The sequence below is a fragment of the Caballeronia sp. ATUFL_F1_KS39 genome (genome assembly GCF_023630985.1).
GTDB lineage: Bacteria > Pseudomonadota > Gammaproteobacteria > Burkholderiales > Burkholderiaceae > Caballeronia > Caballeronia zhejiangensis.
Window position 1 is genome coordinate 112,945 of sequence record NZ_JALQDZ010000036.1, and the last position, 55,375, is coordinate 168,319.

Consider the following 55,375-nt stretch of genomic DNA (forward strand, 5'->3'; position numbering starts at 1 on the left):
GCGGCTTCGGCGGCTGCAGCGTCGGCACGCGGTTCTGATTCGATGGCGCGAGGCGGGCGACAAGCCGGGTCGCAAGGATCATCGTCATCACAGCGCAACGCCGCCCGCGGCCTTCGCCTTTTTGGCGCCCGAATACCTCGCCTTCAATCCGAGCGCCTGCTTCTCGATCAAATACCAAGAGAGCGCGCCCGCGAGCCAGGAACCGGGCAGCGCGATCAGCATCATCTGTAGCGCGGAGCCGTCCGGATGGAAGTGATTCACGACCTGCTGAATCGGCCAGCCATAGAGATAGATCCCGTACGAATAGTCTTCGATGGGTCCGAGATTGAGCTTTGGCGCGAAGGCGATCATGAACACGCCATAGGCAATCACCGCGCCGCAGGCAATCTCGAACGCCGGCTGACGGTAGGAAAGCACCGCCGCAAGCAGCAGCGCGAAGAGACCCTGGCGGTTCAGCGGGATGAAATCCCGGTTGACGTAGAGAAAGACACCAGCGGCGAAAAACACGGCAACGCGAAGGTTGGACGGATCGCCCGTGATGAACGGCATGTACGTCGGCGCGAAGAGTCCGATCGCGACCAGGGCGGCGATGCAAAGGTTAGCGACCCATCGACTGCGAAGCGCGCCGAGCGCGCCGAACACCAGTACCAGGACGTAAAGCCGGACCTCGACCCAGATGCTCCACAGCGTTCCGTTCACGGCGTTCCGCGCGTGATTGTCCGCGAAGACGCCGGGCAAGCGCTCGGCATACTCATACAGAGAGGCGTTGCGCCAGACAAAGCCGTACGTCTCGGGTGACTCGAAGTAGATTCCGCGCGAAAGCGTCGTCAACGACGGTCCGAGCACGAAGGCGAGCAGCGCCATGCAAACGACCAGCGCCGGGAACAGACGCAGGGCGCGCGAGATGACGAAGTCTTTCACGCTGTGCCGACGATCGAAGCTGAACGTGATGAGAAATCCGCTGATGACGAAAAAGATATGCAGACCGAGATCGCCCGAATATCGGTAATGCAGGATCGACGTCGTGAAATCTCTGAGACCGTTGGTCGTGGCGGCAAGCGCGAACGAATGCCCATAGACAACGAGCGAAGCGGCGATAAGACGCAACAGCAGGAAATTATTACTGTCCTCTCGGCCGTTCTTATTAAAAGCTTGTCCCAGCGTTCTCATGAATGCCGCCTATTTGGAAGGCGGAATTGTAACGCGGTGTGACACAAATTAATAAGTTGCCGAAGCGGCGGCCCGTTTGACCCGCTCCCTTCTCCGCGCGGCTTCAGCCGAAGACGCGCGGAGAGAACCTTCACACGAGCACTGCCCGGCCACGAACCGGCACAAGGACGTTCGCGGACGACAGTGAAAACCAGGCTAATTTCAGGAAGATATCTGGTTCGTTTTGGTTAGCCCTTGTTGCATGAGACTTTGCTGGGTCTGCGAATGTGCATTGCGCATCGGCTTCAGCACGAAAAGCGCGAGCAGCGCCGATATCGCCGCCATCCCCGCCGCAAGCATGAACACGGCGTGCCAGCTGCCGGTCATCGTCGTGATGACGCTCGAGAACGGCACCAGCAACGCCGCCGTGCCCTTCGCCGTGTACAGCAGGCCCGCGTTCGTCGCCGCGAACTTCGGACCGAAGGTATCGCCGCACGTCGCCGGGAAGAGACTGTAGATTTCGCCCCACGCGAAGAACACGATGCCCGTCAGCACGACAAACGCGATCGGGCTATGCCCGTACTTCGACAACGCGACGATGCCCACCGCCTCGATCGCGAACGCGACGAACATCGTGTTTTCACGTCCGATGCGATCCGAGACCCAACCGAAGAACGGCCGCGTCAGACCGTTGAGCACGCGGTCGATCGTGAGCGCGAAGGTCAGCGCGGGCAAGGTCAAGCCGAGTATCGACACGGGCGAATCGTGCAAGCCGAAGTCCTTCGCGATCGGACCGAGCTGCGCGGTCGCCATCAGCCCGCCGGCGGCCATCATCACGAACATCAGATACATGACCCAGAAGATCGGCGACTGCAGCACCTGCTTCGGACTCGCGTTGTAGACCGCGGCCTTGACCGTGCTCTTCACCGTCGCGAGCAACTGCGCGGGCGGCGCATAGAGCGCCATGCCGAGCAGGAAGACCACGAGGCCTTGGCCGAGACCGAACCACAGGAACGTCGCTTCATAGCCGCTCGATTTGATCATGTGCGCGATCGGCACGACGGTCGCGGCGGAACCCATCCCGAAGCCTGCCGCCGTGATGCCCGCAGCAAGTCCGCGCCGCGTCGGGAACCACTTGAGCGCGTTGCCGACGCACGTGCCGTACACCGCGCCCGCACCCACGCCACCGACCGCCGCGGCGAAGTACAGAAGCGGCAGCGACGACGCCACCGAGTTGATCGCCCACGCGATCGCGCATAGCAGCCCGCCACCGACCACCACCGGCCTTGGACCGTACTTGTCGACGAGATAACCCTCGATAGGCACGAGCCATGTCTCCGTCACGACGAAGATCGTAAACGCCACCTGAATGGCCGCGCGGCCCCAGTGGTACTTCTCGTCGATCGGATTGACGAAGAGCGTCCAGCCGTACTGCATGTTCGCGATCATCGCCATGCAAATCACGCCGAAAACCAACTGCACCCACGGCGACGCGAGGCGCGACGCCTTGTCATCGCGGCCCATCTGGTTCATTCCCATGCCTGTCTCCTTGGCAAATATGCCTTGTGTATGCGGACGTCGAACGACGCCTCCCGCGACGCCCATTCATGCTGCGCGCATATACACAGTATGTGATATATCAAGTAAGTCAAGCGAAAGAAATGGCGGGGTTTTCACTTAGAGGATGAAACGGTGTAAGCGCATGAAAGCTGCAGTGGGCGCGGATCGTACAGACGAAAAAAAGCCCGGCAGAGGGAGACCTGCCGGGCGATGAGCGTGGGCGAGACATGGCAATCCGCAGCACGCCCTCTCTTTATAAATGAAAGTTAAACGTAATGTAAACGGGTATTTTTGTAGGGTTTACGCTGCGGTGTTTTTAGGCGTTTTCAGAACACGTTCACGGGGACATTGACCATCAGCCGGTAGACGTCGCTCGTGCCGTCCGGATAGTACGCGCTATTGCTGTGATGATGCATGTAGTAGAACTTGATCGACGTGTTCTTGAACTTGCCGTCGGGAATCGTGTAGCTCGGGATCACACCGATTTCGTAGTGCGTACCGCTGATCGGCTTGCCGTTCACCAGATAGTTAGCCGCCTGAGCGCTGTCGCCGTTAGCCATCGCGCTGCCATCCGCGCCCCAGCCGTAAGCACCCCACAACGCGAACTTCGCGCCGGGCAGGCCGTATTCCTTGAGGTTGAGCGAATAGGACAGGCTCACCGATTTTTCATGCGGCTGGTTGTAGTCGACATCGAGCGAATTCGACAGATAATCGCCCGCAGATTGCCCCATGTAGTCGAACGTCTGATCGCTCACGATCTGCTGGAACGCGAACTGCACCGTATGCGCGCCGTGCGTGCCGGCGAGCGCGAGCGAATACGCGTTATTGTTGATCGACCCTTGACGCTTGTCGCCGATCGCGCCGGTGTAGTAGTAGTTCAACGAACCCGTCCAGCGGATGCTCTTCGGATCGCCGATGCTCTGCGTCGCCGTCAGGTAGTACTGCTGCCATACGTTGTTCGCGACGCTGCCGTAGAGCGAGACGGCCGTATCGTCACCGTGTGTCCAGTCGCCGCCGAAGTACGTGAACTGCGAGACGTGCGTGCCGCCGTATTCCGTCGTGAGGCCGGTGACGGTCGTCATGCCGCGCGCGATCACGCCATCGACCGTGCCGGCCTTGAGCGTCAGGTTCTTGATCTCGTCGCTGGCAAGCGAGAAGCCGCGATACGTCGGCGGCAACGCGCGGTTGTCGTGCGGCACGAGGAACGGGTTATCGAAGAGTTGCTGACCGTATTTAAGCACCGTGTTCGACACGCGCGCCTTCACGTCCCACACACCCGGGTACGCCCACGCGAGCTGGTTCGCGCCGCTCGGGTCGCCGCTCGAGGAAACGTGCACGCGATTGCCCGCGCCCTGCCCGCCGTTCAGCTTGAACGCACCGAAGAGCGACACGTCCGCACCCACGCCGATCAGCCCTTTCGTATAGCCCGACTCGAACACGGCCTGCGCACCGAGCACCCACGCGTCCTTCTTGCCTGCGCCCTTGAATTCGTCATGCTCTGTGAAGGACCGCATCAACAGATTCAAGTGCGAATCCTCGATGAATCCCTTCGATTTCGCCTGATTGCTGACGGGCGCATCGGCTTCCGTGTTGGGCGGCGAATCCGGTGCCAGCGCCTTTTGACGCGTGAGCAGATCATCGTCGGCGGATGGCTGCTGCGCCTGCGCGGTCTGCGTCGGCGCCTGTTGCGCATGTGCCGGAACGGCTGCGGCGATATAAGCGCCGAAAAGCAAAATGGACAATGCCGCTGACGTTTTTTGTTTTTTCATGAAAAGTATCTCCACTGACTCGACCCGCAAACAACATGAAATGAACAACTACAAAGGATTCCGAATTACCTGATGAAGTGAACCGTGCCCGTCGATCGCGAAGGATCGGCACGAACGGTCCGTTCAGGGACGCGCTAGTAAAAGAGAAAGTGTCCCGTTACGCCGGGGCCATCACGCATACAGACAGGCGGCCGACGAACTCTCACCAAGCGCGCGCAACACCGGTACTTCGCGTGCGCAACGCGCGTCGGCCATCGGACAGCGCGTATGAAACACGCAGCCCGAAGGCGGATCGATCGGGCTCGGAATGTCGCCCGACAGAATCTGCACGGTCTTTGCGCGCTCGACGGCCGGATCGGGTACCGGTACCGCCGACAGCAACGCCCGCGTATACGGATGGCGCGGCGTGTCATAGAGCGCGTGCTTCTCCGCGAGCTCCATCACGCGGCCGAGATACATCACCATCACGCGATCGGAGATGTGCCGCACCACGGCCAGATCGTGCGCGATGAAGATGAGCGCGAGCTTCATCTCTTTTTGCAGCGACTTCAGCAGATTGACGATCTGCGCCTGAATCGATACATCGAGCGCGGACACCGGTTCATCGCAGATGACGAGCTTCGGCTCGACGATCAGCGCCCGCGCAATGCCAATGCGCTGACACTGCCCGCCCGAAAACTCGTGCGGATAGCGGTTGATCATCTGCTCGCGCAGACCGACCTTGGCCATCATCGCGCGCACGCGTTCTTCGACTTCGCGCGTGTTCATGCCCGGCCGATGCTCGACGAGCGGCTCCGCGATGATCTGCCCGATCGTCATGCGCGGATCGAGCGATGCGAGCGGGTCCTGAAAGATCATCTGCACGTCGCCGCGCACGCGATGCCATTCACGCGTCGAAGCGCCCGACAAGCGCGCGCCCATCCACACGATGTCGCCGCTCGTCGCGGGAATGAGATTGAGGATCGCGCGCGACAACGTGGACTTGCCGCAACCCGATTCGCCGACGACGCCGAGCGTCTCACCCGCCTTGAGATCGAAGCTCACGCCGTCGACGGCCTTTAGCGTGCGGCGCGCCGCCCACGGCAGACGGTTCTTCGGCTTCACCTGAAAATGCACGCGCATGTCGCGCACGGAGAGAATCGTCGCGTCAGACATGGCTCGCTTCCTTCTTGATCAGATGAACCGGACGATGACAGGCCCGCAGCCAGCCCGGTCCGATCGCCTTCAGCGCGGGCGCATCGACGGCGCATTCATCGCTTGCATCGGCGCATCGTTCGTGGAACGGACAGCCCGCCGGCGGATGGGCCATGTTCGGCGGATTGCCGGGGATGCCGGTCAGCTCGCCGCCGTCGTGATCGAGACGCGGCAACGCGCGCAATAGGCCAACCGTGTACGGATGCGAAGGCTGCGCGAACAACGTGTTCGCATCGCACTGCTCCATCACACGCCCGCCGTACATCACCATGACTTTTTCGCACAAGCCGGCGACGACGCCGAGATCGTGCGTGATCAATACGATCGACGTGCCGAAGTCATGCTGGAGATTGCGCAACAATTGCAGAATCTGCGCTTGCACGGTGACGTCGAGCGCGGTGGTCGGCTCGTCGGCGAACAGCACTTCGGGCTCGCACAGCAACGCCATTGCGATCATCACCCGCTGACGCATGCCGCCCGACAACTCGTGCGGATACTGCCCGATGCGATGCGCGGCCTCGGGAATGCGCACGGCTTCGAGCATCGAGATTGCGCGCTTCTTCGCTTCGCGGCGCGTGACGTTCTTGTGCAGTTCGAGCACTTCGGTCATCTGCCGCTCGATCGTGAGATACGGATTGAGCGAGCTCATCGGATCCTGGAAGATCATCGACAGGCGATTGCCGCGGATGCGGTTCATCGCGCGATTCGTCATGCCGATGAGATTCTCGCCGCGATACATCGCGCGTCCGCTCGCGCGCCCATTCGATGCGAGCAGGCCGAGCATCGCGAGCACGCTCTGGCTCTTGCCCGAGCCCGACTCGCCGACGATGCCGAGCGTCTCGCCCTCTTCCAGCGTGAAATTCACGCCGTTGACGGCGCGCACGGCGGCGTCGTGCGTCCTGAATTCGACTTGCAGATCGTTGACTTCGAGTAGCGGCATGGCTCACCTGTCCTTCGGATCGAGCGCGTCGCGCAGCCCGTCGCCGACAAAGTTGATGCAGTAAAGCGTGATCGAGAGCAGCGCCGCCGGGAACAGCAGAATCCACGGCGACGACTCCATCACGCCGACGCCGTCTTGAATCAGCACGCCCCAGCTCGTCATCGGTTCCTGCACGCCGAGGCCGAGGAACGACAGCACGGATTCCGTGAGGATGACGGCAGGCACGGTGACAGTCGTATAGATCGCGACGATGCCGAGCAGATTCGGCACCACATGCCGCGCGATGATGCGCCGCGTCGGCACGCCGATCGCGCGCGCCGCTTCGACATATTCCTTGGAGCGGATCGACAGCGTCTGGCCGCGCACGACGCGCGCCATGTCCATCCACGAAAAGATCGTGATGGTGATGACGACGAGATAGAACTCGCGGCCGAGCAGCGTCACCATCAGAATCGCGATGAGCAGATACGGAATCGCGTACATCATGTCGACGATACGCATCATCGCGTTATCGACGCGTCCGCCGACGAAGCCCGCGACCGCGCCCCACAGGATGCCGAGCGTCACCGACGTGAGCGTGGCGAGCGCGCCGATCATCAGGGACACGCGCCCGCCGATCAGGCAGCGCACGAGCAGATCGCGGCCAGTGTCGTCGGTGCCGAACAGATGCCAGTTGGCGAGCGTCGGCGCGACGCTCGTCGCGTTCCAGTCGGTCGAGTCGAATTCGTTCGGCAACAACCACGGTCCGACGATGCACGCGAGCGTGATCAGCACGAGCAGCACGAGACTCACGACCGCCGCCTTGTTGCGCAGGAAACGCGCGCGCGCGTCCTGCCACGGGCTGCGGCCGGCGACCGCCCTTTCGAGCATCGGTGCAAGAGAAGCAGATTTCATCGCGCGCCCTTTCAGTAACGAATCTTCGGATCGAGCCACGCATACGCGAGATCGACCAGCAGGTTGAGCAGCACGGCCACCACCGTGACGAGCACGACGAGTCCGAGCACGAGCGTGTAATCGCGATTGGCCGCGCCGTTCACGATCAGCTTGCCGATGCCCGGCAGCGAGAACACCGATTCCGTGACGACCGCCGCCGTGATCGACGAGATCGCGAGCGGGCCGATCACCGAGACGACAGGAATGAGCGTCGGCTTCAGCGCATGGCGCAGCACGATGGTGCGCATCGGCAAGCCTTTCGCGCGCGCGGTGCGGATGTAGTTCGTGTTCAGCACTTCGATCAGACTCGCGCGCGTCACGCGGCCGACCGTGGCGACGTTGATCATCACGAGCAGCGCGACGGGCAGCGCCATATAGCGCAACTGGAAGTCGTTCCAGCCGCCCGCGGGCAGCCACTTGAGCAGGATCGCGAAGACGAGGATCAACACCGGCCCGAGCACGAACGACGGGAACGCATTGCCCGCGTTGCTGGCGAGCATCAGCACATAGTCCGCGATGCTATTGCGGCGCAGTGCCGCGGCGATGCCGAGCGCGACGCCGATCACGATGGCAAGCAGCATCGACACGCCGCCGATCGTCAGCGACACCGGCAGCGCACGAAGCACGAGATCGTTCACGCTCCAGTCGGCATAACGGAACGACGCACCGAGATCGCCGTGCAGAAGGTCTCGAAGATAGAACACATACTGCTTCCACAGCGGCTCGTCGAGGTGATACTTCGCCTGCAGATTCGCGAGCACTTCCGCCGGAATCTTGCGCTCACCATCGAACGGACCGCCCGGCGTTGCGTGCAGGAGCAGATAGCAGATCGTCACGACGATCAGCAGCGTCGGCAGCGTGAGCAACACGCGCCGCAAGGTATAGGACCACATGAAAGGCTCCTTGCCGTCAGTGCTTGACGATGTAGAGATCCTTGCTGCCGTAATGATCCATCGGATTCTTCAGCGAGTATCCGCCGACGTAGCTCTTCACGAGGCGCGGCAGGCCGTATTGCAGGAGCGGCAGCATCGGATAGTCGTCCATTACGATCTTCGCGGCCTGCGTCTGCAACTGCGTGCGCTTGGCTTGATCCGTGGTTTCGCCGGCTTCCTTGATGAGCGCGTCGGCCTTCGGGTTGCAGCTGAAATTGTCGTTCTGCTCCGACTTGCATTGCACGAGCGTGAGGAAGGTCGTCGCGTCGTTGTAATCGGCGACCCAGCCGTTGCGTGCGATCTGATAGTCGCCTTCATGGCGCTTCTTCAACAGCACCTTGAACTCCATCGATTCGATGTCCATCGTGAGGCCGAGCTTCGACTTCCATTCCGATGCGACGAAGATCGCCATCTTCTTGTTGTAATCGCTCGTGTTCATCGCGAATCGCAGCTTCGTTCCGGGCTTCACGCCCGCCTGTTCGAGCAGCTTCTTGGCTTCCTCGACCCGCTTGGCCATCGGCCATGTCGCCCATTCGTAGTTCGACACGTCGGCGCCGCTCACGCCCTTCGGCAGCAGGCCGTAAAGCGGCGTCTGACCATCGGCGGTCACGCGTTGCGCGAGCAGGTCGCGGTCGATGACCATCGAGAGCGCCTTGCGCACGCGCACGTCCTTCAGCAGCGGATCGCGATTGTTGAAGCTGTAGTAGCGCGTACCGAGAATCAGCGAGTTGCGGATGTCCTTCGGGAACTGCTGGCTGTACTTCGCGTAGGTGCCGGTCGGAAGCTGATACGTCATGTCGTTCTCGCCGGACTGGAACAGCTTGACGTCGGTGTTCTCGTCTTCGACCGGCAGATACGTGACTTGCGTCAGTTGAACGTTCGCCTTGTCCCAGTAGTTCGCGTTCTTCGTCAGCACGAGCTTGCTGTTGACCTGCCAGTCCTTCAACTGGAACGCGCCGTTGCTGACGATGTTGCCCGGCTTCGTCCATTCCTTGCCGAATTTCTCGATCGTCGCGCGATGCACCGGCCCGAGGTTCGGATTCGACATCAGTTCCGGCAGGAACGGCACGGGTCCGGCGGTCTTGATTTCGACGGTGCTCGCGTCGATGGCGCGCACCCCGAGCGCGCTCGCCGGCTTCTTGCCCGCGGCGATATCCGCGCCGTTCAGCAGGAACGGGCCGTACACGCTCGCATACGACGACGCCGTTTTCGGGTCGAGGAAGCGCTGGCAGCCGTACACGAAATCGTTTGCGGTGACGGCGTCGCCATTGGACCAGCGGGCGTTCTTGCGCAGATGGAAAATCCAGGTCGTCGCGTCCTTCTGTTCCCATTTTTCCGCGACACCGGGCACGACCGTGCCGTCCGAATTCGTCGCGGTCAGGCTCTCGAACAGGTCGCGCGAGACGTTGGCCGCCACCACGGTTTCGACCAGCGCCGGATCGAGCGTCTCGACCTCCGAGCCGTTGTTGCGCACGAGTTCCTGCTTCGCGGCGAGCGCAACACCCGGCGGCACGATGGCGGCCGACGCGTTCAGCGCGGAGAACGCGAGCAGCGCCGCGGCGGCGGCGAGTTTCGTGCGTTGGATCGATGCGTGGGGAACGGCAAAAAACGTCATGGGGAATCCTCTTTCCTGTCTCGTTTATCGATTGTTGCCTTTCGCCGGGCTTTCGGAATTTGGCAGTCCTTCGTGTAGCGGATCGTTTATCGCCGTTGGGATAAACAAAGCGGCTTCAAGCCCGGAGAATCTAACGTATTGCTTTCTAACTTCTGTCGGCGCGCGCCAATGCCGATAACTCGTTGAAAACCGCGCGTCTGGCGGATATTTCTTACGTAGACGCTTTCATTCGTGCTTCAGGCTGGCGGCGAGTATTTCGTATCAATAAGACGGATGCCACTCACATGTGCTTATAGTCACTAAATTTTTCGAATAGTCGTTCAATTTGTTGGTTTAACGCACTTTCGGGCTTTGGTTAGCTGAACAGGGTTAAGGCAGCAAGTGTTTGTTTCCTATAAGATTGCGTCGCTGTATAACCGCCGCTTCAGAGCCGTCCGAAAGATGATCCGTTTCCGCCAGATCGAGGCATTTCGCAGCCTCATCATGACCGGCACCAGTGTCGGCGCAGCAAAAAAACTCCATGTGACGCAGCCCGCAATCAGCCGCCTGATCGCCGATCTCGAAGCCGATCTCGGCTTCAGCCTGTTCTCGCGCATCGGCGGCCGTCTCAATCCGACGACCGCCGGCCTGCGCTTCTACAAGTCCGTCGAGGAGAACTTCCTCGGCCTGGAGCGCTTGAAGCAGGTCGCCGCAATGATTCGCGAGGAAGCTTCAGACAGCCTCACGGTCGCATGCATGCCCGTGCTCGCGACCACGCTTTTGCCGCCCGTACTCGCCGATTTCACCGAACGTCATCCCGGCGTGCCGATCAAGGTCGATTCGGTGAAAGTGCCGGAAGTGCTGGTGAACCTGCAGAACCACAAGGCCGATGTCGCGTTGAGCCTGGCGTTTCCGGCGGTCGCGGGCATCGAGGTGGAGACGCTGCTCAAGGCGCGCGCGTCGTGCGCGATGCCCACGACGCACAAGCTCGCGAAGAAGAAGATCGTGCGCCCTTCCGACTTGCGCGGCGAAAAGCTCATCGGCTGGCTGCCGAACGCGCGCCAGCCGTATGAGGCGGAGCAATCGCTGATTTCATCGACGGAAGACCGGCCGCGTTACACCGTTTTCACCGACACGGCGCACACGCGTTACGCGATGGTGGCGGGCGGGCTCGGCATTTCGATCGTCGAGCCGTTCGCGGCCAAGGTCTGGCGCGCGCACGGCGTGGTCGTGCGGCCGTTCGAGACCGACATCGAATATGAATACGTGCTGTCGTATCCGAGCAGCGGCATCCGCTCCGATCTCGTCGCATCGTTCCGAAGTTCGGTGAAGCGCGTGGTCGAGCACTATTCGTTCGAGGCCGCCGAAGAAGCGCCTCTCGCGGAGGACTGACGCGCCGCGCGCCACTCGGCCGCCGATCGGTTTTCCGTTTCATACTCTCGTCTGTTGCGCCCGCTTCAAACCCTCATCCATACGGAGCACACATGCACGATCTGAAAGGCAAGTCGATTCTCATCACCGGCGCGAGCACCGGCATCGGCGCCGCGGCGGCGCGGGCGTTCGCGCAATACGGCGCGAATGTCGCGGTGCACTACAACAGCTCGAAAGACAAGGCCGAGGAAGTCGCGAAGGACGTGCGCGCGCTCGGCGTCACGGCGATCACCGTCGGCGCGGATGTGCGCGATTCAAAAGCCATCGATGCCGCCGTCGCGCAAGTCGCCGATACCTTCGGCAAGATCGACGTGCTCATCAATAACGCGGGCAGTCTCGTGAAACGCGAGCCGATCGCGTCCGCGAGCGACGAGCTCTTCGACGAGATCATGCACATCAACGCGCGCTCGGTCGTCGCGTTCACGCGCGCGGCGCTGCCGTCGCTGCGCTCGGGCGGCGGCGGCTCGATCATCAACGTGACATCGGTGGCGGCGCGCAACGGCGGCGGGCCGGGCGCGCTCCTCTACGCGGCGTCGAAGGGCTTCGTCAGCACCATCACCAAGGGCATGGCGAAGGAACTGATGCCGGATCGCATCCGCGTGAATGCGGTCGCGCCCGGCGTGATCCAGACGCCGTTTCAGGAGCGCTTCACATCGCCGGAACAACTCGAATCCTTCCGCAAGGCAATTCCGATGGGCTTCATCGGCGAGCCGGACGATTGCAGCGGCGCGTTCCTCTATCTCGCGTCGGAAGCGATGTCGCGCTATGTGACGGGCCAGATCATCGACGTGAACGGCGGCCAGTTGATGCCCTGAGCGTCGCGCGGCTCGTGGTATATAAAGCGCTGGTCTTTCGTCGCATGCAATAAAGGAGAACGCAGGAGATGCTTTTGAAAAAGGAACTTCGCATCCGCTCGGTCGCACTCGGCGCCATCGTCGCGTCGGCGCTCATGACGGCGGGATTCGTCGAGACGGCGCCGGCTTACGCAAAAACCACCGACAATCAGCCGGCGGTGCTGACCGCGTCGGCTGTCGCGGTCGCCGACAAATACGCCGCCGACACCGCGGAACAAATCTTCAAGCTGGGCGGCAATGCGGTCGATGCGGCCGTCGCGATCGCCTTCACGCTCGCCGTGACGTATCCGGAAGCGGGCAATATCGGCGGCGGTGGCTTCATGACGCTCTACGTCGATCATCGTCCGTACTTCCTCGACTATCGCGAGCGCGCGCCGCTTTCGGCCACGCGCAACATGTATCTCGACGACAAGGGCGAGGTCATCAAGGGCATGAGCCTCATCGGGCATCGCGCGGTGGGCGTGCCGGGCACGGTCCAGGGCATGTGGGAAGCGCAGAAGCGCTTCGGCAAGTTGAAGTGGAAACAGGTGCTCGCGCCGGCCATCAAGTACGCGCAGGACGGCTTCGAAGTCGACGATCAGCTCGTTTCGCGACGCGACAACGCATCGAAGGAGTTCGCCGGCAAGACCAACTTCGATCTGTACTTCGGCGGCATGAAGGCCGGTCAGGTGTTCAAGCAGCCGGATCTCGCCAAGACCTTGCAGCGCATCTCCGATAAAGGCGCGAAAGGCTTCTACGAAGGCGAAACCGCCGAGCTGATCGCCAAGTCGATGGAAGGCCACGGCCTCATCACGACGCGCGACCTGAAGGACTACAAGGCGGTGTGGCGTCAGCCGATCACGGCAAGCTGGAACGGCTATCGCGTGATCACCGCGCCGCCGCCGAGCTCCGGCGGCGTCGGCCTCGTGCAGTTGCTCAAGATGAAGGCCGACCTCAAGGACAAGTTCCAGGACGTGCCGCTCGATTCCGCGCAGTACATCCATCTCGTGGCCGAAATCGAGAAGCGCGTGTTCGCGGACCGCGCGCAATATCTCGGCGATCCGGACTTCTACAAGGTGCCGGTCGCGCAGCTCACCAACGACGACTACATCCTGAAGCGTGCGCAGGAAGTCAATCCCGACAAGCCTTCGGACACGAAGAGCGTGCAGCCGGGACTCGGCACGTCGATGCCCGAGAAGGCGGAAACGACGCACTTTTCGGTCGTCGACAAATGGGGCAACGCGGTGTCGAACACGTACACGATCAACGGCTATTTCGGCTCGGGCGTGATCGCGGAAGGCACGGGCGTCGTGCTCAACGACGAAATGGACGACTTCGCGTCGAAGCCGGGCGTGCCGAACATGTTCGGCGTCGTCGGCAGCGATGCGAACGCCATCGCGCCGAAAAAGCGCCCGCTTTCGTCGATGACGCCGACCATCCTCACGAAGGACGACAAGGTCGCGATGGTGATCGGCACGCCGGGCGGCTCGCGCATTTTCACGTCGATTTTCCAGGTCATCACGAACGTGTACGACTTCGACATGCCGCTGGCGGAAGCCGTCGGCGCGACGCGATTCCATCATCAGTTGCTGCCGCCGGACACCATCTATCAGGAGCCGTTCCATCAGCTCGACGCGAGCGTCGTCAAGCAGCTCGAAGACAAGGGCTACAAGTTCACGATGCAGAACTTCAATGGCGACATTCAGGCGATCCGCATCGACGGCGACAAGCCCGAACCGATGTCCGATCCGCGCGGACGCGGCGTGTCGCGCGTCATCCAGTAACGCGCCTTACAACGTCGAACGAGTAAAATAGCGGCCCGGTCCGGACTAGGCGTTTCCCCTAGTCCGGCCTTTTTTCGCTCATGCGAGAGCCCCGCCCCGCGCGGGATTCGCGGCATATAAGCCGCTCGGCATGAGCGGCATGTTTTTCATGGGATTGGACCCCGCGTTCTGTTCCCCTAGTCTCTGTCCTGACCGAGTGCAGCCATCAGAGCGCGTCACCCGGCATTCATCCAGAACTACATACGAGACGACCCTGACGATGGACCCGCGGTGCCGGCGAGCTGACAAGCGCGGCGCACGGCGTTCCGTTTCAGCGTGCTGATAAAGGAGCAGCTCATGTTGGAATCCTCCGCCCAGCAGCTTGGCGACATCGACATCACCCCCACAGAACGAGAGGAAAGCGTTCAGACCGCCAGCGGCGGATTTCTCGATCGCTATTTCGGCATTTCCAAAACCGGCAGCACGGAAAAACGCGAGATCGTCGCGGGCGTTACGACGTTCCTCGCGATGGTCTACTCCGTGTTCGTCGTGCCGGGCATGCTCGGCAAGGCCGGCTTCGACACGAGCGCGGTGTTCGTCGCGGTGTGCCTCACGACCGCGTTCGGCTCGCTGCTGATGGGCGTGTGGGCGCGTCTGCCGATCGCGATCGGCTGCGCAATCTCGCTGACTGCGTTCACGGCCTTCGGTCTCGTGCTCGGCAAGGGATTGACGCCGAACATCGCGCTCGGCGCCGTGTTCCTGATGGGCGTCGTGTTCACCGCGATCTCCGTCACCGGCGTGCGTTCGTGGATCCTGCGCAATCTGCCGACGGGCGTCGCGCACGGCACGGGCATCGGCATCGGCTTGTTCCTGCTGCTGATCGCATCGAACGATGTCGGGCTCATCATCAAGAATCCCGCGCCCGGCATGCCGGTGTCGCTCGGGCATATCACGGCGTTTCCCGTGCTGATGTCGGTGGCGGGCCTCGCCGCGATCTTCGGTCTGGAGCGCCGGCGCGTGCCGGGCGGCATCCTGCTGGTGGTGATCGGCCTGTCGGCGATCGGCCTGATCTTCGATCCGTCCGTGCGCTTTCATGGCGTGTTCGCGCTGCCGGCGTTGTCGGCGCCGGGCCATGCATCGCTGATCGGTGCGATGGACATCAAGGGAGCACTCTCGATGGCCGTACTGCCGAGCGTGCTCGCGCTCGTGATGACCGCCGTGTTCGACGCGACCGGCACGATCCGCGCGGTCGCGGGCCAAGCGGGCCAGATCGACAAGAACGGACGCATCGTCAACGGCGGCCGCGCGCTGACCGCCGATTCGCTCAGCTCGATCTTCTCCGCCTGCTTCGGCGGCGCGCCGGCTGCGGCGTATATCGAATCGTCGGTGGGCGTGGCGGCGGGCGCGAAGACGGGTCTCGCGGCAAGCGTCGTCGGCGTGCTGTTCCTGGTGGTGATGTTCCTGTCGCCGCTCGCCGCGCTCGTGCCTTCCTACGCGACGGCGCCTGCGCTGATGTACGTCGGCCTGCTGATGCTCGGCAACGTGAGCAAGCTGCATTTCGAGGACACGGTCGACACGATGTCGGGCCTCGTTTGCGCGGTGTATATCGTGCTGTCGGCGAATATCGTGACGGGCATCATGCTCGGCTTTTGCACGCTCGTGATCGGCCGCATCGTCGCGGGCGAATGGCGCAAGCTGAATGTCGGCACGGTGGCGATCGCGGTCGTGCTCGCGGTTTTCTATCTCGGCGGCTGGGCGATCTGATCGACGGCTCGATCCCGTGAAGCGAAACGGGGCGCTGCCCGAGAGGACAGCGCGCCGTTTTTCATGGCCGTGTTACTTCGTGACGAGCGCGACGGAACCCGTCTCCAACAACGACTTCAAATTCGACAGAATCTTCGGCCATCCGCCCGACACGGCCTCGATGAACGGTTTGCTCTCGCTGACGTGCGTGACCGTGAGCTTGACCGCATCGCCGAGCGCCTCGATGTCGTAGGTGCAGCGCGACCAGCCCGCGTCCTTCAGATCGTCGCGAAATTCGTTGCGCCATTTCAGCACGAGGCGTTTGCCCGGCTCGGATTCGAGCACTTCTCCGGCATCCGCGACGCGTCCATCGGAAAACAGCATCTTCCACGCGGAGCCTGCTGACCAGTCGGATTCCTGATGCATCCCGAACCAGTACTGCCGAACGAACTCAGGCGTCGTCAGCGCTTCCCACAGCTTTCCCGGCGTCGTGCGGATGTAGGTCACATACACAAACGTGTCGCTACTCATGATCGTCTCCTTCAAGCGAGCGTTTCAGGTCGGACAAAGCGTCCAGCCGCGGACGCTCGAACTTGCTGATCCAGCGTTGCGCGATCTCGTGGATCGGCACCGGATTAAGGAAATGACGCTTCTCGCGGCCATGACGCTGCGTCGACACGAGATTCGCGTCTTCGAGTATCGCGAGATGCTTCGACACGGCCTGCCGCGTCATGCCGAGGCCGTCGCATAAATCGCCGAGCGTCTGGCCGTTCGCCTCGCGAAGCCGGTCGAGCAGTTGCCTGCGGCTCGCGTCGGCGAGCGCGCGAAAAACCGAATCGTCATCCATGAACGGATTATGCAACCATTTGGTTGCATGTCAAGCGCAAAAACGACAACGCCCCGGAAGCTCTTCACTTCCGGGGCGTTGCGGATGATGCTCTTGACCGGGATGCTGTCGCGCGCGGCTTACTTGCGGCGATACGATTCGACGAGAATCTCGCAGTTCTGAAGATGCAGTTGCAGCGCACGGTTCCACTCACGACGCACCGCAGCCTTTGCCGCGCGCAGCCAGGAACCGAACGAAACGACCAGGGATTGTTGTGCGGTGGTTTTCATGTGGGTCTCTCAGGGTAAGTAGCTAGGGAATAACCCTAACTATACGCTTTTCTCGCTGCACCGCAACACGTTTTCAAAAAAGCAACAGGGTATTCCCTAAGTCGATCGGTCAATTTTTCTCCGGCGCGTCGGGCGCCAACTGCACGCCCTTTTTGAAGATGAAGCAGCCGTAACCCCGAGATTCGCCGGTGGCGATCACGCAATACGCGTTCTTCGCGCGCTCGTAGAAGGCAAAACGCTCGATCGACGCCAGCGGCACGGCGCGCCCCTCGGCGTCATCGACTTCACGCTGCGCTTCGCGTTGCACGGCGGGCAGCGCGGCCGCGTCGCCGACGACCTCCATGCGCTGAGCAGGATGATCGACGAACGTATCGAGCGGCAGCACCGACAGCACCGCCCGCACCGCGCGCGGCGAACTCACGCCGTCGAGCCGCAGCACGCGCCCGAGCACCGTCTGTCGCGCGACGGAATCGGCGGGAAAGTTGGCGTCGCAGATCACGACTTCGTCGCCGTGACCCATCGCGCAGAGCGCGTGCAGGATGTCCGCGTTGAGCAGCGGATCGATGTTCTTGAGCATGTTTCTTGTTCTCCATGACGTAAGGCCAGCCGAATCTATGGTACCCGCCGCCGCGCAACCGAGGCGCAGCTAAGGCACGAGCAGGTCGCCCTGCCGCGCCGCGTCCGCGCCCGCGATGCGCGCGACCAGCATTCCCGCCGTCGCGAAGCGCGTCCAGTGCCGCGCGTAGAGCAGCCCTTCCGTCTGCGCCACGAGCGGCACGAGGCGATCGTCGAGCGGATCGAGCACGTCGGCGATGACGTCGCCCGCGCGAATCCGCTCGCCGATTTCGCGCCGATGCAGAATCACGCCCGACATCGGCGCGTGAATGTACTCGCATCCCGCAAGCGGCGTCGCGGGATTGCGCAGCGGCGGCGGCTTCGGCGCATCGCCTGCGATCATGCCGATGTGCGTCAGATAGTCGACGATCGCCTGTGCATCGCGCGCCGCCATCTCGTGCGACACGTCCCGCACGCCGCGCAGTTCGAGCGTGACGGCTTGCGCGCCCATCGGAATCGGAAAGCGCTCGCCGAGCGCACCGCGTAGATAGCGCCACGCCGCCGTGCACGCCTCGTCGAACGGCTCGCCGCCCGACACATCCGCAAGCAATTGTGCCTCGCTGCCGAGATAGCGCGCGAGCGGTTCGATCGCGGGCCACGCGCCGGGCGTCGTGTAGAGATGCGCGACGGCTTCCCAGTCGCAATGCAGGTCGATAACGAGATCCGCGTCGCACGCGAGTTTCATCAGCTCGATGCGTTGCGATTCGAGCTCGGTCGCCGCTTCGAGCGCCGCCAGATGCTCGCGCAGCGCCGCGCGGATGAGCCGAGCGTTCCGCGTCGCGTCGCCCGTCAGACGGTTCTTGAGTTCGAGCGCCAATTCCGCGCCGAACTCGGGAAAGCGCCGGTTGAAGTCCTGCCCCGAGCGCATCTCGAAGCGGCCCATTTGCGTGCCGAACCAATGCTGGTTCAATCCCGCCGGATTCGCGACCGGCACGACTACGACACGCGCGTTCAGCTTCCCCGCTGCTTCCAGTTCGGCGAAGCGCCGCTTCAGATACCACGCGACGACCATGCCCGGCAATTCGTCGGCATGCAGCGAAGCCTGGATATAGACCTTCGGCGCCGCGTCGCCGTCTTGCGGACCGAATCGATAGCTCGTGATCGCGCGCCCTGTGCCGAGCGACGCGCCGACGAGCGGATGATGATGAACCTGCATCTTCGATGTATCTCTCGTCGAAAGCGAAAAGAAAAGGCATCGCGAACGATGCCTTTCCGGTCGAAAACGAATGCGGCGGACGGCGCTTACCGGATCGAGATATCCGTCTCGAAATACTTCGCCATGATGCGCTTGAACGTGCCGTTCTTCTTGATCTCGGCGAACGCGTTGTTCAGGCCGTTCTTCAGATCGGCGTCGCCCTTGCGCAGACCGATGGCCGTGCCCGGACCGATGATCGCCTTGTCCTCGACGATCGGGCCGACGAGCGCGAACGGCTTGCCCTGCGGCTTCTTCAGAAAGCCGATGGCGGCTTGCGCGGCGTCGGTGAAGATCGCGTCGATGCGGCCCGCGACGAGATCGGCCTCGACCTGTTCCTGATCGCCGTAAGCCACGACGGTCACGCCTTGCGGCTCCCATTTCACTTTCGCGTAACGCTCCTGCACCGTGCCTTGCTCGACGCCGACGCGCTTGCCCTTCAATGCCTGCGGCGTCGGCAGGATGCCCGAGCCGGCGCGCGCGACGAGTTGCGCGTGCGTGTCATAGAGCGGATCGGTGAAATCGATCTGCTTCAGGCGCTCTTCGGTGATGCCCATGTCGGACAACACGGCGTCGAATTTGCGGGCCTTGAGGCCGGGAATCATGCCGTCGAAATTGTTTTCGACCCACACGCACTTGACCTTCATCTGCGCGCAGAGCGCATTGCCGAGATCGATATCGAAGCCGGCGAGCTTGCCGTCGGCCTGCTTGGATTCGAACGGCGGATAGGACGGATCGACGGCGAAACGGATTTGCGTGATTTCCTTCGCTTGCGCCGAGAACGACACGGCGGCGAGTGCTGCAAGCATCGCGAACGATGCGGACTTCTTCAATGACATGCTTTTCCTTCAGGAATTTCGATGAGACCGCGAAACGTCGCGCGCGGACGCGCGCGAAAAACCGTGAATGGTAACAAAATCGCACGATTGATCGGACGACGCGCGTCAAGGCACGACCGAAAGAAACAGGAAAGCCGCAAAGATCACGAGATGCACGACGCCTTGGAGCACGGTCGAGCGGCCCGTGCCGAGCGTAATGACGGACACGAGCAGCGTGAGCGCGAGCATGACGATTTCCTTGGGCGCGAGCCCGAGCGAAATCGGCTGGCCCATGAAGATCGACACGACGGCCACTGTGGGAATAGTCAATCCGATGCTCGCGAGCGCCGAACCGAGCGCGAGATTCAAGCTCGTCTGGAGGCGGTTCAGGCGCGCCGCGCGCAAGGCGGCGAGTCCTTCCGGCAGCAGCACGAGCGCGGCGATCACCACGCCGACCACAGCCTCGGGCGCGCCCGCCGCCGCGACGCCCGCTTCCACCGCCGGCGACAGCAGCTTCGCCAGCCCGACCACCGAAACCAGCGAAAGCATCAGAAAGATGAGCGCGACCCACGCCTCCCGGTTGCTCGGCGGCGGCGCGTGCGGCGCCTCGTCCTCGTCCTGCACGCCCGCGGCGGCCGGCGGCGTGAACGGCAGGAAATAATCGCGATGGCGGATCGTCTGCACGAACACGAACGTCACGTACAGTACGAGCGAAATCACGCCGACGAAGATCAGTTGCGACGTCGAAAGCGCGGGACCGGCGACCGTGCTCGTGAAATTCGGCAAGACCAGTGTAAGCACGGAAAGCGCGCACAGGATCGCGAGCGCGGCGCTCGCGCCTTGCAGCTGAAAATCCTGCACGTGATGCCGCAAGCCGCCGATCAGCAGACACAGCCCGACGATCCCGCAACTGCAGATCATGATCGCGGCGAACACCGTGTCGCGCGGCAGACCGGCTTTTTCCGGACCCCCGGAAAGCATCACGGAGACGATCAGCGCGACTTCGATCACCGTGACGGCGACCGCGAGCACCAGCGTGCCGAACGGCTCGCCGACGCGATGCGCGACCACTTCCGCGTGATGCACCGCCGCGAACACGGCGAACGCCAGCGCGATGGCCGCGAGCACGATCAGCGCGCCGCTGTGTATGAAAGCGGCCGCGGCCAGCACGACGAGCGCGAGAATCGGGGAAACGAGGGTCCAGTCCAGCTTGAATTTCATCGGCGCTCCGGGCGGATCGGTTGAATGGGATCGTCGGCTCTTGCGATGTAGCCACGAGGTTGCAGCAAAAACGCGCCGAATGCATCGGACCTGCGCGAGCGCCGCGCGTGCGAAGGGATTGCCGTGACAAAGGGCCGCAGACCATCGGCATCATAGCGAAAACGCAACCGCGCGCCTTCGGCACGAACGGGTGTATTTATTGCGCAATTGTCAGAGAATAACGGCTCCAGTGGTTACGTTAAGCACGGAGACACATGCTCGTCGCACCGATACCCGAGAACGAATCCGCCCGCCTTGCCACCCTGCGCACGCTCGGCATCCTCGATACGCCCGCCGAAGAACGCTTCGACCGGTTGACGCGTCTCGCGCGCCGCGTCTTCGACGTACCCATCGCGCTCGTCTCGCTCATCGACGAAAACCGTCAGTGGTTCAAGTCGTGCGCGGGTCTCGGCGTGCAGGAAACCTCGCGCGACATTTCTTTCTGCGGACACGCGATCCTGCAAGACGACGTCTTCATGATTCCCGACGCCCGCGCAGACGTCCGCTTTCACGACAACCCGCTCGTCTCGGGCCATCCGGGCATCCGTTTCTACGCCGGTCAGCCGCTCATGGTGCCCAACGGCAGCAAGCTCGGCACACTCTGTCTCATTGACACGCGCCCGCGCGAGCTGGACGGCGACGAACGCGGCCTGTTGCGCGATCTCGCGCATATCGCGGAACAGGAGATCGCGGCGATCGAGCTCGCGACCGTCGACGAGCTGACGCTCATCGCGAACCGGCGCGGCTTCGAAGCGCTCGCGCAGCATGCGCTGAACGTCTGCAAGCGCCTTGAGCGCGACGCGTCGCTGCTCTTCTTCGATCTCGACGATTTCAAGCAGATCAACGACACCTTCGGTCATGCGGAAGGGGATCGCGCGCTCGTGACCTTCGCCGCCGCGCTGCGCGAATCGCTGCGGGAGAGCGATGTCATCGGCCGTCTGGGCGGCGACGAATTCGTCGCCCTTCTGACCGACGCCCGCGAAGACGAAACGCGCCGCGCGCTCGATCGCCTGCGCGAATTGCTCGCGGCGAGCAATGCGGCATCGGCGCCGGGTTATCGGATTCGCTTCAGCGTCGGGCAGACACAGTTCGACGCCGCTCGGCATTCGTCGGTGATCGATCTGCTCGCGGCAAGCGACAGCAAAATGTACGCGCAGAAAGCCGCGCGCAAAAGCGCTCCGGCGCGCTAGCGCCAACGAGCATTGCGATCTGTGCATTGATCCGAAACAGATTGCGTTTATTCAAATAAACGGCGTCGCAGGCAGCGATTGTCCAGCGCGACGCCAAACGAAATACTTATTCAACGCGCCGAAAATACGGCGGGAATAAGTTCGACGTCAAAAAACGTAATAATCGCGTCAGCCGGGCACGAAGCAAAAACCGAAAATCAGTGTTTCAGTTGAACTGACGCACTTCCATCATATAATTTATTTCAATCGGCAAAGAAAATTTACGCGGACTAAATCATGTTCCTATAACAAAAAGGTATTCTCTGATGATTATCTCGTCGAATTTCAATGATCAATTCAGGAGAAGACAATGACGACTATCTTCGCGAAACTCGCGCTGTGCGCCGCGGTTGCAGGCGCGTTATGCAGCATGGTAAGCGCATCGGCGAAGGAAACGGCGACCGCGCATAAACCAGATCCCGCCGCAATGGAAGCGCTGGCCAAAATGAGCGCTTATATGCAAACCGTGAAGCAGTTCGTTCTGGATGTCGATTCGACGACAGATCAAATCATGGTGGACGGTAAAACGGCACAATTGGTCCAGTTGTCGCACACGACGAAGCTGACCGTAAATCGCCCCGATCATCTCAAGGCGGATATTTCCGGCGGTGCGCCTGGCAGCAGTCGTCACGCCTATTTCGACGGAAAGCACTTCACGCTTTACACTGAGCCGGGCAAATACTATGCGACGGTGCCGGCGCCGGCCACCATCAAGGAACTGATCAACGATCTCGGCGACAAGTACGGAATCGAGTTGCCGTTAAGCGATATTTTCACGCTGGGAGCGAATCCGGACGACATGAAAAGAGTGCTTTCCGCCGCCTATCTCGGTGACGAGACAATAAACGGCGCGACGTGCTCACATTATGCATACCACGAAAAATCGGTCGATTGGCAGCTCTGGGTTCAGAAAGGCGATAAACCGCTGCCGTGCAAGTTGAATATCGTGACATTGTCGGACAAGGAGCGGCCGCAATACACGGCGATTTATCGCTGGAACCTCAATCCTGAAATCCGAAATGGCGCATTCGCATTCTCGGCCCCTGAGAACGCGCGCGAAATCAAAATCGTGCAGGTCAAAGACACGCAATAATCGATTAATGTAGAGATCATCATCATGAATTTGAAGAACTTCTCAAGCACGGCATGCGCGGCGCTCTTACTGGCAACAATCGCGTCGACGGCAAGCGCCTTTCAAGTCCGCGGCGGCGCTCAAACGTCCGTGAATAGCGGCGCCTGGCAGAGCGCGCATGAAACCAATGTCGCGACACGGCAAGCCAACCGCACGACGCGTGAGGGCAACCGGCAGGACACCGTTCAGCAGGTCAGTTCGAACCGAACGAACGCGGCGACAAACATCAGCAATAACCGGATGAATGCGGCGCAGAACATCAGTGACAACCACGGCTGCTGCTACAACAACGGCGGCTGGTACAACGACCATCCGGTGGCAACCGCTGCCGCCGTCACGACAACCGTAGTCGCGACGGCAGCCATAGTCGGCTCCATCGTTCATACACTGCCGCCCAGTTGCTCCGCGATCAGCGTCAACGGCGTGACGTATCAGCAATGCGGCTCGACGTGGTATCAGCCGCAATACTCGGGCACGTCCGTTCAGTACGTGGTGGTCAACGCGCCTCACTGACGGGCGGTCGAGTTCGCTTCACTCGCTGCCGCTCTCGCGGAAATACAGGCGGCGCGGCAGGCCCCACACGATCAGCATCGCGCCCAGCAGGCACGCGCACGCGATCGCATAGAGGCCGGGCGTCGCGCTGCCGGTCATCGTCTTCACTTTGCCGACCATGTACGGACTGATGATCCCGCCGAACTGCCCGACCGAATTGATGAGCGCGATGCCGCTCGCCGCCGCGATACCGGTGAGAAAGCGCGTCGGCAGAATCCAGAACAGCCCGAGCGACGTAATGATGCCCGTCGCGGCGATCGTGAGGCCGATCACGAGCATCACCGTGTTCGTCGGGAAGAAGCCGCACAGCACGTAACCGATCGTGCCCGCGAGCGCGCATGCGCCGAGGTGCCAGCGCCGTTCGCCGGTCCGGTCCGAATGCTTGCCGATCAGGATCATGCCGATGCCCGCGACCGCGTAAGGCAGCATCGAGATCAGGCCGATCATGAACGGATCGCTCGTGCCCGCGGTTTTCACGAGCTGCGGCATCCAAAAGACGAGCCCGTAGATGCCCATCGCGAGGAACAGATAGATGAGCGCCATCACGAGCGTGACGGGCTGGCTGAACGCGGCCTTCAGCGAATGCACTTCGCCGACTTTCGGATCGCGCGCGAGTTGCGCTTTCAGCGCGCGCTTTTCGCCGGCGTCGAGCCACTTTGCGTGATCGACGTCGTCATCGACGAACGCGAGCACGACAAAGCCGAGCAGCACCGACGGAATGCCTTCGAGCAGAAAGAGCCATTGCCATCCGGGCATGCCGTTCAGGCCATCGCAGAACTTCATGATCGCGCCCGACAGCGGGCTGCCGATGATCCCGCACAGCGCGATCGACGCCATGAAAAACGAGTTGATGCGCCCGCGCCGCGACGACGGAAACCACTTCGTGAAGAAGTACAGCGCGCCCGGCACGAAGCCCGCTTCGAGCGCGCCGATCAGAAAGCGCAGCACGTAGAACCACGTTTCGCTGCGCACGAACATCATGCACGCCGACGCGATGCCCCACGTAATCATGATGCGCGCGATCCAGCGCTTCGCCCCGACGCGATGCAAAACGATATTGCTTGGCACTTCGAATAAAAAGTATCCGACGAAGAATACGCTCGCCCCGAAGCCGTACATGGCGTCGGAGAAGCCGAGCTCGCTTTGCATCTGCAGCTTCGCAAAGCTGATGTTGATGCGATCGAGATACGAAAACACGAAGCACGCGACGAACAGCGGCACGAAGCGCCAGAACACTTTCTTGTAGATGCGGCTGTCGTCGAGCGTCGCCTCGCGCGGGGCGGCGAAGGTATTCATGTGGCTTGTCTCCTTGATTTTCTTGTCTTGACGCGTGTGTTCAGTAAGTCGCGCGTCCTCCGGAGAGATCGAAGACCGCGCCCGTCGTGAACGAGTTCTCCGACGAAGCGAGGAACGCGACCATCGATGCGATCTCGTTCACTTCGACGAAGCGTCCGCGCGGAATCTTCGACAGCATGTAGTCGATGTGCTCCTGCTTCATCTGCTCGAAGATTTTCGTGCGCGCGGCGGCGGGCGTCACGGCGTTCACCGCGATATCGAGGCCGGCCGTTTCCTTGCCGAGACTCTTCGTCAGCGCGATCACGCCCGCCTTCGCCGCACTGTACGCCGACGCGTTCGGATTGCCTTCCTTGCCCGCGATCGACGCGATGTTGACGATGCGTCCATAGCCGCGCGCGATCATCGCCCTGACGATCGCCTGATTCACATGGAACGCCGCGTTGAGGTCGACGTCGATCACGCGCGACCATTCTTCCGGCGCGTAATCGGCGACCGTCGCGTTCGCGCCCGCGATGCCCGCGCTGTGCACGAGCACGTCGATTTGCCCGAAGCGCTCCAGCGTGCGCGACGTCGCGTTGGCAACTGCATCGCGATCCGTCAGATCGACGAGCACGGTCTGAACGTCGCCCAGACGCGCGCTGGCATTCGCCAGCGCGGCTTCATCGCGATCCCACAACGAGACGCGCGCGCCGCCTTCGAAGAGACGCTGCGCCACCGCGTAGCCGATGCCCTGCGCGCCGCCCGTCACGACAGCCGCGCGATTCGTGAAGTCGTATCGGTTCATGCGTCCACCGTGCGTTGTTGCTGAACGCCCAGACCTTCGATGCCGAGGCGCATCGTCTGTCCCGCGCGCAAATAGATGGCGTCCGGCTTCTGCCCCATGCCGACGCCCGGCGGCGTGCCCGTCGAAATGACATCGCCCGGTTGCAGGCTCATGAAGCGCGAGAGATACGCGACGATCTCGCCGACCTTGAAGATCATCGTGCTCGTGTTGCCGTTCTGATAACGCTTGCCGTCGACTTCGAGCCAGAGCGGGAGCTTGTGCGGATCGGGCACTTCGTCGGCGGTGACGAGCCACGGACCGATCGGGCCGAACGTATCGCAGCCCTTGCCCTTGTCCCAGGTGCCGCCGCGCTCGATCTGATATTCGCGCTCGGAGACATCGTTGATGACGCAGTAACCGGCGACGTGACTCATCGCATCGGCTTCGTCGATATACGCGCCGCCCTTGCCGATCACGACGCCCAGTTCCACTTCCCAATCGGTCTTCTTCGAGCCGCGTGGAATGCGCACATCGTCGTTCGGGCCGACGACCGCCGAGAGCCACTTGTTGAACACGACCGGCTCCGACGGCACCGGCAGATTCGATTCCGCCGCGTGATCGGCGTAATTGAGCCCGATGCAGATGAACTTGCCGATGCGTCCGACACACGGCCCGATGCGTTCGTTCGAAGGCACGACGGGCAGCGTCGATGGATCGAGCTTCGCGAGACGTGCGAGCGATTCGGGCAGGAGCGCATCGCCCGCGATATCGCCGACGACGCCGGACAAGTCGCGGATCGCGCCGCTGGAATCGAGAAGGCCGGGTTTTTCGCGGCCGGGAGCGCCGTATCGCAGCAGCTTCATGAGTCGGTATTTCCTTGACGAGGTGAACGGAACCCACAATGTAGAGAACGCTGCATCGCTTGAATAATGAAAGCTGCTGCCGGGGCAATAACTTTCCGTTATCTTCTCGTTGTCCCTATGCCTGCCGAAACCATGCTGCCGAATGCCGATTCCATCGCCGCGCGCTTGCGGCTCAAGCAACTGCGCCTGCTGATCGCGCTCGACGATCATGGCTCGCTGCATCGCGCCGCCGACGAAATGGCGCTTACGCAGCCCGGCGCGACCAAGGCGCTGCGCGAGATCGAAGCGACGCTCGGCGCCACGCTCTTCACGCGTTCGGCGCAAGGCATTCAGCCGAACGAACTCGGGCGCTGCGTGATCCGCTATGCGCGGCTGATTCACATGGACGTCGCGCATTTACGCGAGGAAATGGCGGGCATTCTGCAAGGCACGGGCGGACGGCTCGCCATCGGCGCGATCACCGGCGCGGTGTCGGGCGTGCTCGTCGATGCACTCGCGCGACTGCGCGAGCGGCAGCCGGCGCTGACCATCGAAGTCGTCGAAGACACGAGCGCGCGCCTGCTCGCGCTGCTGGATCAGGGCAGGCTCGACGTCGCGATCTGCCGTGCGAGCGTCGCGCGTCAGCCGGATCATTACCACTACGTCGAGTTGCGCGACGAACCGCTCGCGATCGTCGCGGGCGTCTCCCATGCGCTCGTCGATGCACCGCGCGTCGAGTTGAGCGAACTCGCTTCGAGCCGATGGATCGTCTATCCGGCCATCATGCCGATCCGCAGCCTCTACGAGCGCGAGTTCAAGGAAGCGGGGCTGCCGCTGCCCTTGCATCCGATCGAAACGGCATCGACCATCACGACCGTCCTGCTGCTGCAGCGCGATCCGACGCTCGTCGCGATGATGCCGCTCGACATGGCGACGTTTCTCGCCGGACACGGACTCGCGAAGCGGCTTGCCATCGCGGTGCGTTCGCGCACGGAGCCGTATGGCGTCGTGACCAGAAAAGGCGCGGCATTGCCGGCGCCCGCGCGGCTCATCATCGAGGAACTGACGCGCGAAAAAAACGCGGACGGGTGATGTGCCCGTCCGCGTTTTCGGCTTCGACTGCCACGCCGCTTACGACACCAGCTCGGCGTTCAACGTGATCTTCGCGTTGCCCGCAAACAGCTTCGACACCGGACAGCCCTCTTTCGCGGCCTGCGCAGCCTTGTCGAAAGCGGCTTTGTCGGCGCCGGGAATCTTCGCCTTGAGATCGAGCTGGCAGGCGGTGATCGTGAAGCCGTCGCCGTCTTTATCGAGCGTCACGGTCGACTTGGTTTCGAGGCTCTCGGCCTTCATGCCGGCCAGCTCGAGTTGCAGCGAGAGCGCCATCGTGAAGCAGCCCGCGTGCGCCGCGCCGATCAGCTCTTCCGGATTGGTGCCCGGACCTTCCTCGAAGCGCGACTTGAAGCCGTACGGCGCCTCGTTGAGCACGCCGGTCTGCGTCGAGATGAAACCCTTGCCGTCCTTGATGCCGCCGCTCCATTTTGCCGATGCTGTCTTTTGCACGAGAGTTCTCCAGAAGATGAATTGGAACCGACGATTCGCACGCGCCGTGCCCGAACGGCGCCCTTCGATAGCCCGAGCGCTTGCATCGTAGCCGATCGCTCGAGCGGGTGCAGGGAGCCTGCGCATTGGACTATCATCGCCCGTTCGCGTTTAACACAACACCACATCACATGGGTCCACCTACCGAACGCATCACCGAAGACCGCACGCCGCCCGATCACGTCGATGTCGTCGTCGTGGGCGGCGGCGTCATCGGCATCAGCACGGCGCGCGCGCTCGCCGAAAAAGGCTTGTCGGTCGCCGTGTGCGAAAAGGGCTATATCGCCGGCGAGCAATCGAGCCGCAACTGGGGATGGTGCCGCGCGACGCATCGCGACCTGCGCGAACTCGAACTGAGCCTCGAAAGCCTCAAGCTCTGGCGGCGCATCGATGCGGAACTGGGCATCGACACCGGCTTTCGCGAATGCGGCATTCTCTACGCCGCCGACGATGCCAAAGCCCTCGCCGATCACGAAGCATGGCTCGCGCGCGCCGTCGCGCTCGTCGGCCGCGACGCGCTCGATTCGCGTATCACGTCGCCCGACGAAACCGGCGCGTTGATGTCCGGCACGTCGCGACGCTTCGCGGGCGGCATCTACACACCGAGCGATGGCCGCGCGGAACCGCAACGCGCCGTGCCCGCCGTGGCCGCAGCGCTGCGCGAACGCGGCGTGAAAGTGCTCACGCCCTGTGCGGTGCGCGGCATCGAAACGAGCGGCGGCGCGATACACGGCGTGGTCACGGAACACGGACGCATCCGCTGTTCGAGCGTGGTCATCGCGGGCGGCGCGTGGACGCGCTATTTCGCGGGCAGTCTCGGCGTAGATGTGCCGCAACTCATGGTGCGTTCGTCGGTCATGCGCACCGCGCCGCTCGACGGCGGACCCGACGTCAGCGCGTGCAATCAGGAAATGGGCTATCGCAAGCGTCTGGACGGCGGCTACACCATCGCGAATGCGTTTCACAGCTATCACGACATCACGCCCGACAGCTTTCGGCTCCTCGTCAAATTCCTGCCCGCGCTCAGGAGCCAGATCGGTTCGATCAAGCTCGGACTCAACGCGCGCTTCTTCGAGGAACTTCGACGCCCGCGCCGCTGGCCGCTCGACCGGCCGACCGTCTTCGAAACCGCGCGCACGCTCGATCCGGTGCCGGTCGAATCGTTCAACGAAGCGGCGGTCACGGAGTTCCGCAAGCTCTTTCCGGCGCTGAATCCATTGCGCATCGAACAAGCGTGGGCGGGCTATATCGACGTGACGCCAGATGCCGTGCCGGTCATCTCCCGCGTGGATGGCAAACCGGGGCTTTTCATCGCGACGGGTTTCTCGGGGCACGGCTTCGGCATCGGTCCGGGCGCGGGCCGACTGATGGCGGATATCGTCGCGAACGACGCACCGATCGTCGATCCGCGCGCGTTTCGCCTGTCGCGCTTCTTCGACGGCAGCAAGATCGAGCTCGACGGCGGATTCTGATGCGTCGCGCGACCGCGCGTCGGCCGCGCGCACGCGCTAACATACCGGTTTTGCGGACGTCGCCGGAGACGCGGCGTTCGCCCGGTTCAGTCAAACGGCGCAAACACGCGCCGTTCGTTTTTGAGGCTCACATGGCATCCACGTCAGTTCTTTATATCGACGTCTGGTCGGACTTCGTGTGTCCGTTCTGCTATCTCGAGACGCCCGTGCTCGACCAGTTCCGCAACGCATACGGCGATGCGGTCGAGATTCGCTGGCACGCGTTCGAATTGCGTCCGGAGCCGACGCCGCTCGTCGATCCGAACAGCGAGCAGATCGTCGAATCGTGGGAGAAATCGGTGCGTCCGCTCGCGGAAGAACGCGGCGTGACGATGCGTATGCCGCCGGTCGCGCCGCGCAGCCGCAAGGCATTCGAGACGGCGATGTTCGCGCGCGAATCCGGCCGTTACGATCTCGTGCATCGGGCGATTTTCAAGGCGTATTTCGAGGAAGGCATCGATATCGGCGATACCGACGCGCTGCTCGACATCGCGGCGACCTGCGGCGTCGATCCCGAACTGCTCGAGGAAGCGCTCGATGACGGCACGTACACCGATCTCGTGATCGAAGACGAAGAGTTCGCGAAGAAGCTCGGCGTGACGGGCGTGCCGTTCGCTGTGCTGTCGCGCGAGCCCGCGCCCGGCCAGGAACCGCCGCCGCCGATCGCGCTGCGCGGCGCCGCGCCGATTCAGCATTTCGAGGCGGCGGTCGAGCGGCTCTTTCCCGACGGCTTTCCGGGCGCCTGAAGCGCGTCGAGGCCGCTTAGCTGTGCTCGGCCATGAACGATTTCAGCGCGATCCGCTGCGACGGTTCGAGCGTTTCGAACTCGAGCCCGTACGCCGCGCTGCCATCGGCAGGATCGGTCGCGCCGACATGGCGCACGATCGCGATGGTCTCGATCTTCACCTCGACGCCATCGGTCCTGAACTGAAATGAAAGTTGCAGACGCTCGCCCATGTGCGCGACCGGATTCGCGACGGTCAGCGACATGCCGTACGGACTGATGTCGCTCACGCGGCCCAGTTGCAGGGCGCTCTGCGGCTCCCCGACGGCCGCGAAATGCGCCGCGAGACGAGTCGGCATCCGCGCGAACTTGCGCGTGCGCAATCGGCGGATCGCGCCCGGCGCCGATAGCACCGCGTAATTGAACGGCTCGCGGCAGGTGGCATCGACGGTGCAGGCGAAGCGGAACACGCCCCGCCCCGTGAGCGCGACCAGATCGACCTGCTCGCCCAGCGTCAGAACGAGCGGATCGAATCCCGCCATCAAAGGCTGCGTCACGAAGAGCGAACGCTCGCCATTGCGGCGCGGCGTCGAAAAGCCGATCACGCGGCTCGCGTACATGGCAGAACCCGTGCCGCCCGTGCCGCGCAAGCCGACCCGCGCGCCGATCGTGAGACCGATGTCCTCCAGCGTCAGCGGCCCGTCCTTCGCGAACTCTTCCTCGGGCGCGCTCGGCGCTGCCGCCTGAATCGCACGATTCGGCTCGAAGTGCCGGAACATGAATTCGAGCGCCGCGCCGTCCGGCACGACGGCGCCGGCGTCGAACAAGATCGCGCCATCTGCGGCGACGATCGGCCATTCGAGCGGCGTGCCAAGCGGAATCTCGGACGGTTCGAGACGCGCCAGCGACTGGCGCGCATCTGCGACGGTTTCTTCGGTCATCTTATCGGACGATTCTTAGGTGTTTTCCGCAATCGTCGTGCTTGCCGGGGTTGCCGTCAAGTGCTGTATGGCAAGTTTTACGTTAGCGTACTGATATTTTTACCGCGCGATGGATTTTCTACCGGGCCAAGCGTCGGCATGAGTTTATGCGCACAAAGTTTCGCTGCGACGCATGTTCAGCGAACCGTAGCGCCCGATTCGGCCGAATGAGGAACGGGTTTTTGCGGCGAATTCGTCACGCTTTCGATGGCAGCCAGCACTTGCGGCACGTCGGGAGGTGCGCCCTCTTCGCCGATCGACGCCGACCGTCCGGGATCATTCACGCCGAAATGTTCTCGCGAGGTCGCGGCAAACAACATGACGGTGCGGCGCTGCAAGGCGTGCGCGAGATGCACGAGCCCGGTATCCGCGCCGACAACGAGTTCAGACGCCTGAATCCAGTGGGCGCATTCCACGACCGACAGCTTCGGCAGCACGGTCGCACCCGGCACGAGCGCGGCGATGGCTCGCGCCTCGTCCTGCTCGCGCTCCGTTCCCCACGGCAGCGCGATCGAATAACCGCGCGCGGTCAGCCAGCGGCCGACTTCGCCCCAATGCGACTGCGGCCACTTCTTCACGTCCGCCGACGTCGCATGAAACAGCATCGCGATGCGCGCGTCGCGCGGAATGTTCAGCTCGCGGGTGGGCGCGGGCAGGCGGATGTTGAAGTCGGGCGGGTCTTCCAGACGATAGCCGAGCGCATATGCGACGCTCACGCGCATGCCGCGCCAGGCATCGGTGAGCGGACGCGGACCGAAGCGCGCGTTGTACGCGAAAGCCGCGCCGCGCTCGCCGAGATCCTGATTCAGATACCCGTAACGCCGCCGTCCGCGCGCGATGAACGCGATGATCGCGCTCTTGTAGACACCGTGAATATCGACGATCACGTCGTATTTTTCGGCGCGCAACTCACCGATCGACGCGCCGATCTCCTTCAGATCGTTCCAGCTGCGCGCCTTCTTGAACTTGCGCAAGGGCGCGCTTAGCACGCGATCGACGCCGGGATTCCAGCGGATGATATCGGCGAAGGCGGCGTCCGCGGCCCAGTCGATTTTGGCGGAAGGAAACGCGCGCCGCAGATCGGCAACGACGGGTAGCGTCTCGACGATATCGCCGAGAGACGTGACTTTGACGATCAGAATTCGCTTCATGAACGGGACGAGAATGTTCCGGTGCGAGTCGCGGCCAGCGGCAATGCTGGGCCGAACCCGGAAAACCAGCGATTCTAATGAATTTGAGACGAACGCGATGTCAGCGTTTGTAAGGACTATCCGGAAACGGACGCTGCGACGGCTTCAGAATAGACCAATTCACAGCGTCCGGTTGCCGCGACGCGCGCCCGTCGATCAGAGCGAACGCGTCGAGAACGTGTCGCACTGGGCGACATCGCCCGATGACATGCCGCGCCGCAGCCAACGCTGGCGTTGCGCGCTCGTCCCGTGCGTGAACGCCTCGGGCACGACGCGACCTTGCGATTGCTGTTGCAGACGGTCATCGCCGATCGCGGCCGCCGCGTTCAAGCCTTGCTCGAAATCGCCCGGCTCGATCAGCTTCGCGTTCTCGCGCTGCGCGACCGCGGCCCAGACGCCCGCGAAGCAATCCGCCTGCAACTCGACGCGCACCGACAGCGCGTTCGCCTGCTCGCGCGACATTTGCGAGCGCGCCTGATCGACCTTGTTCATGATGCCGAGCACGTTCTGAACGTGATGCCCGACTTCATGCGCGATCACATACGCCTGCGCGAAATCGCCGCTCGCGCCGAAGCGGTCGCGCAACTCGCGATAGAACGAAAGATCGATGTACACCTTGCGGTCGTTCGGGCAATAGAACGGGCCCATGGCTGCCTGCCCGGTGCCGCACGCGGTTTGCGTGGCGCCGGAAAACATCACGAGCCGCGGCGCCGGATAGTCCTGATTGAACTGCGCGCGAAAGATGTGCTGCCACGTCTGTTCCGTGTTGCCGAGCACGCGGCGCACGAACACGGCGCCGGGATCGTTGGCCGGTTGCGCATTGGACGGTGCGGCCTGCTGTTGCGGCGCGTTGCCATGCAGAACTTGCGCGCCGTTGATGATCGTCATCGGATTGATGCCGAAGAAATACGACGCCGCGAGCGCCACGACGATCGTCCCGATGCCGATCGATCCGCCGCCCATTCGAAAACCGCCCCCGCCGCGCCGGTCCTCTACATTCTGACTTTCCTGCTGGTCATCGAGGCGCATGATGCTTCTCCTTCCTACGCGCACGTCGCGCGTGTCAAAAGCGATTATGGTAACCGCGCCTGTCGCACGTCCCGTGCCGCGACAACGTAAAAGTTCTTTCTGAACCGATCAAAACCGGCGCCTCTTGCGCGCGGCGATTCCAGTGCGGTCGATTGTCGCGAAAACGCGTGCGCGATCTTGCCGCAGCGCACTAAATCTCCATCTCGAAATCATCGAGAAATCAATCCGATAGCGGTGCTAAACCCTTGAAACTGCGGCATTTGCGCGCAATGACAATTCACTGACGCAGCGCAACACCCGTCTCGAAACAGAGCTAAGCTCCGGCCCGTCGCACGTCTCGATCAGCACAGGACACAACCGCTCCCGACTGCGGGCGCGCGTGAATTTCAAGGCACAAGTCATCATGCATTCGACTCCCGAAGCACTCGATCTGGCGCGCATCCAGTTCGCGTTCACCGTCTCGTTCCACATCATCTTTCCGGCGCTTTCCATCGGGCTCGCGAGTTTCATCGCCGTGCTCGAAGGCGCGTGGCTCAAAACCGGCAAGCCGGTCTACAAGGAGCTGTGTCTCTTCTGGTCGAAAGTCTTTGCCGTCGCGTTCGGCATGGGCGTCGTGTCGGGCGTCGTCATGGCGTACGAATTCGGCACCAACTGGGGCGGCTTTTCGAGCTTCGCCGGTCCGATCACCGGGCCGCTGCTTACCTATGAAGTGATGACCGCGTTCTTCCTCGAAGCGGGCTTCCTCGGCATCATGCTGTTCGGCTGGAACAAGGTCGGCCCGAAGGCGCACTTCGGCGCAACGCTGATGGTCGCCATCGGCACGCTCATCTCCACCTTCTGGATTCTCGCCTCGAATAGCTGGATGCAGACGCCGCAGGGCTTTCGCATCGAAGGCGATCATGTCGTGCCGGTCGACTGGTGGGCGATCATCTTCAATCCGTCGTTTCCGTACCGGCTCGCGCATATGGCGATTGCGGCGTTCATCGTGGCGGCGCTCGTCGTGGCCGCGACCGGCGCGTGGCATCTGCTGAAAGGCCGGCGCGATCCGGCCATCAAGAAGATGTTTTCGATGTCGCTCTGGCTGCTGCTCGCCCTGACGCCGATTCAGGCGCTCGTCGGCGACGCGCACGGCCTCAACACGCGCGAACATCAGCCGGCGAAGATCGCGGCGATCGAAGGCATCTGGGAAACGGAGAAAGGCGGCACCGCGCTCAATCTCTTCGGCATTCCCGACATGGAAGCCGAAACGACGAAATACGCCGTGCAGATTCCGCATCTCGGCAGCCTGATCCTCACGCATAGCTGGGACGGCGAGATTCGCGGCCTGAAGGAATTCCCGAAGGAAGATCGTCCGAACTCGACGCTCGTGTTCTGGAGCTTCCGCGTGATGGCCGGACTCGGCGTGCTGATGATCGTGATGTCGTTCGCGGCGTGGTGGCTGCATCGCAGGCGCAAGCTGTTCGAGGCGCGCTGGTTCCATCGCTTTGCACTTGCGATGGGTCCGAGCGGATTCATCACGCTGCTCGCGGGCTGGGTCACGACCGAAGCCGGACGCCAGCCTTGGGTCGTGTACGGCGTGATGCGTACTGCCGATGCCGTCTCACCGGTCACGGCGCAGCAAGTCGGCGTGTCGCTGCTCGCGTTCGTGATCGTCTACACGATCGTCTTCGGCACGGGCATCTACTACTTGCTGAAGCTGCTGCGTCACGGCCCCGCGTTGCCGGGCGCGTCGACGCAGCCGTCGGACGGCAGCGCGCGGCGTCCGCTCAGCCTTCCGAATCAGTCCATCGAAGGAGCTTAAGAACATGGACCTCACACTCGCCTGGGCCGCGATCATCGCGTTCGGCCTGTTCCTTTACGTCGTGCTCGACGGCTTCGACCTCGGCATCGGCATTCTCTTCCCGTTCTTTCCGGATCAGCACGATCGCGACGTGATGATGAACACCGTCGCGCCCGTCTGGGACGGCAACGAAACGTGGCTCGTGCTCGGCGGCGCGGGATTGTTCGCCGCGTTCCCGATGGTTTATTCGACCGTGCTGTCCGCGCTGTATCTGCCGCTCGTGCTGATGCTCGTGTGCCTGATTTTCCGCGGCGTGTCGTTCGAAATCCGCGCGAAGGCGCAGCGCACGAAGCATATGTGGGATCTGGCGTTCATCGGCGGATCGGCGGGCGCGACGTTCTTTCAGGGCGTGGCGCTCGGCGCGTTTCTCGACGGCATTCCGGTCGCCGACGGCCGTTTTTCCGGCGATGCCTTCGGCTGGTTCACGCCCTTCTCGATCTTCACGGGCGGCGCGCTGGTCGTCACTTATGCGCTGCTCGGCGCGTGCTGGCTGATCGCGAAAACGGAAGGCGATCTGCAGCGGCGGATGTATCGCGTCGTGTGGCCGCTGACCGTTCTGCAACTCGCGACGATCGCGGTCGTCAGCATCTGGACGCCGTTGCAAGACGCGGGCATCGCGTCGCGCTGGTTCGATTCGCCGTGGTTCTATCGCATGTTGCCGGTGCCCGTGCTCGTCGCGGTTTGCGCGTGGGCGATGCGCCGCTCGATCGCATCGCGTCACGAGAAGCGGCCGTTTGCCGTCGCGCTCGGCTTCGTGTTTCTCGGCTACTCGGGTCTGGTGCTGAGCGTGTCGCCGCACGAGATTTTCCCCGGCGTTTCGATCTGGGATGCGGCCGCGCCCCGTTCGAGCCAGCTCTTCACGATCGTCGGCGCGGCGGTGATTCTGCCTGTGATCGTCGCTTACACGACGCTAGGCTATTGGGTCTTCAGAGGAAAGGTGCGTCATGGCGAACATCACTACCATTGAGCGCGCGCGCAAGGTGTTCTGGTTCGTCGCGTTGTGGATGGCGGGCGTCGGCGGCGCGATGCTGCTCGCGCTGCCGTTCAAGTTGCTGATCAAGGCGGGCGCGGCGATTCATTGAGGCGCCGCGCGCGTTCAGAACACCGCCGCCGCAATCACCCCGCCAACGATCCCGAACACCACGACCGACGCGGCCACGAACGCGAGCACGCGCGGCGGAAACGACCGCGCGAGCATCGCGAGCGACGGCACGCTGACGGGCGGCAAGGTCATCAAGAGCGCGCCGGCCGGTCCCGTCGCCATGCCGAGCGAAAGCATCGCCTGAATGATGGGCACTTCGCCGGCGGTCGGAATCACGAAGAGCGTGCCCGCGACGGCAAACGCCGCGATCCACCACATGCCGTTGCCGATATCCGGACCGATGTGCGGAAAGAGCCAGGCGCGCGCCGCGCCAAGCAGCAGCACGAGCACGATGTATTCGGGCACGAGCCGCAACGTCATGCGTCCGAGAATTTTGATCCAGCGCGAAAACGCCGTGCCCGGCTCGTCCTCTTCGATCAGCTTGGCAAGCGCCTGACGCGACGACGCCGCCTGCGCCGGCGTCACCATCCGGTTGATCGCGTAGCCGAGGCCGAACACCATCAACACGCCGAGCACGAGCCGCAAACCGGTCCATTGCCAGCCGAGCACGAAGCCCATGAAAACCAGCGCCGCCGGATTGAGCACGGTATTGCCGAGCCAGAACGCGACGGCCGCGCCCGGCGCCGCTTCGCGCGCACGCAGCCCCGCGACGACGGGCGCGGCGCAACACGTGCACATCATGCCGGGCAAGGACATCAACCCGCCGTTCACGACGCTGCCGAAGTTGTGCTCGCCCAGCGCCCGCGCGACCCAGCGCGGCGGAATCAGCGCCTGCACCGCGGAGCCGAGCAGAAGGCCGAGCACCATCGCCTGCCAGATGGCCTTGCCGTAGGCGATCGCGTAGTCGAGCGCGGCTTGCCACGACGGCTCCGGCGCGCTCGCCGACGTGCCCATCAGAATGGATTTGCCGATCGAATGCTGGCTCGCCGCGACGAACGCGCGGTTGTAGTACGGAAACCATTTCACGTAGAACAGGCCCACGACGGCGATCAGCAGGAATACCAGCCAGCCGCGTGCGACGCGAGGTTGTGAAAACGTGGTCATATCTTTTTCTTTCGAGTGATGAAATTGAATCAGAGCGCGGGCGTCGTCTCGGCGAGCCGGGCGAGCAAGGCTTTCGCCTGATCGACGCTGTCCGCGTCGTTCGGACGGAACAGCACGTGCGCCGCGTGCGGCAGCTTCATATAGAGCGCCTGGCTGCTGCGTCCATACGCCGGATCGTAATGACGGTCGATCAGTTCGGCGAAAAGCTCCGCGCGTGCGTTGTCATCGATCAGCCGATGCCAGTGCGCGACGCGCTCCCGGCTATGCAGCGCGACGAGCTTCGACAATTGCGCCTTGAAAAACGCGGGATCGTCGAAAAGATGCGCGTAATCCTGCAGCAAGAACGCGATGCGGTCCTCGCGCCGCGCCTCGACTTCCACGCACGACGCCGCGTGCAGATTGTCGAGGATGGCGTCGGGCATCGTGATCGATCCGATGCGCCGCCCTTCCGCTTCGACAAAAACCGGTTTCGCCGGATCGAAGCCCGAAAGCGTCTTCAGGAGCGCCGAATCGAACGCTTTTTGCGTCGGCTGCGGGCGTCCCGGCAGCGCGCCGAGCAAGGAACCGCGATGCGCGGCGAGTCCTTCGAGATCGAGCGTCTGCGCGCCCGCCGCGTCGAGCGCCTTCAGCAGCCGCGTCTTGCCGCTGCCCGTATGGCCGATCAGCGCGACATAGCGAAAACGTCCGGGCAGCGTGCCGAGCCGCTCGATCACGTCGCGCCGATAGCTCTTGTAGCCGCCGTCGAGTTGCCGGGCCTGCCAGCCGATCATGTTGAGCCACGTCGTCATCGAGCCGGAGCGCTTGCCGCCGCGCCAGCAATAGACGAGCGGACGCCAGTTGCGCGGCTTGTCGGCGAAGATCGTGTCGAGATGCATCGCGATATTGCGCGCGACCATCGCCGCGCCGACGCGCGTCGCCTCGAACGGCGAGACCTGCTTGTACATCGTCCCGACGATCACGCGCTCTTCGTTGCTGAGCACGGGCGCGTTGATCGCGCCGGGAATGTGATCCTCGGCGAATTCGAGCGGTGTGCGGACGTCGACGATTTCATCGAACTCGCTCAGGCGATCGATGGGAACGAGCAGGTTTTTCACGGGCTTGCGGGCGGGTTTTGGCTGAATCGAGCGAAAAATTATCGCATGCGGGCGGATTTCGGCCCGGACGCGCTTTTTTTGACCGACGCGCGATGCCCGCGAAAGCGGCTAAAGTGCATGAATCGATGCTTCCGAGAGGAAAGCGATGAGCTTTCACGAGACGATTGGCGCGCGCCGCTACCGCTTCGACGATCTGAAGACGCTGCTCGCGCGCGCCAGCCCGCGGCGCTCCGGCGACGAACTCGCGGGCATCGCGGCCGCCACCGAGGAAGAACGCGTGGCCGCGAAAATCGCGCTCGCGCAGTTGCCGCTCGCCGCGTTTCTCGACGAGCCGCTCATTCCCTACGAGGACGACGAAGTCACGCGCCTCATCGTCGATACACATTCGCGCGAAGCGTTCGCGCCGATCGCGCACCTGACGGTCGGCGAATTCCGCGAGTGGCTGCTCGCCGATACCACCGACACCGCCGCGCTCGAACGCATCACGATGGGCGTGACGCCGGAGATGGCCGCCGCCGTTTCCAAGCTGATGCGCAATCAGGATCTGATCCTCGCTGCCAGAAAACGCCCGGTCGTCACGCGCTTTCGCACGACGATCGGCCTGCCGGGGCATCTCTCGGTGCGCCTGCAGCCGAATCATCCGACCGACGATCCGAAGGGCATCGCCGCATCGATGCTCGACGGCCTGTTGTACGGCTGCGGCGATGCCGTCATCGGCGTGAATCCCGCATCGGATTCGCCCGCCGCCATCGGCAAGCTGCTCGCGATGATGGACGATTTCCGCCAGCGCTACGACGTGCCGATGCAGTCGTGCATCCTCACGCACGTCACCAACGCGCTCGCCGCCATCGAGCAAGGCGCACCCGTCGATCTCGTGTTCCAGTCCGTCGCGGGCACGGAGCGCGCGAACGCGAGCTTCGGCGTGTCGCTCGCGTTGCTGGAGGAAGCGCGCGACGCGGCGCTCTCGCTCAAACGCGGGACCGTCGGCGATAACGTCATGTACTTCGAGACGGGGCAAGGCAGCGCGCTGTCGGCGAACGCGCATCACGGCGTCGATCAGCAGACCTGCGAAGCGCGCGCGTACGCGGTCGCGCGCCGCTTCCAACCGCTTCTGACGAACACGGTGGTCGGCTTCATCGGCCCGGAATATCTCTATGACGGACGGCAGATCATCCGCGCGGGACTCGAAGACCACTTCTGCGGCAAGCTGCTCGGCGTGCCGATGGGCTGCGACATCTGCTACACGAATCACGCCGAAGCCGATCAGGACGACATGGACACGCTCCTCACGCTGCTCGGCGTGGCGAACGTCAACTTCATCATGGGCGTGCCGGGCGCGGACGACGTGATGCTCAACTATCAAAGCACGTCGTTCCATGACGCGCTCTATATCCGCCGCGCGCTGAACCTGAAACGCGCGCCGGAATTCGAAGCGTGGCTCGCGAAGATGCGCGTCACCGATGGCCGCGGCAATCTGCTCGCCGCGCCCACGCAACCTTTGCTCGACTGGATCGACTCATGACGAACGCCGATGCCTGGGACGCGCTGCGGCGCTTCACCAACGCGCGCATCGCGCTCGGCCGCGCGGGCAGCAGCCTGCCGACCGCGCCCTTGCTCGCATTCGAACTCGCGCATGCGCAGGCGCGCGACGCGGTGCATCAGCCGCTCGATACCGTCGCGTTGCGCGAAGCCGTTCGCGCCGCCGGCTTCGATACGCTCGATGCGCAAAGCGCCGCGCCGGATCGCGATCGCTATCTGCGTCGGCCGGATCTGGGCCGCGTGCTGAACGATGAAAGCGCGCAACGGCTTGCAGCGCACGCATCCGAAAGCGATATCGTTTTCGTCGCCGCCGATGGCTTGTCGGCCTTCGCCGCGCAACGTCACGTCGCGCCCTTGCTTGCGACATTGCGTGCGCGGCTCGACGGCTGGAACGTCGGTCCCGTCGTGATCGCGACGCAGGCGCGCGTCGCCCTCGGCGATCGCATCGGTGAGCTTTTGCGGGCGCAGATCGTCGTCGTAATGATCGGCGAACGGCCGGGGCTCAGTTCGCCCGACAGCCTCGGTCTTTACGTGACCTACGCGCCGCGCGCCGGACGCAACGACGCCGAGCGCAACTGCATATCGAATGTGCGGCCCGAAGGACTCGACTACGAAATCGCCGCATTCAAGCTGATGTGGCTGCTGAACGAAGCGCGCCGCCTGAAGCTCACCGGCGTCGGGCTGAAGGATCACAGCGGCGCGTTGCCCGCGTCCGACGCGAAATTGCCAGCCGATTAAACGCGCAACTTCCGATACAGCGTCGTGCGCGATATGCCGAGCGCGCGCGCCGTCGCGGATACATTGCCGCCGTGCGCCTTGAGCGCGGCGCTCACCGCGCTCGCTTCGATGTCGACAAGACGCGCGCCGTTCGCGGGCGGCGTTGCGTTATCGAATTTGGGCTGTTCGCCGAGTTCATCGACGAAATCGTGCGGAAGATGTTCGATGCGGATATGCGTGTCGTGATCGTCGAGCATCGCGGACGCCGTGCGCAGGACGTTGCTCAACTGCCGTATGTTGCCCGGCCACGGATGACGCGCGAAGAGCGCGAGCACGTCGTCGTCGACGTGCACGACGCGCCCGGCGAAACGCTCGTGCCGCAGAATCTTGTCGACGACCGCGCGCAGGTCGGAGCGCGCGGCAAGCGGCGGCAGCGTCACCGAAAGACCGTTGATCCGGTAATACAGATCTTCGCGGAATTCGCCCTGCGCGACGCGCTCGCGCAGCTTGCGATTGCTCGCGCAGACGAGCATGAAATCGACCGGCACCGCGCGCGCGGCGCCGAGCGGCTCGACGACGCGTTCCTGCAGCACGCGCAGCAGACGGCTTTGCATCGCGAGCGGCATGTCGCCGATTTCATCGAGAAAGAGCGTGCCGCCGTTCGCCTGCACGATCTTGCCGATCGCGCCGCGCTTCGCCGCGCCCGTGAACGCGCCCTGCGCATAGCCGAAAAGCTCCGATTCGATCAGCGTCTCCGGCAGCGATGCGCAGTTCACCGCAACGAACGGCCCCGCGCGGCGCGGCGAATCGTCGTGGATCGCGCGCGCGAGCATTTCCTTGCCCGCGCCCGTTTCACCGCCGATCAGAATCGGTATGTTCTTGCCGATGACCTTGCGCACGCGCGCGACGATGTCGTTCATCTGCGCATCGCCGGTACAGAGATCGGCGAGGCTCGAACCGGCGCGCTCGCGTGTGGGAATCGTGCTCGTCGTGCTCGGGACGCTCGACATGTTCCGCGCGTGAAAATCGACGCTCGCGAACACCGCGACGCCGCTATGCAGTTCGAGCCGGCAAGACGCATCGCCCGCGCGCGCGATGAGTTCATCGACGCGCTCGCCGAACAGCGCATCGAGCGTCTGCGAACGCAAAGCGCCGAGTTCGAGACCGAGCTGAAACTGCGCGCTGCGGTTCGCGCAGAGCAGGCGCCCGTCGAGATCGAATACGGCGATGCCTTCCATCAACGTGCCGATGAACTCGGGCCGGCTATGGAAACGGATGCGCAGGCCGTCGCTGAAGCCGCTCGCGATCAGGCGGTTCTCGATCATCTGCGCGGACATTTTCACGAGCGCCATCGTGTGCTGGTGATAGCCGCGTCGGTCGCCGGTGACATCGAGCACGCCGGAGAGATTGCCGTGCGGATCGAGGATCGGCACGCTGGAACACGTCAGAAAGTGATTGGCGCGCAGGTAGTGCTGGTCGCCGTGCACGGTGACGGCCGTGCGCTCGGCGATCGTCGTGCCGATCGCGTTCGTGCCCTGATGCTCTTCGCTCCAGAGCGCGCCCGCGCGCAGCGCGACTTTTTCGGCGCGCGCGAGGAAGTCGTCGTCGCCGAGTGAATGCAGGATCAATCCGCTCGCGTCGGTGAGCGCGATCATGCTGTGCGTATTGGCGATCTGCGCGTACAGCGTTTCCATCACCGGCAGCGCGTGAGCGAAGAGCGCACGGCTTTCATCGAGCTTGACGGCGAGCTCCGCGCCCGACAGCACGGCGTAATCCGGGCGCATCGTCTCGCACAGCCCGAACGTGGCCGAGCGCTCGTGCGAATGACGGATGACGTCGCGTTGCGCCGGCTGCAAGGCCGCGCCGATGGCATGCTGCATCGCCTCCTCCTTTTCGATTCACGGTCGCGTGAATGTCTTCTCGGGGCAATGTAACACCGTCGCCGCACGCGGGTCGATGCGAGGAACCACGCGGTACGGCGCCCGGCGCTTTCCCGCGCTACAGCACGAGCGAGCCCGCCGAAATCGCGACGACGAGGAATATGACGAACAGAATCAGGAAGATGAAGAAGCAGATCTTCGCGATGCCCGCCGCACCCGACGATACGCGCGTAAAGCCGAAGAATCCGGCGACGACAGAAATGATCGCGAAAAGAATGGCGAGCTTGAGCATGGCAGGTCCGATTTTTGTGTTGTGTTCGGTGACTGCTTGCAAGACCTGTGCCTCGGTTCTTCGCGGGCGGTGCTTATCGAAGTCGGCGGCAAAATCAGACCGTTAGTTGCAATGAAAGCGCGATAAAAAAGCGGGCAGTTCGACTGCCCGCTTCGAAGAGATCACCGTATGCCGCGCGCCCGATTGTCGGCTGCGGCGACCGTCGCGGGTGCGGCGGCGGCCGTCGCCGGGACCGGCTGACGGGTGCCGAGCCAGTTCGAGATCCGCTGATGCACATGCGGCACGGCAAGCAGCGCGCCGATCGCGATGGCGTCGGCGGCGAGTCCGGCAGGCACGTTGATGAGGCCATCGGTCAACGTGAACAGGATCGAATCGACGACGAGCGAAATCACCGTTCCCGCCACGAATGACACCATGCCCGCGCGTCCCAATGCGCCGACCCACGGCAGGCGCGTCGCCACCGCCTTGACGACGCCGTAGCGCGCCAGATTCGCCGCGATCCACGCGATGGCGAGGAAATTCACGACGCGCGGACCAGCAAGGTCGCGCTTGAAGGCGCTGTCCAGCACCGGCGGCAGCACGAGCAGCTTGTAGTACGCCATGCCGGCGATCAGCGCCACGGCGCCCGCGCTCACGATCCAGCCGAAGCGGTTCGCGCTCACGCGTTGATAGATCGGCTGGCAGCGCGCCAGCACGCCGAGCACGAACATCAACTGCCAGGCGGCGGGATTGAAGTCCCACAGATTGTCGTCGACGGACGGCATGAATTCGCCGATCTGCGCCGCGAACGCCCACAACGCGAGGCTTAGACCGAGCAGCAGCCAAGGCTTGCTGCGCGCGAGCGGCAGCATGAGCGGCACGGCGAGTGCGAAGAGCGCGTACATCGGCAGGACGGCCGAGAGATAAGGCTGGCGCTCGAATGTGAGAATTTCCGCGATCGAGGAAACCGGCTGCGACATCAGCGTGTCCAGATCATGCAGCGCGAGATTCGGCGCGTGGCCAAAAAAGGGCCGCAGCAGGAACGAAGCGACGAGCATCAGCGCCGCCGTGACGAGAAACGCGCGATAAAGCTCGAACGCGCGTTTCACGAAGCGCCTGCGCGCCGCGCTTTCGGAGCGGCGCTCCGCGAGCGACGCGTAGGCCGTCGCCGTGGCGAAGCCGCCGAGGAACACGAAGACTTCGGCGGCGTCATTGAGCGCGAAGGCATGCAGCGTGAAACGCGACACCATGCTGCCGCCGATATGATCGACGACGATGATCAGCAGTACCAGTCCCCGGAAGAAGTCCAGCTCGACGAGACGTTTTGATTTTTGCTGCATGCGGCTTGCTCAGTGTCCTTGCGGCGACAGTTAAACACGGCCGCGAACACGCGGCGCGAAAGCATTGGAGTTTACCCGTATTTGCGGCAGTGCATCACGCGAACAAATGCAAATAAGCGTTTCAAATCCGATATTTGTCGGTTTGAACAACAGCTCGCGTCGAGGATTGTCACCGGCTGGTTTCGATCAGGCGCAAGCTTTCAAGTTCATTTCATTTTTCCCGCCGAACAGGCTAATATCTCGCCCTCATCTCGAACGCTCCCGAACCATGGACTATCTCGTTGCCCTTCTCGCCGATCCCGCCGCCTGGGCCGCACTCGCGACGCTCGTCGTCATGGAAGTCGTGCTCGGCATCGACAACCTGATCTTCATTTCGATCCTGACCAACAAGCTGCCCGCGGCGCACCGCGAACGCACGCAGCGCATCGGCATCGCGCTCGCGCTCGTGATGCGGCTCGGCCTGCTCGGCACGGTCGCGCTGATCGTCCGCCTCACCACGCCGATCTTCGAAGCGTTCGGGCACGGCTTTTCCTGGCGCGACCTGATTCTCATCGCGGGCGGCGTGTTTCTCGTCTGGAAGGCGACGACGGAAATCCGCCATCACGTCACGCACGACGCCGACGAACACGCCGGCCCCGCGTCGGGCAAGAGCCTGACGCCGCTGTCGGCGATCGGCCAGATCCTGCTGCTCGATCTCGTGTTTTCCATCGACAGCATCGTGACGGCGGTCGGCATGACCGAGCACATTCCGATCATGTTCGTCGCGGTGATCGCCGCCGTCACCGTGATGCTGTTCGCGGCCGGTCCGCTGTCGCGCTTCATCGAGCGCAATCCGACGATCGTCATGCTCGCGCTCGGCTTCCTGCTCGTGATCGGGATGACGCTGATCGCCGAAGGCTTCGGAACACACGTGCCGAAGGGCTACATCTATGCGGCGATGGCGTTCTCGGCGCTGGTCGAGGGCCTGAACATGCTCGCGCGGCGCGCCAAGGGACGCGTTCGCGAGTAACGCGCGCGGGCGGACGTTCGCTAAAGTTTCGGCGCCATCCGGCCGATATCGGACGGATGAGCACCCAACCCGCTTCCATCGAACGCGCGCCCGGTCGGCGCTGGCTCAACGGCTCGCGCGTGAGCGCTTATTGCGCGACGATCCTCGTCGTGCTCCAGTGTTACGGGCTCGTTCTCGCCGTGCGCAGTGCCGTGGCGGAGAAAGGTCATCCGGCCGGCTGGGACTTTCTGACGTTCTGGTCGGCTGCGCGCCTCGCGCTCGCGGGGCATCCGCTCGACGCCTATTCGGCGGACGCGATCAAGCACGTCGCGCAGCAACTGGGGCCGCACATCATCCTGCCGGGGCCGTGGTTCTATCCGCCGAACTTTCTGCTGCTGGTGCAGCCGTTCGGCTTCCTGTCGGCGCCGCTTGCCTACGCGCTGTTCGCTTCGATTTCGTCGGTCGTCTTCGTGCTGCTGGTCCGCCGCGCGCTGCCGATCCCCGACATGATCATGTGGATCGTCGCGTTTCCCGGCCTCTGGCTCAACGCGGCCCAAGGACAGAATGCCGCGCTCACCGCGAGTCTCGCGCTCGCCGCATTTCTCTCGATGCCAAAACGGCCGATGCTCGCGGGCGTCTTCATCGGCCTGCTTTCGATCAAGCCGCATCTGGCCATCCTGTTTCCGCTCGCGCTGGCGTGCGCGGGCATGTGGACGACCTTCATCGCCGCCGCGCTGACGACGATCCTGTTCACCACGGTTTCGGTCGCCGTCTTCGGCCTCGACATCCTGCCGGTCTTTCTGCACGGACTGCACGATGCCAACGGTTTCACCGCGAGCGGCAGTCTTCCTTGGTTCCAGATGGCGAGCCTCTTCGCGAGCCTGCGCATGGCGCACGTCGCGACCGGTCCCGCCTATGTCGCGCAGGCGTGTCAGGCGATCGTGGCGATCTGCGCCGTCGCGTGGGTATGGCGCAATGCGAAAGGACTGGAAGTTCGCGCGACGGCGCTCGTCGCCGCGACGTTCATGATCAGCCCCTACATCTATAACTACGACGGCGTGTGGCTCGGCATCCCGCTGGCACTCATCGCCGCGCGCGCGCTGCGCGACGGATGGCTGCGCGGCGAGCCCGCGATCCTGTTTTTCGCGTGGATCTATCCGCAGTTGGGAAATCAGTTGGCCAAGGACTGCGGCGTAGGTGTAGGACCGCTGGTTTTCGCGTTGCTGATTTTCGTGGCGGTGCGGCGCGCGCGTCTCGAAGCCGCGGGCGCCGATCCGTCGCGTTAGAGCGCGTCAGAAAGGCAGTTCGCGCTGCGGATTGTCGGGCGCGGGCTGGTTCGACGCCGCCGGCAGCGGTTGCGCGCGCAGCCAGCGTTCGATGGCATCGACGACATGTTGGCGCTCGGCGTCGTCGAGCGCTTTCCCCGCCGCGATGCCGTGCCATTTCGCGAGACACGAGCGGCAGCACGTCGCCGTCGCGTGCTGCGCGATGAAGACAGGATGCCCGCGAAACGGTGTCTGCTTGCCGTCGTTCAGCGGCGCTTGCGGCGCAAGCCGCTTGCCGATCAGCTCATGCGCCTGCGCGACGACCGTGTCGACGCCCTTCTCCCTTAAATATTTTCCCTCACGCACGCCGAGCGCGAAACGGCGTCGGAATGCCGATTTCGCGAGCGCATCGAAGACGGCGTCGAGGTCGCGCATCGCGTCATCGATCCTTCGCGTAGAGCGTGGACTCCGCGAAGCCGTCGGCGGCCAGCACGCGTCCGACGAGAATCATCGCCGTGCGTTCCATGCCCGCCTCGCGCACTTTCGGCGCGATGTTCGCGAGCGTCCCTTCGACGCGCGTCTCGTCCGGCCAGCTCGCGCGAAACACGACCGCGACGGGACAGTCCGCGCCGTAATGCGGCACGAGCTCCGCGACGATGCGCTCGATATGCCGCACGCCCAGATGAATCGCGAGCGTCGCGCGATGACGCGCGAGATCGGCGAGGCTCTCGCCTTCGGGCATCGACGTCTTCGTCGCGTAGCGCGTGAAGATCACGGTCTGCGAGATGCCGGGCAGCGTCAGTTCGCGCTTTAGCGCCGCCGCCGATGCCGCCGTCGCCGTGACACCCGGCACCACTTCGTAGGGAATCGCGAGCGCGTCGAGCCGGCGAATCTGCTCGCCGATCGCGCCGTACAGCGACGGATCGCCCGAATGCACGCGCGCCACGTCGTGCCCGTTCGCGTGCGCTTCCTGCAGGAGCGCGACGATCGCGTCGAGATCGAGCTCGGCCGTGTCGATGCATTTCAGCGCGCGATGTCCGTCGAGGACTTGCGTCGGCACGAGCGAGCCGGCGTAGAGAATCACGGGACATGCGCGGATCAGCCGCTGCCCCTTTACTGTGATGAGTTCGGGATCGCCCGGTCCGGCGCCGATGAAATAAACGGTCATGGTCTGGTGAGCCAGTGTTGAAGCGCGTCGCGGGCGCTGGCGGCGTCGTCGAAAATACGGTCGGCGTCGGGAAGCGCGGGCCGCGTGAGCATGACGACGGCGATACCGCGTTCCCGCGCGACCGCGAGCTTCGCCTCGGTCGCCCGCCCGCCGCTGTTCTTGCTGACGACGACATCGATACGCGCCGCGTCGAACAAGGCGCGCTCGCCGGCGAGATCGAACGGACCGCGCGCATCGACAATGCTCGCGCGCGCGTTGCCCGGATGCGCGTCGAGACAGCGAATCGTCCAGTGCTGCGACGCGGGAATGTCGTGCAGATGCGCGAGCGCCTCGCGCCCGAGCGTGAAAAGCGGCCGATGAAACGGCGCGATGCATTCGACGATCTCGCGCCAGTCCGACGCCTCGCGCCAGTCGTCGCCCGCCTGCGGCTGCCATGCGGGACGGCGCACCGCCCAGAGCGGCACGTCGGCGAGCGCGCAGGCATCGAACGCGTGGCGGCTCATCTGCGCGGCATAGGGATGCGTCGCATCGACGACGAGCGTGATGTGCTCGTCGCGCAGATATCGCACGAGCCCGTCGATGCCGCCGAAACCGCCGACGCGCACCGTGCACGCCAGATCGCCCGGCACGCGCCCGAGGCCCGCGAGACTGTAGACGTGCGTCGCAGGAAGCGCACGCGCGATCGCGAGCGCATCGCCGGTGCCGCCGAGCAGCAGCACGCGCGTCATGCCGCGCTCCCGACGATATTGCCCTGCCGGTCGATCGCGAAGGTCTCGACTTCGATGCCTGGCGGCAGCGCGTCGAGCGCGACATCGCGCGCGCGTCGGCAGACGATATCGCCGAGCGCGATGCCTTCGGCGCGTGCGAGCTTGAGCGCTTCCTGACTCGTGTTGGCCGCGCGCATCGACGCCAGCAGTTCGGCGTTCGCGCCCGCATCGGCGGCCCAGACGGCGAGCAGCGGCAAGTCGATGCTCGAACTGCGGCTGTGCAGATCCATATGCCCCGCCGCGAGCTTGGACAGCTTGCCGAAGCCGCCGCACAGGCTCAGCTTGTCGACGCTCGCGCGGCGCAAATGCTTGAGCACCGCGCCCACGAAATCGCCCATTTCGATCAATGCGATGTCGGGCAGGCCGTAGCGCGCGCGCATCGCGTCCTCGCTCTGGTTGCCGGTGCACGCGGCGATATGCCGATACCCGTTCGCCCGCGCCACATCGATGCCCTGATGAATCGACGCGATGTACGCCGAGCACGAAAACGGTCTGACGATGCCGGTCGTGCCGAGTATCGACAATCCGCCGACGATGCCGAGGCGCGGATTCATCGTCTTCTGCGCGAGCGCTTCGCCGTTCTCCACGCCGATGGTCACGTCGAAACCGCCGCGATAGCCGACGCTTTTTGCGAGCGCGTCGAGATGCTCGGTCATCATCTTGCGCGGCATCGGATTGATCGCCGGTTCGCCGACGGCGAGCGCGAGGCCCGCGCGCGTCACCGTGCCGACGCCCGCGCCCGCATGAAAACGCACGCCCGGTTCCTCCGACAGTCGCACGCGCGCGAACACGAGCGCACCGTGCGTGACGTCGGGATCGTCGCCCGCATCCTTGATGACGCCGGCTTCGGCGGCGGCGCTTTCATCGGGTAAACGGCGGCAGAACGAAAGCATCATCGTCACGCGCTGGCCCTTCGGCAGGACGATCTCCGCGCGCTCGCTCGTCTCGCCGAGCAGCAAGAGGCGCGCGGCCGCGAGACTCGTCGCGGTCGCGCAGCTTCCTGTCGTGTAGCCGCTGCGCAGCGGCGCGGCTTTCTCCGGCGTCTCTTCACGCATGACGCATCACGGTTTGCTCGCGTGCAGGACGGTGATCGGCAGCGCCTGACGCCACGTGTCGAAGCTGCCGAGCGGTTCCGCCTGCGCGACGCCGATGCGCGTCAGCTCGCCGCCGTGCCGCGCGCGCCATTCGACGAGCGCCGCCTCGCTTTGCAGCGTCACCGCATTGGCGACGAGCCGCCCCCCCTGACGCAGACGCGCCCAGCACGCATCGAGCAGGCCCGGCACCGTCAATCCACCGCCGATGAACACCGCGTCCGGCGCGGGAAGGCCGTCGAGCGCGGCGGGCGCTTCGCCTCTGACGAGTTGCAGCGCGGGCACGCCGAGCGCATCGCGGTTGTATTCGATGAGACGCTGACGGCTCTCGTTCGCTTCGATCGCGATCGCCCGACACGCGCCATGCGCGCGCATCCATTCGATGCCGATCGAGCCGCAGCCCGCGCCGACGTCCCACAGCAGTTCGCCGGGCTGCGGCGCGAGGCGCGCGAGCGTCACGGCGCGCACGTCGCGCTTCGTCAACTGGCCGTCGTGGCGGTAGGCGTCGTCGGCGAGACCGGGCGTGAGCGGCGGCCCGGCGTGGCCGGCGTGCGTCCGGCACTCGATCGCGATGAGATTGAGCGCGGCAACGACGGGCTCGCGCCAGTCGTCGGCACGCTCGTCGATGCGGCGTTCGTCGCTGCCGCCGAGATGCTCGAATACGGTCATGCGGCTCGCGCCGAAACCATGCGCGGTCAGAAGCGTGGCGACGGCGGCGGGCGTCGTGCCGTCCGCGCTCAGCACGATGAGGCGCACGCCGCGATGCAGATTCGCGAGCAGCGACGCCGCCGGCCGCCCGACGAGCGATACGCAGACGGCGTCTTGGAGCGCCCAGCACAGGCGCGCCGCCGCGAGCGACAGCGACGACGGCGCGGGAATGACGCGCATTTCGCCGTTGGCGACTTCGCGCGCGAGCGTCGCGCCGACGCCGAAGCACATCGGATCGCCGCTCGCGAGCACGCAGATGCGCGTCTTGCCGTCGCCGCGGTCGGCGAGCACGGCATCGAGCGAAAAGGGTTTCGGCCACGGCATGCGGCGCGCGGCGATGCGATCCGGCAGCAACGCGAGATGACGTTCGCCGCCGTGAATCGACTGGGCGTCGAGAAGCGCGCGACGCGCGGCGCGGGAAAGTCCGTGCCAGCCGTCTTCGCCGATGCCCACCACGGTCAGCCAGTTCGACATGCGCGGTCTCCTTGCTGCGATTCCGATCGCGTTCCCGGATACATGCCGGAAGCGCTCGGAGGGTCGATAAAAGCGGGCATAATACAGGTCCGTCGGCGCCCGGGGTCGTGAGACCGAGGGCTTAAAAGGGAACACAGCAAAACTGTGGCTGCCCCCGCAATTGTACGCAGCGAGTCCGCGCTCCACTGCCACTGGTTTTTACCGGGAAGGCCGGCGCGAATGTCGACCTGCCAGCCAAGAGACCTGCCGACCCAACGCATTCGCGCGACGCCGACCGGGCGGGGTGTACCGGTTCGCTCATCACGCGCGAAGCCCAACGGGTCACGCTTTTGAATTCTTTCGACCGCTCATCGCTCAACGCAACGCCGCGTGCTTCCGCATGCCCGGGCCTGATGCGCATCGTGCCCGCGCGCGATGGCGGCCTTGCGCGTCTGCGTCTCGCGGGCGGCGTGTTGAGCACGCGGGCGGCGCGGGCCGTCGCGCGCGCGGCTCGCGAGTGCGGCTCGGGCGTGATCGAAGTGACCAATCGCGCGAATCTGCAACTGCGCGGCATTCGCGACGATGCCCACGCCGCGCTCGTCGACATCGCCCTCGACGCGGGCCTCGGCCCGTCGACGGCGGGCGCAGACGACATCCGCAACGTAATGCTGAGCCCGCTCGCGGACGACGGCACGCGCGCGCTCGCCGCGCGGATCGTCGATGCGATGCAGGCCGATGCGTCGCTGCATGCGCTGTCGCCGAAATTCGCGCTCCAGCTCGACGCCGGCGAGCGCCTCGCGATGCTCGATCATCCGCACGATGTTTGGCTTTCCGCCATCGAGGATGGCGCGCGCTTCGCATTCGGCCTCGCCGGAACGATGCGCGATCCGGCGCTCGGCGCGATCTCGCGCGACGATCTCGTGATGTTCGTCCTGAACGTGTTGCGCAGCTTTCTCGCGCTGGCGACGCCTGAAGAACATCGCATGCGCGATCTGCTTGCGCGTATCGGCGTTGCGCGCTTTCTCGACGCCTTGCGTTTCGACGCCGATATCGCGACATGGACACGCGCACCCGCCGATGCATCGCTGCGTCTCGGCGCGCACGAGGAGCCGCATCGCGCGACGTGGTACGCGGGTGCGCAAACGCCGCTGGGCCGTCTCGATGCGACGACGCTCGAAGCGCTCGCCAATCTCGCCGACGCGCACGGCGCAAGCCGCCTGACGATGACGCCGTGGCAAAGCGTGCTGATTCCCTGCCTCGCGGCGCATTCAGCGCATGACGTGCTGCAAGGGCTGCACGCGCTCGGCCTTGCAACCGGCGCGCACGAACCGCTCGCGCGCCTCATCGCGTGCGCGGGTTCGGAAGGCTGCGCAAAGAGCCGTGCCGATACCAAAGCCGATGCTCACCGGCTCGCCGCGCTCCTGCCTTCGGATGACGGGACGCAGGTGCATCTGAGCGGCTGCGAGCGTTCGTGCGCGGCGGCGCATCCGGTTCCGGTCACGCTCTACGCAGTCGCGCCCGGACGATACGACTTACATCGCGACGCACGAGCCGTCGCGCGCAATCTGACCATCGAAGAGGCGGCCGAACGGCTCGCCCGGAGCCATGCCGATGCTTGACTACATCCGCGACGGCGCGGAGATTTATCGTCAGTCCTTTGCGACGATCCGCGCCGAAGCCGACCTCGCCGCCATTCCCGCCGATCTGGAGAAGCTCGCCGTGCGGCTGATCCATGCGTGCGGCATGGTGGATATCGTGAGCGATCTGCGCTTCTCGCCCGGCGCGGGCAGCATCGGAAGAAAGGCGCTTGCAGCAGGCGCGCCGATCCTGTGCGATGCGCGCATGGTCGCCGAGGGCATCACACGCGCGCGCTTGCCCGCCGACAACCGCGTGATCTGCACCTTGAGCGATCCCTCGATTCCCGAGCGCGCCCGCGCGATGCGCAACACGCGCTCGGCCGCCGCGCTCGAACTATGGCGTGCGCAACTCGAAGGCGCGATCGTCGCGATAGGCAACGCGCCGACCGCGCTCTTCCATCTGCTCGACATGATCGATGCCGGCGCGCCGAAGCCCGCGCTCATTCTCGGCTTTCCGGTCGGTTTCATCGGCGCGGCGGAATCGAAAGCGATGCTCGCCGCCGATAGCCGCGGCGTGCCCTTCGTCGCGCTGCTCGGCCGGCGCGGGGGCAGCGCGATGGCAGCGGCCGCAGTGAACGCACTTGCTTCGGAGGCCGAATGATGCGTGGACGTCTCTTTGGATTAGGCGTCGGCCCGGGCGATCCGGAGCTGATCACCGTGAAGGCGCTGCGGTTTTTGAAGGCCGCGCCGGTGGTCGCGTATTTCGTCGCGAAGGGCAAGAAGGGTAATGCGTTCGGCATCATCGAATCGCATCTCGACGATACGCAGATGCGCCTGCCGCTCGTCTATCCGGTGACGACCGAAGCGCTCGAACCGCCGCTCTGCTACGAGACGATCATCAGCGCGTTCTACGACGAAGCCGCGCTCACGATATCCGGGCATCTCGAATCCGGACGCGATGTCGCCGTGATCTGCGAGGGCGATCCGTTTTTCTACGGCTCGTACATGTATCTGCACGATCGTCTCGCAGCACGCTTCGATGCAGAGGTCGTGCCGGGCGTGTGCTCGATGCTCGGCGGCGTGGCCGTGCTCGGCGTGCCGCTCGTGTATCGCAATCAGAGCCTGTCGGTGCTGTCGGGCGTGCTGCCTGAAGACGATCTGAAGCGCCGTCTCGAAGCAGCCGATGCGGCCGTCATCATGAAGCTCGGCCGCAACTTCGAGAAAGTGCGGCGCGTGCTGGGCGAACTCGGCCTCGACGATCGCGCGTTGTATGTCGAGCGCGCGACGATGACCAACCAGCGCATCGTGCCGCTCGATGAAGTCGATCCGATGGCATCGCCGTATTTCTCGCTGCTCGTCGTGCCGGGGAAAAAATGGCGCGCATGAAGGCTTCCATGCCGATGGCGATCGTCGTGCTCGGCGCGGGCGCGCTCGATACCGCGCGTCGCATTCAGGCGCGCTTTCCGCAATCGCGCGTGCATGGACTGGCGAGCCGCGTGAGCGCGGACATCGCGTATGACGACTTCGGCGCGCACGTGCGTGGTCTGTATGCGTCGGGCGCGGCGATCGTCGCGCTGTGTTCCGCGGGCATCGTGATTCGCGCGCTTGCATCCTGTCTCGCCGACAAAGGCAACGAACCGCCCGTGCTCGCCATCGCGCAGGATGGCAGCGCCATCGTGCCGCTGCTCGGCGGCATGAGCGGCGTGAATGTGCTTGCGCGCGAGATCGGCGACGCCTTGCAAGTCGCACCCGCGATCACGACGAGCGGCGAATTGCGCTTCGGGAAATGTCTGCTGGCGCCGCCCGAAGGTTATTCACTTGCGGATATCGAGCAAGGCAAGCGTTTCGTGTCCGACCTGCTGGCGGGCGCGACGACGCGCATCGAAGGCCACGCGCCCTGGCTCGACGATGCCGCGCTGCCTCGCAACGACGATGCGCGTCTTGCCGTTCGCATCACGCCGCTTGCCACGCGCGATGAAAACAGCCTCGTGATTCATCCGCGTTGCGTGCTTGCGTGGATCGAAGATATTTCACACGACGATGACGTCGCCGAACGCGTGCGAGCTGCCTTGAACGAACGTGGTCTCGCACCGCTTGCGCTCGCGGCGTTGACTGCGCCCGCTCGCTACATGGCTTCGCGTCCGCTCGAAGATGCGGCGCGTGCGCTCGATGTGCCGTTGCGCTTCTGCGATGCCCCGCCATTCGCTCGCAACGATGCGCGAGGCGTTGCGCTGCACGTCAGCGATACGCCGATCGATGCGGGATCGATCGGCCGTGCGCGCGGCACGCTGACGGTGATCGGCCTTGGTCCCGGCAAGGCGGAACTGATGACGCCCGCCGCAAGAAGCGCGCTTCACGACGCACAAGACGTGCTCGGTTACGAGACGTATGTGCGTATGGCGGGACCGTTTCGCGACGACCAGCGCGTGCACATCACCGACAATCGCGAGGAACTGCAGCGCGCGCGACACGCGTTCGAACTCGCGAGTGAAGGACGACGCGTGATCGTGGTGTCATCGGGCGATCCCGGCGTGTTCGCGATGGCCGCAGCGGTGCTCGAAGCACTCGACGAAGGACGCGCCACGCATCCCGAATGGAATGCGGTGAAGCTTCAGATCGTGCCGGGCGTGTCGGCCTCGCTCGCGACGGCCGCGCGCGCGGGTGCGCCGCTCGGCCATGACTTCTGCGTGTTGTCGTTGTCGGATAACTTGAAGCCGTGGAGCGTGATCGAGAAGCGCATCGCGCATGCAGGCGAAGCGGATCTTGTGATGGCCTTCTATAACCCGCTGTCGAAGGCGCGGCCGTGGCAGTTCGATCGTGCGATCGACGTCGTGAAGCG

At 63.9% G+C, this 55,375-nt stretch carries 54 protein-coding genes and 1 riboswitch (2 of these 55 running past the window's edge); of the genes, 22 read left to right on the forward strand and 32 right to left on the reverse strand.

What is annotated here, in order from left to right; translation table 11 throughout:
• Positions 1–38 carry the final stretch of a hypothetical protein gene (locus NCR93_RS17680; RefSeq protein ID WP_175979407.1) on the forward strand. 106 nt of this gene lie to the left of the window's left edge, so 38 of the gene's 144 nt are visible here — the last part of the coding sequence; its start codon lies off the left edge, out of view; it ends in the stop codon at positions 36–38.
• A 49-nt stretch (positions 39–87) separates the two neighbouring features.
• Here NCR93_RS17680 and NCR93_RS17685 read toward each other — a convergent pair whose 3' ends face one another.
• The 8 genes from NCR93_RS17685 to NCR93_RS17720 all read right to left on the reverse strand — a co-directional run bounded on the left by NCR93_RS17685 (position 88) and on the right by NCR93_RS17720 (position 10,092).
• The gene (locus NCR93_RS17685) at positions 88–1,170 is read right to left on the reverse strand and encodes an acyltransferase family protein (protein WP_175979408.1); all 1,083 of its coding nucleotides are present in this window, start codon (positions 1,168–1,170) and stop codon (positions 88–90) included.
• Positions 1,171–1,371: 201 nt separating this feature from the next.
• Positions 1,372–2,688, reverse strand: coding sequence for an oxalate/formate MFS antiporter (oxlT, locus tag NCR93_RS17690; RefSeq protein WP_008353183.1), 1,317 nt, complete (start codon positions 2,686–2,688; stop codon positions 1,372–1,374).
• Positions 2,689–3,035: 347 nt separating this feature from the next.
• Positions 3,036–4,478, reverse strand: a complete 1,443-nt coding sequence (locus tag NCR93_RS17695) for an OprD family outer membrane porin (protein ID WP_175979409.1) — start codon at positions 4,476–4,478, stop codon at positions 3,036–3,038.
• A 171-nt stretch (positions 4,479–4,649) separates the two neighbouring features.
• Positions 4,650–5,633, reverse strand: a complete 984-nt coding sequence (oppF, locus tag NCR93_RS17700; RefSeq protein WP_175979410.1) for a murein tripeptide/oligopeptide ABC transporter ATP binding protein OppF — start codon at positions 5,631–5,633, stop codon at positions 4,650–4,652.
• Positions 5,626–6,612: an ABC transporter ATP-binding protein gene (locus NCR93_RS17705; protein WP_175979411.1), complete on the reverse strand. Its 987-nt coding sequence runs from the start codon at positions 6,610–6,612 to the stop codon at positions 5,626–5,628. The genes oppF and NCR93_RS17705 overlap by 8 nt, the downstream gene beginning before the upstream one ends.
• Positions 6,613–6,615: 3 nt before the next feature.
• Complete coding sequence (locus NCR93_RS17710; protein WP_372492481.1) at positions 6,616–7,506, reverse strand: ABC transporter permease subunit; 891 nt, start codon at positions 7,504–7,506, stop codon at positions 6,616–6,618.
• An 11-nt stretch (positions 7,507–7,517) separates the two neighbouring features.
• Complete coding sequence (oppB, locus tag NCR93_RS17715) at positions 7,518–8,438, reverse strand: oligopeptide ABC transporter permease OppB (RefSeq protein WP_008353177.1); 921 nt, start codon at positions 8,436–8,438, stop codon at positions 7,518–7,520.
• Between the two features lie 16 nt (positions 8,439–8,454).
• A complete protein-coding gene (locus tag NCR93_RS17720) occupies positions 8,455–10,092 on the reverse strand; it encodes a peptide ABC transporter substrate-binding protein (RefSeq protein WP_008353176.1) in 1,638 nt (545 codons plus the stop codon).
• Positions 10,093–10,533: 441 nt separating this feature from the next.
• On the opposite strand from NCR93_RS17720, the gene NCR93_RS17725 reads away from it, so the two are divergent.
• From NCR93_RS17725 to NCR93_RS17740, 4 genes are all read left to right on the forward strand, one after another.
• Positions 10,534–11,463 (forward strand): LysR substrate-binding domain-containing protein, encoded by a 930-nt coding sequence (locus tag NCR93_RS17725; RefSeq protein WP_008353175.1) that lies wholly within the window; start codon positions 10,534–10,536, stop codon positions 11,461–11,463.
• A 92-nt stretch (positions 11,464–11,555) separates the two neighbouring features.
• Positions 11,556–12,317, forward strand: a complete 762-nt coding sequence (locus tag NCR93_RS17730; protein ID WP_008353174.1) for an SDR family NAD(P)-dependent oxidoreductase — start codon at positions 11,556–11,558, stop codon at positions 12,315–12,317.
• A 134-nt stretch (positions 12,318–12,451) separates the two neighbouring features.
• A complete protein-coding gene (ggt, locus tag NCR93_RS17735; protein WP_372492488.1) occupies positions 12,452–14,119 on the forward strand; it encodes a gamma-glutamyltransferase in 1,668 nt (555 codons plus the stop codon).
• A gap of 336 nt (positions 14,120–14,455) precedes the next feature.
• A complete protein-coding gene (locus NCR93_RS17740; protein WP_008353171.1) occupies positions 14,456–15,862 on the forward strand; it encodes an NCS2 family permease in 1,407 nt (468 codons plus the stop codon).
• A gap of 72 nt (positions 15,863–15,934) precedes the next feature.
• Here NCR93_RS17740 and NCR93_RS17745 read toward each other — a convergent pair whose 3' ends face one another.
• The 7 genes from NCR93_RS17745 to NCR93_RS17775 form a co-directional block, all read right to left on the reverse strand.
• Positions 15,935–16,372 (reverse strand): SRPBCC family protein, encoded by a 438-nt coding sequence (locus NCR93_RS17745; protein WP_175979412.1) that lies wholly within the window; start codon positions 16,370–16,372, stop codon positions 15,935–15,937.
• Positions 16,365–16,688, reverse strand: a complete 324-nt coding sequence (locus NCR93_RS17750) for an ArsR/SmtB family transcription factor (RefSeq protein WP_175979413.1) — start codon at positions 16,686–16,688, stop codon at positions 16,365–16,367. Before NCR93_RS17750 ends, NCR93_RS17745 begins: the two co-directional genes overlap by 8 nt.
• A 119-nt stretch (positions 16,689–16,807) precedes the next feature.
• Positions 16,808–16,957, reverse strand: a complete 150-nt coding sequence (locus tag NCR93_RS17755) for a hypothetical protein (RefSeq protein ID WP_157695790.1) — start codon at positions 16,955–16,957, stop codon at positions 16,808–16,810.
• Between the two features lie 109 nt (positions 16,958–17,066).
• A complete protein-coding gene (locus tag NCR93_RS17760; RefSeq protein WP_008353164.1) occupies positions 17,067–17,534 on the reverse strand; it encodes an RbsD/FucU family protein in 468 nt (155 codons plus the stop codon).
• 69 nt (positions 17,535–17,603) lie between these two features.
• Entirely contained in the window at positions 17,604–18,728 is a 1,125-nt protein-coding gene (locus NCR93_RS17765) for a succinylglutamate desuccinylase/aspartoacylase family protein (RefSeq protein ID WP_175979414.1), read from the reverse strand.
• A gap of 86 nt (positions 18,729–18,814) precedes the next feature.
• On the reverse strand, positions 18,815–19,603 hold the full coding sequence (locus NCR93_RS17770; RefSeq protein ID WP_175979415.1) for an ABC transporter substrate-binding protein: 789 nt from the start codon (positions 19,601–19,603) through the stop codon (positions 18,815–18,817).
• Between the two features lie 105 nt (positions 19,604–19,708).
• Positions 19,709–20,803, reverse strand: a complete 1,095-nt coding sequence (locus NCR93_RS17775) for a calcium:cation antiporter (RefSeq protein WP_175979416.1) — start codon at positions 20,801–20,803, stop codon at positions 19,709–19,711.
• 254 nt (positions 20,804–21,057) lie between these two features.
• Here NCR93_RS17775 and NCR93_RS17780 point away from each other — a divergent pair, with 254 nt between their 5' ends.
• From NCR93_RS17780 to NCR93_RS17790, 3 genes are all read left to right on the forward strand, one after another.
• Positions 21,058–22,032, forward strand: coding sequence for a GGDEF domain-containing protein (locus NCR93_RS17780; RefSeq protein ID WP_175979417.1), 975 nt, complete (start codon positions 21,058–21,060; stop codon positions 22,030–22,032).
• A 349-nt stretch (positions 22,033–22,381) separates the two neighbouring features.
• Positions 22,382–23,164, forward strand: coding sequence for a DUF2092 domain-containing protein (locus NCR93_RS17785; RefSeq protein WP_175979418.1), 783 nt, complete (start codon positions 22,382–22,384; stop codon positions 23,162–23,164).
• A gap of 24 nt (positions 23,165–23,188) precedes the next feature.
• Positions 23,189–23,716 carry a hypothetical protein gene (locus tag NCR93_RS17790; RefSeq protein WP_008353155.1) on the forward strand — a complete coding sequence of 176 codons (528 nt, stop codon included), beginning with the start codon at positions 23,189–23,191 and terminating at the stop codon, positions 23,714–23,716.
• An 18-nt stretch (positions 23,717–23,734) separates the two neighbouring features.
• Here the strand turns inward: NCR93_RS17790 and NCR93_RS17795 are convergent, their stop codons facing one another.
• From NCR93_RS17795 to NCR93_RS17805, 3 genes are read right to left on the reverse strand one after another with little or no spacing between them, the layout of a single operon-like run.
• Complete coding sequence (locus NCR93_RS17795) at positions 23,735–25,051, reverse strand: MFS transporter (protein ID WP_008353154.1); 1,317 nt, start codon at positions 25,049–25,051, stop codon at positions 23,735–23,737.
• 40 nt (positions 25,052–25,091) lie between these two features.
• Positions 25,092–25,835, reverse strand: a complete 744-nt coding sequence (locus NCR93_RS17800) for an SDR family oxidoreductase (protein ID WP_175979419.1) — start codon at positions 25,833–25,835, stop codon at positions 25,092–25,094.
• The gene (locus NCR93_RS17805) at positions 25,832–26,677 is read right to left on the reverse strand and encodes a fumarylacetoacetate hydrolase family protein (protein ID WP_008353152.1); all 846 of its coding nucleotides are present in this window, start codon (positions 26,675–26,677) and stop codon (positions 25,832–25,834) included. The genes NCR93_RS17800 and NCR93_RS17805 overlap by 4 nt, the downstream gene beginning before the upstream one ends.
• A 132-nt stretch (positions 26,678–26,809) precedes the next feature.
• On the opposite strand from NCR93_RS17805, the gene NCR93_RS17810 reads away from it, so the two are divergent.
• Complete coding sequence (locus NCR93_RS17810) at positions 26,810–27,748, forward strand: LysR family transcriptional regulator (RefSeq protein WP_008353151.1); 939 nt, start codon at positions 26,810–26,812, stop codon at positions 27,746–27,748.
• 39 nt (positions 27,749–27,787) lie between these two features.
• On the opposite strand, the gene NCR93_RS17815 is transcribed toward NCR93_RS17810, so the two are convergent.
• Positions 27,788–28,219: an OsmC family protein gene (locus tag NCR93_RS17815; RefSeq protein ID WP_008353150.1), complete on the reverse strand. Its 432-nt coding sequence runs from the start codon at positions 28,217–28,219 to the stop codon at positions 27,788–27,790.
• Between the two features lie 170 nt (positions 28,220–28,389).
• On the opposite strand from NCR93_RS17815, the gene NCR93_RS17820 reads away from it, so the two are divergent.
• Entirely contained in the window at positions 28,390–29,730 is a 1,341-nt protein-coding gene (locus tag NCR93_RS17820) for an NAD(P)/FAD-dependent oxidoreductase (protein WP_175979420.1), read from the forward strand.
• 131 nt (positions 29,731–29,861) lie between these two features.
• On the forward strand, positions 29,862–30,515 hold the full coding sequence (locus NCR93_RS17825) for a DsbA family oxidoreductase (protein WP_033537055.1): 654 nt from the start codon (positions 29,862–29,864) through the stop codon (positions 30,513–30,515).
• Between the two features lie 16 nt (positions 30,516–30,531).
• Here the strand turns inward: NCR93_RS17825 and NCR93_RS17830 are convergent, their stop codons facing one another.
• The 3 genes from NCR93_RS17830 to ypfJ form a co-directional block, all read right to left on the reverse strand.
• Positions 30,532–31,434: a flagellar brake protein gene (locus tag NCR93_RS17830; RefSeq protein WP_175979421.1), complete on the reverse strand. Its 903-nt coding sequence runs from the start codon at positions 31,432–31,434 to the stop codon at positions 30,532–30,534.
• 176 nt (positions 31,435–31,610) lie between these two features.
• The gene (waaC, locus tag NCR93_RS17835; RefSeq protein ID WP_175979422.1) at positions 31,611–32,624 is read right to left on the reverse strand and encodes a lipopolysaccharide heptosyltransferase I; all 1,014 of its coding nucleotides are present in this window, start codon (positions 32,622–32,624) and stop codon (positions 31,611–31,613) included.
• A 195-nt stretch (positions 32,625–32,819) separates the two neighbouring features.
• Positions 32,820–33,692, reverse strand: a complete 873-nt coding sequence (gene ypfJ, locus NCR93_RS17840) for a KPN_02809 family neutral zinc metallopeptidase (RefSeq protein ID WP_175979423.1) — start codon at positions 33,690–33,692, stop codon at positions 32,820–32,822.
• Between the two features lie 403 nt (positions 33,693–34,095).
• Between ypfJ and NCR93_RS17845 the strand changes: the two genes are divergently transcribed.
• Genes NCR93_RS17845 through NCR93_RS17855 form a run of 3 tightly spaced genes read left to right on the forward strand, consistent with a single transcriptional unit; the run spans position 34,096 to position 36,614 of the window.
• On the forward strand, positions 34,096–35,493 hold the full coding sequence (locus NCR93_RS17845; protein WP_175979424.1) for a cytochrome ubiquinol oxidase subunit I: 1,398 nt from the start codon (positions 34,096–34,098) through the stop codon (positions 35,491–35,493).
• Positions 35,494–35,497: 4 nt separating this feature from the next.
• Positions 35,498–36,499 (forward strand): cytochrome d ubiquinol oxidase subunit II, encoded by a 1,002-nt coding sequence (gene cydB / locus NCR93_RS17850; protein ID WP_008353140.1) that lies wholly within the window; start codon positions 35,498–35,500, stop codon positions 36,497–36,499.
• Complete coding sequence (locus tag NCR93_RS17855) at positions 36,477–36,614, forward strand: hypothetical protein (RefSeq protein WP_167357759.1); 138 nt, start codon at positions 36,477–36,479, stop codon at positions 36,612–36,614. Before cydB ends, NCR93_RS17855 begins: the two co-directional genes overlap by 23 nt.
• 14 nt (positions 36,615–36,628) lie before the next feature.
• On the opposite strand, the gene NCR93_RS17860 is transcribed toward NCR93_RS17855, so the two are convergent.
• Together NCR93_RS17860 and mnmH are read right to left on the reverse strand one after the other, a co-directional pair.
• Positions 36,629–37,678: a permease gene (locus NCR93_RS17860; protein ID WP_008353139.1), complete on the reverse strand. Its 1,050-nt coding sequence runs from the start codon at positions 37,676–37,678 to the stop codon at positions 36,629–36,631.
• A gap of 29 nt (positions 37,679–37,707) precedes the next feature.
• Positions 37,708–38,772 (reverse strand): tRNA 2-selenouridine(34) synthase MnmH, encoded by a 1,065-nt coding sequence (gene mnmH, locus NCR93_RS17865; RefSeq protein ID WP_175979425.1) that lies wholly within the window; start codon positions 38,770–38,772, stop codon positions 37,708–37,710.
• Between the two features lie 145 nt (positions 38,773–38,917).
• Here mnmH and NCR93_RS17870 point away from each other — a divergent pair, with 145 nt between their 5' ends.
• Positions 38,918–40,294: an ethanolamine ammonia-lyase subunit EutB gene (locus NCR93_RS17870; RefSeq protein ID WP_175979426.1), complete on the forward strand. Its 1,377-nt coding sequence runs from the start codon at positions 38,918–38,920 to the stop codon at positions 40,292–40,294.
• Positions 40,291–41,049, forward strand: coding sequence for an ethanolamine ammonia-lyase subunit EutC (gene eutC / locus NCR93_RS17875; RefSeq protein WP_008353135.1), 759 nt, complete (start codon positions 40,291–40,293; stop codon positions 41,047–41,049). The genes NCR93_RS17870 and eutC overlap by 4 nt, the downstream gene beginning before the upstream one ends.
• On the opposite strand, the gene NCR93_RS17880 is transcribed toward eutC, so the two are convergent.
• From NCR93_RS17880 to NCR93_RS17890, 3 genes are all read right to left on the reverse strand, one after another.
• Positions 41,046–42,908: a sigma-54-dependent Fis family transcriptional regulator gene (locus NCR93_RS17880; protein ID WP_175979427.1), complete on the reverse strand. Its 1,863-nt coding sequence runs from the start codon at positions 42,906–42,908 to the stop codon at positions 41,046–41,048. The two genes, eutC and NCR93_RS17880, sit on opposite strands and share 4 nt — an antisense overlap.
• A gap of 118 nt (positions 42,909–43,026) precedes the next feature.
• Positions 43,027–43,200: a DUF1328 domain-containing protein gene (locus NCR93_RS17885; protein WP_008353131.1), complete on the reverse strand. Its 174-nt coding sequence runs from the start codon at positions 43,198–43,200 to the stop codon at positions 43,027–43,029.
• Between the two features lie 161 nt (positions 43,201–43,361).
• Positions 43,362–44,519, reverse strand: a complete 1,158-nt coding sequence (locus NCR93_RS17890) for an OpgC domain-containing protein (protein WP_175979428.1) — start codon at positions 44,517–44,519, stop codon at positions 43,362–43,364.
• Between the two features lie 268 nt (positions 44,520–44,787).
• On the opposite strand from NCR93_RS17890, the gene NCR93_RS17895 reads away from it, so the two are divergent.
• Together NCR93_RS17895 and NCR93_RS17900 are read left to right on the forward strand one after the other, a co-directional pair.
• Positions 44,788–45,528, forward strand: a complete 741-nt coding sequence (locus NCR93_RS17895) for a TerC family protein (RefSeq protein ID WP_008353127.1) — start codon at positions 44,788–44,790, stop codon at positions 45,526–45,528.
• 56 nt (positions 45,529–45,584) lie between these two features.
• The gene (locus tag NCR93_RS17900) at positions 45,585–46,793 is read left to right on the forward strand and encodes a glycosyltransferase family 87 protein (RefSeq protein WP_175979429.1); all 1,209 of its coding nucleotides are present in this window, start codon (positions 45,585–45,587) and stop codon (positions 46,791–46,793) included.
• Positions 46,794–46,799: 6 nt separating this feature from the next.
• On the opposite strand, the gene NCR93_RS17905 is transcribed toward NCR93_RS17900, so the two are convergent.
• Genes NCR93_RS17905 through cbiE form a run of 5 tightly spaced genes read right to left on the reverse strand, consistent with a single transcriptional unit; the run spans position 46,800 to position 50,980 of the window.
• Positions 46,800–47,207 carry a DUF4186 domain-containing protein gene (locus NCR93_RS17905; RefSeq protein ID WP_175979430.1) on the reverse strand — a complete coding sequence of 136 codons (408 nt, stop codon included), beginning with the start codon at positions 47,205–47,207 and terminating at the stop codon, positions 46,800–46,802.
• A 4-nt stretch (positions 47,208–47,211) separates the two neighbouring features.
• Entirely contained in the window at positions 47,212–47,940 is a 729-nt protein-coding gene (cobM, locus tag NCR93_RS17910; RefSeq protein WP_175979431.1) for a precorrin-4 C(11)-methyltransferase, read from the reverse strand.
• On the reverse strand, positions 47,937–48,668 hold the full coding sequence (locus NCR93_RS17915; RefSeq protein WP_175979432.1) for a cobalt-precorrin-6A reductase: 732 nt from the start codon (positions 48,666–48,668) through the stop codon (positions 47,937–47,939). The genes cobM and NCR93_RS17915 overlap by 4 nt, the downstream gene beginning before the upstream one ends.
• Positions 48,665–49,762 (reverse strand): cobalt-precorrin-5B (C(1))-methyltransferase, encoded by a 1,098-nt coding sequence (locus tag NCR93_RS17920; protein WP_175979433.1) that lies wholly within the window; start codon positions 49,760–49,762, stop codon positions 48,665–48,667. Before NCR93_RS17920 ends, NCR93_RS17915 begins: the two co-directional genes overlap by 4 nt.
• A 6-nt stretch (positions 49,763–49,768) precedes the next feature.
• On the reverse strand, positions 49,769–50,980 hold the full coding sequence (cbiE, locus tag NCR93_RS17925; RefSeq protein WP_175979434.1) for a precorrin-6y C5,15-methyltransferase (decarboxylating) subunit CbiE: 1,212 nt from the start codon (positions 50,978–50,980) through the stop codon (positions 49,769–49,771).
• A 76-nt stretch (positions 50,981–51,056) separates the two neighbouring features.
• Positions 51,057–51,245, forward strand: a riboswitch (cobalamin riboswitch).
• Positions 51,246–51,309: 64 nt separating this feature from the next.
• Between cbiE and cobG the strand changes: the two genes are divergently transcribed.
• The 4 genes in view from cobG to cobJ are tightly spaced (each overlapping or abutting the next) and all read left to right on the forward strand, a layout consistent with a single transcriptional unit that may run on beyond the window.
• Complete coding sequence (gene cobG, locus NCR93_RS17930; protein WP_175979435.1) at positions 51,310–52,578, forward strand: precorrin-3B synthase; 1,269 nt, start codon at positions 51,310–51,312, stop codon at positions 52,576–52,578.
• Positions 52,571–53,197, forward strand: coding sequence for a precorrin-8X methylmutase (locus NCR93_RS17935; RefSeq protein ID WP_008353117.1), 627 nt, complete (start codon positions 52,571–52,573; stop codon positions 53,195–53,197). The genes cobG and NCR93_RS17935 overlap by 8 nt, the downstream gene beginning before the upstream one ends.
• Complete coding sequence (locus tag NCR93_RS17940) at positions 53,194–53,922, forward strand: precorrin-2 C(20)-methyltransferase (protein ID WP_175979436.1); 729 nt, start codon at positions 53,194–53,196, stop codon at positions 53,920–53,922. The genes NCR93_RS17935 and NCR93_RS17940 overlap by 4 nt, the downstream gene beginning before the upstream one ends.
• Positions 53,910–55,375, forward strand: the 5' portion of a protein-coding gene (gene cobJ, locus NCR93_RS17945) for a precorrin-3B C(17)-methyltransferase (RefSeq protein ID WP_175979437.1). 187 nt of this gene lie beyond the right edge of the window; only the first 1,466 of its 1,653 coding nucleotides appear in the window; it begins with the start codon at positions 53,910–53,912; its stop codon lies off the right edge, out of view. The genes NCR93_RS17940 and cobJ overlap by 13 nt, the downstream gene beginning before the upstream one ends.

What these genes read in the sequence shown, in the direction of transcription:
- cbiE (WP_175979434.1), bottom strand. Translation starts at nt 50,980, where the DNA reads ATGTCGAACTGGCTGACCGTGGTGGGCATCGGCGAAGACGGCTGGCAC.
- NCR93_RS17940 (WP_175979436.1), top strand. Translation starts at nt 53,194, where the DNA reads ATGATGCGTGGACGTCTCTTTGGATTAGGCGTCGGCCCGGGCGATCCG.
- oppB (WP_008353177.1), bottom strand. Translation starts at nt 8,438, where the DNA reads ATGTGGTCCTATACCTTGCGGCGCGTGTTGCTCACGCTGCCGACGCTG.
- NCR93_RS17695 (WP_175979409.1), bottom strand. Translation starts at nt 4,478, where the DNA reads ATGAAAAAACAAAAAACGTCAGCGGCATTGTCCATTTTGCTTTTCGGC.
- NCR93_RS17935 (WP_008353117.1), top strand. Translation starts at nt 52,571, where the DNA reads ATGCTTGACTACATCCGCGACGGCGCGGAGATTTATCGTCAGTCCTTT.
- NCR93_RS17785 (WP_175979418.1), top strand. Translation starts at nt 22,382, where the DNA reads ATGACGACTATCTTCGCGAAACTCGCGCTGTGCGCCGCGGTTGCAGGC.
- NCR93_RS17900 (WP_175979429.1), top strand. Translation starts at nt 45,585, where the DNA reads ATGAGCACCCAACCCGCTTCCATCGAACGCGCGCCCGGTCGGCGCTGG.
- NCR93_RS17745 (WP_175979412.1), bottom strand. Translation starts at nt 16,372, where the DNA reads ATGAGTAGCGACACGTTTGTGTATGTGACCTACATCCGCACGACGCCG.
- NCR93_RS17740 (WP_008353171.1), top strand. Translation starts at nt 14,456, where the DNA reads ATGTTGGAATCCTCCGCCCAGCAGCTTGGCGACATCGACATCACCCCC.
- oxlT (WP_008353183.1), bottom strand. Translation starts at nt 2,688, where the DNA reads ATGGGAATGAACCAGATGGGCCGCGATGACAAGGCGTCGCGCCTCGCG.
- NCR93_RS17825 (WP_033537055.1), top strand. Translation starts at nt 29,862, where the DNA reads ATGGCATCCACGTCAGTTCTTTATATCGACGTCTGGTCGGACTTCGTG.
- NCR93_RS17795 (WP_008353154.1), bottom strand. Translation starts at nt 25,051, where the DNA reads ATGAATACCTTCGCCGCCCCGCGCGAGGCGACGCTCGACGACAGCCGC.
- cydB (WP_008353140.1), top strand. Translation starts at nt 35,498, where the DNA reads ATGGACCTCACACTCGCCTGGGCCGCGATCATCGCGTTCGGCCTGTTC.
- NCR93_RS17760 (WP_008353164.1), bottom strand. Translation starts at nt 17,534, where the DNA reads ATGCTCAAGAACATCGATCCGCTGCTCAACGCGGACATCCTGCACGCG.
- ypfJ (WP_175979423.1), bottom strand. Translation starts at nt 33,692, where the DNA reads ATGCGCCTCGATGACCAGCAGGAAAGTCAGAATGTAGAGGACCGGCGC.
- NCR93_RS17710 (WP_372492481.1), bottom strand. Translation starts at nt 7,506, where the DNA reads ATGAAATCTGCTTCTCTTGCACCGATGCTCGAAAGGGCGGTCGCCGGC.
- NCR93_RS17725 (WP_008353175.1), top strand. Translation starts at nt 10,534, where the DNA reads ATGATCCGTTTCCGCCAGATCGAGGCATTTCGCAGCCTCATCATGACC.
- NCR93_RS17885 (WP_008353131.1), bottom strand. Translation starts at nt 43,200, where the DNA reads ATGCTCAAGCTCGCCATTCTTTTCGCGATCATTTCTGTCGTCGCCGGA.
- NCR93_RS17810 (WP_008353151.1), top strand. Translation starts at nt 26,810, where the DNA reads ATGCTGCCGAATGCCGATTCCATCGCCGCGCGCTTGCGGCTCAAGCAA.
- NCR93_RS17780 (WP_175979417.1), top strand. Translation starts at nt 21,058, where the DNA reads ATGCTCGTCGCACCGATACCCGAGAACGAATCCGCCCGCCTTGCCACC.
- NCR93_RS17895 (WP_008353127.1), top strand. Translation starts at nt 44,788, where the DNA reads ATGGACTATCTCGTTGCCCTTCTCGCCGATCCCGCCGCCTGGGCCGCA.
- NCR93_RS17830 (WP_175979421.1), bottom strand. Translation starts at nt 31,434, where the DNA reads ATGACCGAAGAAACCGTCGCAGATGCGCGCCAGTCGCTGGCGCGTCTC.
- NCR93_RS17820 (WP_175979420.1), top strand. Translation starts at nt 28,390, where the DNA reads ATGGGTCCACCTACCGAACGCATCACCGAAGACCGCACGCCGCCCGAT.
- NCR93_RS17855 (WP_167357759.1), top strand. Translation starts at nt 36,477, where the DNA reads ATGGCGAACATCACTACCATTGAGCGCGCGCGCAAGGTGTTCTGGTTC.
- NCR93_RS17800 (WP_175979419.1), bottom strand. Translation starts at nt 25,835, where the DNA reads ATGAACCGATACGACTTCACGAATCGCGCGGCTGTCGTGACGGGCGGC.
- NCR93_RS17920 (WP_175979433.1), bottom strand. Translation starts at nt 49,762, where the DNA reads ATGCGTGAAGAGACGCCGGAGAAAGCCGCGCCGCTGCGCAGCGGCTAC.
- NCR93_RS17750 (WP_175979413.1), bottom strand. Translation starts at nt 16,688, where the DNA reads ATGGATGACGATTCGGTTTTTCGCGCGCTCGCCGACGCGAGCCGCAGG.
- NCR93_RS17805 (WP_008353152.1), bottom strand. Translation starts at nt 26,677, where the DNA reads ATGAAGCTGCTGCGATACGGCGCTCCCGGCCGCGAAAAACCCGGCCTT.
- waaC (WP_175979422.1), bottom strand. Translation starts at nt 32,624, where the DNA reads ATGAAGCGAATTCTGATCGTCAAAGTCACGTCTCTCGGCGATATCGTC.
- NCR93_RS17730 (WP_008353174.1), top strand. Translation starts at nt 11,556, where the DNA reads ATGCACGATCTGAAAGGCAAGTCGATTCTCATCACCGGCGCGAGCACC.
- NCR93_RS17845 (WP_175979424.1), top strand. Translation starts at nt 34,096, where the DNA reads ATGCATTCGACTCCCGAAGCACTCGATCTGGCGCGCATCCAGTTCGCG.
- NCR93_RS17755 (WP_157695790.1), bottom strand. Translation starts at nt 16,957, where the DNA reads ATGAAAACCACCGCACAACAATCCCTGGTCGTTTCGTTCGGTTCCTGG.
- oppF (WP_175979410.1), bottom strand. Translation starts at nt 5,633, where the DNA reads ATGTCTGACGCGACGATTCTCTCCGTGCGCGACATGCGCGTGCATTTT.
- NCR93_RS17890 (WP_175979428.1), bottom strand. Translation starts at nt 44,519, where the DNA reads ATGCAGCAAAAATCAAAACGTCTCGTCGAGCTGGACTTCTTCCGGGGA.
- ggt (WP_372492488.1), top strand. Translation starts at nt 12,452, where the DNA reads ATGACGGCGGGATTCGTCGAGACGGCGCCGGCTTACGCAAAAACCACC.
- NCR93_RS17705 (WP_175979411.1), bottom strand. Translation starts at nt 6,612, where the DNA reads ATGCCGCTACTCGAAGTCAACGATCTGCAAGTCGAATTCAGGACGCAC.
- NCR93_RS17860 (WP_008353139.1), bottom strand. Translation starts at nt 37,678, where the DNA reads ATGACCACGTTTTCACAACCTCGCGTCGCACGCGGCTGGCTGGTATTC.
- NCR93_RS17770 (WP_175979415.1), bottom strand. Translation starts at nt 19,603, where the DNA reads ATGTCATTGAAGAAGTCCGCATCGTTCGCGATGCTTGCAGCACTCGCC.
- NCR93_RS17915 (WP_175979432.1), bottom strand. Translation starts at nt 48,668, where the DNA reads ATGACGCGCGTGCTGCTGCTCGGCGGCACCGGCGATGCGCTCGCGATC.
- NCR93_RS17775 (WP_175979416.1), bottom strand. Translation starts at nt 20,803, where the DNA reads ATGAAATTCAAGCTGGACTGGACCCTCGTTTCCCCGATTCTCGCGCTC.
- NCR93_RS17685 (WP_175979408.1), bottom strand. Translation starts at nt 1,170, where the DNA reads ATGAGAACGCTGGGACAAGCTTTTAATAAGAACGGCCGAGAGGACAGT.
- NCR93_RS17870 (WP_175979426.1), top strand. Translation starts at nt 38,918, where the DNA reads ATGAGCTTTCACGAGACGATTGGCGCGCGCCGCTACCGCTTCGACGAT.
- NCR93_RS17790 (WP_008353155.1), top strand. Translation starts at nt 23,189, where the DNA reads ATGAATTTGAAGAACTTCTCAAGCACGGCATGCGCGGCGCTCTTACTG.
- NCR93_RS17720 (WP_008353176.1), bottom strand. Translation starts at nt 10,092, where the DNA reads ATGACGTTTTTTGCCGTTCCCCACGCATCGATCCAACGCACGAAACTC.
- NCR93_RS17880 (WP_175979427.1), bottom strand. Translation starts at nt 42,908, where the DNA reads ATGCAGCATGCCATCGGCGCGGCCTTGCAGCCGGCGCAACGCGACGTC.
- NCR93_RS17905 (WP_175979430.1), bottom strand. Translation starts at nt 47,207, where the DNA reads ATGCGCGACCTCGACGCCGTCTTCGATGCGCTCGCGAAATCGGCATTC.
- eutC (WP_008353135.1), top strand. Translation starts at nt 40,291, where the DNA reads ATGACGAACGCCGATGCCTGGGACGCGCTGCGGCGCTTCACCAACGCG.
- NCR93_RS17765 (WP_175979414.1), bottom strand. Translation starts at nt 18,728, where the DNA reads ATGCAGGTTCATCATCATCCGCTCGTCGGCGCGTCGCTCGGCACAGGG.
- cobM (WP_175979431.1), bottom strand. Translation starts at nt 47,940, where the DNA reads ATGACCGTTTATTTCATCGGCGCCGGACCGGGCGATCCCGAACTCATC.